59 protein-coding genes, 4 tRNA genes and 1 pseudogene (2 of these 64 cut by a window edge) are annotated in these 57,671 nt (G+C 53.2%); 60 read left to right on the top strand and 4 right to left on the bottom strand.

Features of this window, described 5'->3' with window-relative positions; translation table 11 throughout:
* The 13 genes from KGZ93_07995 to KGZ93_08055 all read left to right on the top strand — a co-directional run.
* Nucleotides 1–338 carry the end of an energy-coupling factor ABC transporter permease gene (locus KGZ93_07995; protein MBS3909553.1) on the top strand. Its footprint begins 400 nt before the window's first position, so the window shows 338 of its 738 coding nt (coding positions 401–738); the start codon falls outside the window, past its left edge; it ends in the stop codon at nt 336–338.
* Nucleotides 322–645 carry a cobalt ABC transporter permease gene (locus KGZ93_08000; GenBank protein ID MBS3909554.1) on the top strand — a complete coding sequence of 108 codons (324 nt, stop codon included), beginning with the start codon at nt 322–324 and terminating at the stop codon, nt 643–645. Before KGZ93_07995 ends, KGZ93_08000 begins: the two co-directional genes overlap by 17 nt.
* 43 nt (nt 646–688) lie before the next feature.
* The gene (gene cbiQ / locus KGZ93_08005) at nt 689–1,474 is read left to right on the top strand and encodes a cobalt ECF transporter T component CbiQ (protein MBS3909555.1); all 786 of its coding nucleotides are present in this window, start codon (nt 689–691) and stop codon (nt 1,472–1,474) included.
* Nucleotides 1,475–1,486: 12 nt separating this feature from the next.
* A complete protein-coding gene (locus KGZ93_08010; protein ID MBS3909556.1) occupies nt 1,487–2,332 on the top strand; it encodes an ATP-binding cassette domain-containing protein in 846 nt (281 codons plus the stop codon).
* Between the two features lie 145 nt (nt 2,333–2,477).
* A complete protein-coding gene (locus KGZ93_08015) occupies nt 2,478–2,894 on the top strand; it encodes a cytochrome c (protein ID MBS3909557.1) in 417 nt (138 codons plus the stop codon).
* A 251-nt stretch (nt 2,895–3,145) separates the two neighbouring features.
* Complete coding sequence (gene trxA, locus KGZ93_08020; GenBank protein ID MBS3909558.1) at nt 3,146–3,457, top strand: thioredoxin; 312 nt, start codon at nt 3,146–3,148, stop codon at nt 3,455–3,457.
* Nucleotides 3,458–3,557: 100 nt separating this feature from the next.
* Entirely contained in the window at nt 3,558–3,776 is a 219-nt protein-coding gene (locus tag KGZ93_08025) for a zinc ribbon domain-containing protein (GenBank protein MBS3909559.1), read from the top strand.
* Nucleotides 3,777–4,042: 266 nt separating this feature from the next.
* Nucleotides 4,043–4,231, top strand: a complete 189-nt coding sequence (locus tag KGZ93_08030; protein ID MBS3909560.1) for a hypothetical protein — start codon at nt 4,043–4,045, stop codon at nt 4,229–4,231.
* A gap of 27 nt (nt 4,232–4,258) precedes the next feature.
* Nucleotides 4,259–4,474, top strand: a complete 216-nt coding sequence (locus tag KGZ93_08035) for a hypothetical protein (protein ID MBS3909561.1) — start codon at nt 4,259–4,261, stop codon at nt 4,472–4,474.
* Nucleotides 4,475–4,491: 17 nt separating this feature from the next.
* Complete coding sequence (locus KGZ93_08040) at nt 4,492–4,776, top strand: metal-sensitive transcriptional regulator (protein ID MBS3909562.1); 285 nt, start codon at nt 4,492–4,494, stop codon at nt 4,774–4,776.
* A gap of 172 nt (nt 4,777–4,948) precedes the next feature.
* Nucleotides 4,949–5,021 (top strand) — tRNA-Gly (locus tag KGZ93_08045).
* Nucleotides 5,022–5,071: 50 nt separating this feature from the next.
* Nucleotides 5,072–5,146: transfer RNA gene (locus KGZ93_08050), tRNA-Cys, on the top strand.
* A 15-nt stretch (nt 5,147–5,161) separates the two neighbouring features.
* Nucleotides 5,162–5,236, top strand: a tRNA-Val gene (locus KGZ93_08055).
* Nucleotides 5,237–5,330: 94 nt separating this feature from the next.
* Here KGZ93_08055 and KGZ93_08060 read toward each other — a convergent pair.
* Together KGZ93_08060 and KGZ93_08065 are read right to left on the bottom strand one after the other, a co-directional pair.
* Nucleotides 5,331–5,777 (bottom strand): putative toxin-antitoxin system toxin component, PIN family, encoded by a 447-nt coding sequence (locus KGZ93_08060; GenBank protein ID MBS3909563.1) that lies wholly within the window; start codon nt 5,775–5,777, stop codon nt 5,331–5,333.
* Nucleotides 5,770–6,045 carry a ribbon-helix-helix protein, CopG family gene (locus KGZ93_08065; protein MBS3909564.1) on the bottom strand — a complete coding sequence of 92 codons (276 nt, stop codon included), beginning with the start codon at nt 6,043–6,045 and terminating at the stop codon, nt 5,770–5,772. The genes KGZ93_08060 and KGZ93_08065 overlap by 8 nt, the downstream gene beginning before the upstream one ends.
* 192 nt (nt 6,046–6,237) lie before the next feature.
* On the opposite strand from KGZ93_08065, the gene KGZ93_08070 reads away from it, so the two are divergent.
* The 19 genes and pseudogenes from KGZ93_08070 to KGZ93_08160 all read left to right on the top strand — a co-directional run bounded on the left by KGZ93_08070 (nt 6,238) and on the right by KGZ93_08160 (nt 22,167).
* Entirely contained in the window at nt 6,238–6,495 is a 258-nt protein-coding gene (locus KGZ93_08070; protein ID MBS3909565.1) for a hypothetical protein, read from the top strand.
* A 114-nt stretch (nt 6,496–6,609) separates the two neighbouring features.
* Nucleotides 6,610–7,272: pseudogene (locus KGZ93_08075) on the top strand (DEAD/DEAH box helicase family protein).
* Nucleotides 7,273–8,229: 957 nt separating this feature from the next.
* Nucleotides 8,230–9,141, top strand: coding sequence for a sce7726 family protein (locus tag KGZ93_08080; protein MBS3909566.1), 912 nt, complete (start codon nt 8,230–8,232; stop codon nt 9,139–9,141).
* A 23-nt stretch (nt 9,142–9,164) separates the two neighbouring features.
* Nucleotides 9,165–10,115 carry a sce7725 family protein gene (locus KGZ93_08085; GenBank protein MBS3909567.1) on the top strand — a complete coding sequence of 317 codons (951 nt, stop codon included), beginning with the start codon at nt 9,165–9,167 and terminating at the stop codon, nt 10,113–10,115.
* Nucleotides 10,116–10,117: 2 nt separating this feature from the next.
* Nucleotides 10,118–11,149: an RES family NAD+ phosphorylase gene (locus KGZ93_08090; GenBank protein ID MBS3909568.1), complete on the top strand. Its 1,032-nt coding sequence runs from the start codon at nt 10,118–10,120 to the stop codon at nt 11,147–11,149.
* Nucleotides 11,146–11,373 carry a hypothetical protein gene (locus KGZ93_08095; protein ID MBS3909569.1) on the top strand — a complete coding sequence of 76 codons (228 nt, stop codon included), beginning with the start codon at nt 11,146–11,148 and terminating at the stop codon, nt 11,371–11,373. Before KGZ93_08090 ends, KGZ93_08095 begins: the two co-directional genes overlap by 4 nt.
* Nucleotides 11,370–12,851, top strand: coding sequence for an SAM-dependent DNA methyltransferase (locus tag KGZ93_08100; GenBank protein MBS3909570.1), 1,482 nt, complete (start codon nt 11,370–11,372; stop codon nt 12,849–12,851). The genes KGZ93_08095 and KGZ93_08100 overlap by 4 nt, the downstream gene beginning before the upstream one ends.
* 576 nt (nt 12,852–13,427) lie before the next feature.
* A complete protein-coding gene (locus tag KGZ93_08105) occupies nt 13,428–13,826 on the top strand; it encodes an ester cyclase (GenBank protein MBS3909571.1) in 399 nt (132 codons plus the stop codon).
* A 125-nt stretch (nt 13,827–13,951) separates the two neighbouring features.
* A complete protein-coding gene (locus KGZ93_08110) occupies nt 13,952–14,167 on the top strand; it encodes a hypothetical protein (GenBank protein MBS3909572.1) in 216 nt (71 codons plus the stop codon).
* A gap of 86 nt (nt 14,168–14,253) precedes the next feature.
* Nucleotides 14,254–15,132 carry a hypothetical protein gene (locus KGZ93_08115; protein ID MBS3909573.1) on the top strand — a complete coding sequence of 293 codons (879 nt, stop codon included), beginning with the start codon at nt 14,254–14,256 and terminating at the stop codon, nt 15,130–15,132.
* A 365-nt stretch (nt 15,133–15,497) separates the two neighbouring features.
* Nucleotides 15,498–15,776 (top strand): BrnT family toxin, encoded by a 279-nt coding sequence (locus KGZ93_08120; protein MBS3909574.1) that lies wholly within the window; start codon nt 15,498–15,500, stop codon nt 15,774–15,776.
* The gene (locus tag KGZ93_08125) at nt 15,773–16,051 is read left to right on the top strand and encodes an antitoxin (protein ID MBS3909575.1); all 279 of its coding nucleotides are present in this window, start codon (nt 15,773–15,775) and stop codon (nt 16,049–16,051) included. The genes KGZ93_08120 and KGZ93_08125 overlap by 4 nt, the downstream gene beginning before the upstream one ends.
* Before the next feature lie 4 nt (nt 16,052–16,055).
* A complete protein-coding gene (locus tag KGZ93_08130) occupies nt 16,056–16,205 on the top strand; it encodes a type II toxin-antitoxin system RelE/ParE family toxin (GenBank protein ID MBS3909576.1) in 150 nt (49 codons plus the stop codon).
* An 11-nt stretch (nt 16,206–16,216) separates the two neighbouring features.
* On the top strand, nt 16,217–16,531 hold the full coding sequence (locus KGZ93_08135; GenBank protein ID MBS3909577.1) for a HigA family addiction module antidote protein: 315 nt from the start codon (nt 16,217–16,219) through the stop codon (nt 16,529–16,531).
* A 349-nt stretch (nt 16,532–16,880) separates the two neighbouring features.
* Entirely contained in the window at nt 16,881–17,717 is an 837-nt protein-coding gene (locus KGZ93_08140) for a GNAT family N-acetyltransferase (GenBank protein ID MBS3909578.1), read from the top strand.
* A gap of 337 nt (nt 17,718–18,054) precedes the next feature.
* Entirely contained in the window at nt 18,055–19,242 is a 1,188-nt protein-coding gene (locus KGZ93_08145; GenBank protein MBS3909579.1) for a DUF4062 domain-containing protein, read from the top strand.
* A 72-nt stretch (nt 19,243–19,314) separates the two neighbouring features.
* Nucleotides 19,315–19,866 carry a DUF4145 domain-containing protein gene (locus KGZ93_08150; protein MBS3909580.1) on the top strand — a complete coding sequence of 184 codons (552 nt, stop codon included), beginning with the start codon at nt 19,315–19,317 and terminating at the stop codon, nt 19,864–19,866.
* Between the two features lie 93 nt (nt 19,867–19,959).
* Nucleotides 19,960–21,474 carry an HNH endonuclease gene (locus tag KGZ93_08155; GenBank protein MBS3909581.1) on the top strand — a complete coding sequence of 505 codons (1,515 nt, stop codon included), beginning with the start codon at nt 19,960–19,962 and terminating at the stop codon, nt 21,472–21,474.
* 102 nt (nt 21,475–21,576) lie between these two features.
* A complete protein-coding gene (locus KGZ93_08160; protein ID MBS3909582.1) occupies nt 21,577–22,167 on the top strand; it encodes a DUF4145 domain-containing protein in 591 nt (196 codons plus the stop codon).
* 573 nt (nt 22,168–22,740) lie between these two features.
* On the opposite strand, the gene KGZ93_08165 is transcribed toward KGZ93_08160, so the two are convergent.
* Nucleotides 22,741–24,531, bottom strand: a complete 1,791-nt coding sequence (locus KGZ93_08165; GenBank protein MBS3909583.1) for a S8 family serine peptidase — start codon at nt 24,529–24,531, stop codon at nt 22,741–22,743.
* A gap of 462 nt (nt 24,532–24,993) precedes the next feature.
* On the opposite strand from KGZ93_08165, the gene thrS reads away from it, so the two are divergent.
* The 27 genes from thrS to KGZ93_08300 all read left to right on the top strand — a co-directional run bounded on the left by thrS (nt 24,994) and on the right by KGZ93_08300 (nt 53,880).
* Entirely contained in the window at nt 24,994–26,940 is a 1,947-nt protein-coding gene (gene thrS, locus KGZ93_08170) for a threonine--tRNA ligase (protein MBS3909584.1), read from the top strand.
* A gap of 389 nt (nt 26,941–27,329) precedes the next feature.
* Entirely contained in the window at nt 27,330–27,869 is a 540-nt protein-coding gene (infC, locus tag KGZ93_08175; protein MBS3909585.1) for a translation initiation factor IF-3, read from the top strand.
* Between the two features lie 175 nt (nt 27,870–28,044).
* A complete protein-coding gene (rpmI, locus tag KGZ93_08180) occupies nt 28,045–28,239 on the top strand; it encodes a 50S ribosomal protein L35 (GenBank protein ID MBS3909586.1) in 195 nt (64 codons plus the stop codon).
* Nucleotides 28,240–28,266: 27 nt separating this feature from the next.
* Nucleotides 28,267–28,626 (top strand): 50S ribosomal protein L20, encoded by a 360-nt coding sequence (rplT, locus tag KGZ93_08185; GenBank protein ID MBS3909587.1) that lies wholly within the window; start codon nt 28,267–28,269, stop codon nt 28,624–28,626.
* Between the two features lie 176 nt (nt 28,627–28,802).
* On the top strand, nt 28,803–29,849 hold the full coding sequence (gene pheS, locus KGZ93_08190; GenBank protein ID MBS3909588.1) for a phenylalanine--tRNA ligase subunit alpha: 1,047 nt from the start codon (nt 28,803–28,805) through the stop codon (nt 29,847–29,849).
* Nucleotides 29,850–29,892: 43 nt separating this feature from the next.
* Nucleotides 29,893–32,301 carry a phenylalanine--tRNA ligase subunit beta gene (locus KGZ93_08195; GenBank protein ID MBS3909589.1) on the top strand — a complete coding sequence of 803 codons (2,409 nt, stop codon included), beginning with the start codon at nt 29,893–29,895 and terminating at the stop codon, nt 32,299–32,301.
* Nucleotides 32,302–32,379: 78 nt separating this feature from the next.
* Nucleotides 32,380–33,414 carry an NDP-sugar synthase gene (locus KGZ93_08200; GenBank protein MBS3909590.1) on the top strand — a complete coding sequence of 345 codons (1,035 nt, stop codon included), beginning with the start codon at nt 32,380–32,382 and terminating at the stop codon, nt 33,412–33,414.
* A 272-nt stretch (nt 33,415–33,686) separates the two neighbouring features.
* On the top strand, nt 33,687–34,739 hold the full coding sequence (locus KGZ93_08205; protein ID MBS3909591.1) for an N-acetyl-gamma-glutamyl-phosphate reductase: 1,053 nt from the start codon (nt 33,687–33,689) through the stop codon (nt 34,737–34,739).
* Between the two features lie 121 nt (nt 34,740–34,860).
* The gene (gene argJ, locus KGZ93_08210) at nt 34,861–36,054 is read left to right on the top strand and encodes a bifunctional glutamate N-acetyltransferase/amino-acid acetyltransferase ArgJ (protein MBS3909592.1); all 1,194 of its coding nucleotides are present in this window, start codon (nt 34,861–34,863) and stop codon (nt 36,052–36,054) included.
* Nucleotides 36,055–36,155: 101 nt separating this feature from the next.
* Nucleotides 36,156–37,025, top strand: coding sequence for an acetylglutamate kinase (gene argB, locus KGZ93_08215; protein ID MBS3909593.1), 870 nt, complete (start codon nt 36,156–36,158; stop codon nt 37,023–37,025).
* A gap of 87 nt (nt 37,026–37,112) precedes the next feature.
* The gene (locus KGZ93_08220) at nt 37,113–38,297 is read left to right on the top strand and encodes an acetylornithine transaminase (GenBank protein ID MBS3909594.1); all 1,185 of its coding nucleotides are present in this window, start codon (nt 37,113–37,115) and stop codon (nt 38,295–38,297) included.
* 9 nt (nt 38,298–38,306) lie between these two features.
* On the top strand, nt 38,307–39,239 hold the full coding sequence (gene argF, locus KGZ93_08225) for an ornithine carbamoyltransferase (protein MBS3909595.1): 933 nt from the start codon (nt 38,307–38,309) through the stop codon (nt 39,237–39,239).
* Between the two features lie 21 nt (nt 39,240–39,260).
* Complete coding sequence (gene argR, locus KGZ93_08230) at nt 39,261–39,725, top strand: arginine repressor (protein ID MBS3909596.1); 465 nt, start codon at nt 39,261–39,263, stop codon at nt 39,723–39,725.
* 150 nt (nt 39,726–39,875) lie between these two features.
* Nucleotides 39,876–41,069: an argininosuccinate synthase gene (locus KGZ93_08235; protein MBS3909597.1), complete on the top strand. Its 1,194-nt coding sequence runs from the start codon at nt 39,876–39,878 to the stop codon at nt 41,067–41,069.
* A 15-nt stretch (nt 41,070–41,084) separates the two neighbouring features.
* Nucleotides 41,085–42,491: an argininosuccinate lyase gene (argH, locus tag KGZ93_08240; GenBank protein MBS3909598.1), complete on the top strand. Its 1,407-nt coding sequence runs from the start codon at nt 41,085–41,087 to the stop codon at nt 42,489–42,491.
* A gap of 108 nt (nt 42,492–42,599) precedes the next feature.
* Nucleotides 42,600–44,120 carry a GGDEF domain-containing protein gene (locus KGZ93_08245; GenBank protein MBS3909599.1) on the top strand — a complete coding sequence of 507 codons (1,521 nt, stop codon included), beginning with the start codon at nt 42,600–42,602 and terminating at the stop codon, nt 44,118–44,120.
* A 157-nt stretch (nt 44,121–44,277) separates the two neighbouring features.
* Nucleotides 44,278–44,366 (top strand) — tRNA-Cys (locus KGZ93_08250).
* Between the two features lie 62 nt (nt 44,367–44,428).
* A complete protein-coding gene (locus KGZ93_08255; protein ID MBS3909600.1) occupies nt 44,429–45,118 on the top strand; it encodes a TIGR04282 family arsenosugar biosynthesis glycosyltransferase in 690 nt (229 codons plus the stop codon).
* A 121-nt stretch (nt 45,119–45,239) separates the two neighbouring features.
* Nucleotides 45,240–45,527 (top strand): DUF3467 domain-containing protein, encoded by a 288-nt coding sequence (locus tag KGZ93_08260; protein MBS3909601.1) that lies wholly within the window; start codon nt 45,240–45,242, stop codon nt 45,525–45,527.
* Nucleotides 45,528–45,587: 60 nt separating this feature from the next.
* Entirely contained in the window at nt 45,588–46,670 is a 1,083-nt protein-coding gene (locus KGZ93_08265; GenBank protein MBS3909602.1) for a hypothetical protein, read from the top strand.
* A 59-nt stretch (nt 46,671–46,729) separates the two neighbouring features.
* On the top strand, nt 46,730–46,900 hold the full coding sequence (locus KGZ93_08270) for a GyrI-like domain-containing protein (protein MBS3909603.1): 171 nt from the start codon (nt 46,730–46,732) through the stop codon (nt 46,898–46,900).
* Nucleotides 46,901–47,038: 138 nt separating this feature from the next.
* Entirely contained in the window at nt 47,039–47,425 is a 387-nt protein-coding gene (locus KGZ93_08275; GenBank protein MBS3909604.1) for a cupredoxin family copper-binding protein, read from the top strand.
* 547 nt (nt 47,426–47,972) lie between these two features.
* A complete protein-coding gene (corA, locus tag KGZ93_08280) occupies nt 47,973–49,040 on the top strand; it encodes a magnesium/cobalt transporter CorA (protein MBS3909605.1) in 1,068 nt (355 codons plus the stop codon).
* Between the two features lie 50 nt (nt 49,041–49,090).
* Entirely contained in the window at nt 49,091–50,404 is a 1,314-nt protein-coding gene (locus KGZ93_08285) for an NAD(P)/FAD-dependent oxidoreductase (protein MBS3909606.1), read from the top strand.
* Between the two features lie 81 nt (nt 50,405–50,485).
* Complete coding sequence (gene polX, locus KGZ93_08290; protein MBS3909607.1) at nt 50,486–52,219, top strand: DNA polymerase/3'-5' exonuclease PolX; 1,734 nt, start codon at nt 50,486–50,488, stop codon at nt 52,217–52,219.
* Between the two features lie 37 nt (nt 52,220–52,256).
* Nucleotides 52,257–52,865: a DNA-3-methyladenine glycosylase gene (locus tag KGZ93_08295; GenBank protein ID MBS3909608.1), complete on the top strand. Its 609-nt coding sequence runs from the start codon at nt 52,257–52,259 to the stop codon at nt 52,863–52,865.
* A 64-nt stretch (nt 52,866–52,929) separates the two neighbouring features.
* The gene (locus tag KGZ93_08300) at nt 52,930–53,880 is read left to right on the top strand and encodes an NGG1p interacting factor NIF3 (protein ID MBS3909609.1); all 951 of its coding nucleotides are present in this window, start codon (nt 52,930–52,932) and stop codon (nt 53,878–53,880) included.
* 73 nt (nt 53,881–53,953) lie between these two features.
* Here the strand turns inward: KGZ93_08300 and KGZ93_08305 are convergent, their stop codons facing one another.
* Nucleotides 53,954–56,311 (bottom strand): PBP1A family penicillin-binding protein, encoded by a 2,358-nt coding sequence (locus KGZ93_08305; protein MBS3909610.1) that lies wholly within the window; start codon nt 56,309–56,311, stop codon nt 53,954–53,956.
* Nucleotides 56,312–56,596: 285 nt separating this feature from the next.
* Here KGZ93_08305 and KGZ93_08310 point away from each other — a divergent pair, with 285 nt between their 5' ends.
* Nucleotides 56,597–57,671, top strand: partial view of a DUF3656 domain-containing protein gene (locus KGZ93_08310; protein MBS3909611.1) — the 5' end (the start) only. It continues 1,439 nt past the right edge of the window; the window shows 1,075 of its 2,514 coding nt (coding positions 1–1,075); the start codon lies at nt 56,597–56,599; its stop codon lies beyond the right edge, outside the window.

A 57,671-nucleotide genomic window follows, 5' to 3' on the forward strand; every position in this document is an offset into this window, starting at 1 on the left:
CGGGGTTTCTTGTCTTTAAGTTATTGGTGCGTCTTAAGGCGCCGCTGACCGTCGCCGCTTTTTCCGCGGGGGTCATCGCTGATTGGGCGACGTATACGACGACCGCGCTCGAGTTGGCGCTGGGCTTGGGCAGCTTACAGGGTTTTGCCGGCATGTTCAAGGCCATTCTTATCGCCTTTATTCCAACGCAACTGCCCATAGGAATCTTGGAAGGCTTCGCGGCGGCCGGTTTCTTCGCCTTCATGTTGAGCAGGAGACCGGATATTTTGGTCAAGCTCGGCATTATCGACCAAGCGCCGCAAACGGGAAGGGGGATTCCTCATGAGCGGGCAGTTTAGTCGTTTTACGGGTTGGGTTTGGCGCGCGCTCTGCTTCGCGGCGTTTGCGCTTGCCGCAGGCCCGTTCACCGGGCAGGCGTTCGCCGGCGAATGGTCGGGTGTAGATGAGACCGTCGTCGAGCACTACGCGGAACAGGCCGGACGGTCCGCGCGGACGCCTTTTATCAACACCGACCAGGGAGACCTGCTACTATTTGTGTTTTTGCTCGCAGGCACCATAGGGGGGTTTATCATGGGCTACTATTGGCGGGTTGTCTTTAAGGGTGCCGCTAAAGACCCGGAGGCGGATGGGAACAAGTCTGATTAGAGGCTAGGGCTCGGCATGGTCAAATGCGAGCCGGAGAATATATATGCGAAGGCACAATGTCGAGATTTTCTCGGATTATTTTGCGCAAAGAAGCAATGTTTTGACGGCGATAGACGCGAGGGTGAAGTTGCTTTTCGTCCTTGCCGTTCTCGCGCTTGTCCTGGTCAGCAAGGACTTGCCGATATTTATGGCCGTTATCTTCGCGTCTTGGGGCGCCCTCGTTATGATAGGGATTCCGCCCAAGATGGTGTTGGCGCGCCTTGCCGCTCCGTTTTTTATGGCCGGCGTGATACTTCTCCTGCAGGGGTTGTTCTTTGGTGAGACGCCGCTCTACACTTTGGAGGCCGTGGGTTTTTCGGTTCCCTTCTACCGGGAGGGTATCGAAAAAGGGACATTGATCGCGGGCCGGGTGCTCGCCGGGACATCGTCGATTATTTTTATAAGTATGACCACACCGCTCCACAAAATATTGGCCGCGCTCAAGTTTTTAAGGGTTTCCGAGGAATGGCTGGCCGTTCTCGCGTTCGCTTACCGTTATATTTTCGTCTTTATCGAGGAAGCGCAGAGCATTATGGACTCGCAGCGCCTTCGCCTCGGCTACCGGGGTCTCTCGACCGGATTGAGGTCTTGGGGCACGCTGGTAGGGTCGCTCTTTGCCCGCGTCTTCGACCAAGCCCAAGCGACGCACGACGCAATGGTTCTTCGGGGCTACAACGGGGCTATTTACATCGAAAGGCCGCAAAGACTACGAAGAAGCGATTTGAGTGCGGGCGCTTTGTTCTTATCGTTCTTTCTTTTATTGTCGGCGCTCGATTTTTACTGGGGGTAACGGTTGTCATATCTGGAAATCAGGGACCTGGTATATATATACGATGATGGGACTCGCGCGCTTAACGGCATAAATCTCTCCATAGACGAGCGGGAGTTCATCGGCCTGCTGGCGTCTAACGGCGGCGGCAAGACGACGCTGCTCAAAGCGGTCGTCGGCCTGTTTGCGGCGCGCCCGGGGTCGATTCTCATCGACAACAAGCCGCTCTCGAAGCTCAAACGCATAGACCTGGCGCGCGCGATAGGGTTGGTCTTTCAGAACCCGAACGACCAGCTCTTTGCTACGACCGTCGAAGAGGATGTCTCCTTCGGCCCCCGAAACCTAGGGCTGACCGATGCCGAAGTCGAGAAAAGGGTCGAGACCGCCCTTGAGATGGTCGACATGCTCGCCCACCGGCGAAAACCAATCCACCATTTAAGCTTCGGCCAGCAGAAACGAGTCTGTATCGCCGGGGTGCTGGCGATGCGGCCTAGAATCTTGTTGCTGGATGAGCCCACCGCCGGCCTCGACCCCAAGAGCGAGGCGAATCTCCTTCATATACTGGGGCGACTCAACAAAGAAGCCGGTGTGACTATCGTGATGGCCACCCACATGGTCGACCTTATCCCGCTCTTTGTCGACCGCATCTTTGTCTTGAAGGAAGGCCGGATTACCATCGAAGGCACGCCGGAGACCGTTTTTTCGAGCACGCAGGTGATGGAAGAGGTCGACCTGCGCCTCCCCTACATCACCCATCTTATAGAAGAACTCAAACACAAAGACCAACTGCCGTTCGATAAGTTGCCCCTGACGTTGAAGGACGCGCGAAGCAAGCTGGTCTCGCTGATGCCGGATAATCTCTTAAGCGGCGGCGAATGAGCTTAGTAAGACCGTTTCGCGCGCGCCTTAACCGCCCGACTGCAAGTAAAACAATTGATAAATTATCATCGAATACTGGAAACGGCGGCCACAATGCGGTAATTTATATAGAAAGACATGGTAATCCGGGATGGGAGGGAATCTTTTGAGGCTAGACAAGGTGAAGTTTCAAAAATCGACAGGTACTTTAGTTTTCCTACTATTGATTGCACTGGCCGCTTTTATGCTCGCGGGATGTTCGGACGGGGGCGGCGCCGAGAAAAAAGAGGGCGCGGTTACGGAAAGCGAGGGGGAAGCACAGACTGAAGGCGAAGCGGTGGAGTTGGAGCCCGAAGAGGTCAAGGACCCGGAACTGTTGTATGTAAACAACTGCGGCGCTTGCCATGGGCATGATGGAAACGGTGTGGTCGGGCCGGCTATTCGTGGAACGTCAAAATCCGGCGAAGAAGTAGAGAAAATCATCAACGACGGTAAAGGCTCGATGCCTAAGTTTAAGGACGGCGAGTTGACCGAAGAGCAAATCAAGATAATCGCGAACCATGTCAAAACCGAATTCAAATAGACGGTAAATCTGCTTTGAAGTCGTGCGGAACGACATAGATTAGACATAGGGAAAGGCCGGATATTGACCGGCCTTTCCGCGTGTGCGCCCGCAATGAGATAGATCGAGATGTGACGGTCGCGAAAAGTCGTTAGCCATACCGGCCGGGGGATTGCTTACGCCCGCAGGCCGCGTTTTTTGAGATTATTAGAATTTGGTATTGACATTTATACCCCCCTAGGGTATAAATGATAGGAAAGGAGTGGTGTGTAATGCCTAGCAATATAACCGATGCGCAGTTTGACGCGGAAGTGTTGAAATCAGATGTTCCTGTGATAGTCGATTTTTGGGCTCCTTGGTGCGGTCCGTGCAAGATTATCGCTCCGAGGTTGGAAGAGCTTGCGAAAGAGTACGACGGCAAGGTTAAGGTTCTTAAGCTTAACGTCGATGAAGAGCGTGAATGGGCCGGCAAGTTCGGCGTTATGAGCATCCCGACGCTGATGCTCTTTAAAGAGGGTCAGGCCGCCGGTCAAATCGTCGGGGCTGTGTCGAAGGAAGAAATCGTGCGCCGGTTTGGGCTATAGGCACTATTTGCACTACTTGCAATACTTGTCCAACGATACGGTCTTTGTCTGGTATTTATGAAGACTTCTCCGGTTAAGCGCCGGTTGAAATGGAGGGACTATGCCAACTTATCAATTTGTCTGCAACGATTGCGCCGGCGACTATGAGATATTCTTAATGAGAATGCTGCGTGACGCGGATAGAGTCTGTCCGAGCTGCGGCAGCACAAACGTACGCCAAGCGTACCGGGATTTTTTCGGCTATACCGCGTCGAGAAGTAGCGGCGGCGGCGCGGCGGGACACTCCGGCGGCGGTTGCGGAACCGGCGGTTTTCGCTGAGGATAATCTAGCGAGCCGGCGGCTCGACTGGTAACTTAAAAATTTAAAACAGCGATTGGCACGTGAAAGATTTAACCATATCGCTTTTGAAGGCAATATTTAAGCCCTCGCTTGCGGGGGCTTAAATTGTTGATGCGAATAGCGCATATAAACTAATACGCGCTTCTAGAATTATATTTATCGCGGTGTCGTGGTATACTATGGGGGTCTATGCCACCACTCGATACAAATAACAAACTTTCCGTCGCGGTTGGGAGGAGAACACGTTGTTTGATAGAAATAGCACAATTAAAGTTTTGGTAATCGCTATTCTCGTAGGAGTTTTAGCGCTATCCGTAATCGGGTGCGAGCGAAGTCAAACCCAGGGAACAAGCGGCACGACGAACCAGGGCCAAAGCGCTCAGCCGGTAGCAAGCGGTACGCCAAAGGTCATGTTCTTCTCGGCGGACTACTGACCCGCCTGCAGGGAGATAAAGCCGCTCGTGGAGCAGGTTAAGAAGGAATATGCGGGTAAGATAAGATTCGAGACCTATGATTTGGATAATCCGGATCATATAGCGGTCGCCAACCAGTTCGGAGTTCGGTCGATACCGACACTGATATTCATAAACAAAGACGGAGCCACCGTCAGTACGTTAATCGGGGCGCAGCCGAAAGAACTCATAGTGGAGAACGTCGAGAGAACTCTTAAGAAGTAGGGACACGGGGGGATTGTATGTACGATCGCGAGGAAGAGGCCAAACGGATAGTCACGAGGCTCAAGAGGCTTGAGGGTCAACTAAGAGGCCTCCAGCGGTTGGTTGAGATGGGCGAGGACTGCGAGAGCGTCCTGACCCAGTTCGCTGCCGCAAAAGGCGCTTTCCAGCGCGTAGGCGAGATTATTTTGGCGAGCGTCATTCGTGATTGTATCGCAAAAGAAAGCTCCGCTGATAAAGGACCCGAGGAGAGTGTCGAATCGGCGCTCGCTTTGTTTGAGCAGTACGTAAGACATCTTCAGTAATATAGCTTTTAGTCACGGTCTTGCTAGGCGATAGTAAGACCTTTGCAGTGCGCGCGCAGAGGAACAAGCGCAAGCTTTCCCGCCAGGCACGACGACCACCCTTACTAGTGACACAACATGCTGAAACATATTTGCAGAATTATTTAAGACGTGGTAAAATTCTTTTCGCGGTGCGGATGTAGCTCAGTTGGTAGAGCACGACCTTGCCAAGGTCGGGGTCGCGAGTTCGAGTCTCGTCATCCGCTCAACAGGTGGGAGAGAACGACCGATGGTGTTCTCTCCCATAACTTGTAATGGCGACGTGGCCGAGTGGCTTAGGCAATGGTCTGCAAAACCATCCACACCGGTTCGACTCCGGTCGTCGCCTCCAAGAAGACCCATATCGGGGCGCTTAGCTCAGGGGGAGAGCACTACCTTGACACGGTAGGGGTCGGAGGTTCAAATCCTCTAGCGCCCACCACACTACAGCAGGTGAGAGGTATATAGGCCTCTCACTTTTGTATTTGAATGGGCTCCATGGTCACAGGAATCCATGAATAATTATTTTGCGTCGATTATGGCATGTCTTCGGCAGGTTTTTCGCCGATTATGTGTAGCAGATCAGCCGTTCGCATTATGCTTATTCTCTGGTATTCCTTTAATTCAAGTAGGTGCCGGTCGCCGGAGATTATAAGGTCCGCATTCGCTACAAGAGCGCATTCCAAAATTCTGTTATCAGATTCGTGGGAGATTGCTGTTATTCTGGTCGTCCCCTTCACATATTCCCTGATAGCCGCTCGCATTATCTTCACAGCATCGTTTACGTTTTCTTCTGACCAATCAAACTTGTCGCGCATAATTCTTGCGACTTCATTAATTATTTCGGGAGAGCAAATAAGGTGGATTTTACGAAGCCTTGCCAACTCAAAACAGCTTCTTGCTGCACCAAGCCCCTTTTTCTTGCGTCCAAGGAAAGCGGCGATAAAAACGTTGGCATCAAAGACAACTCGCAGCCTATTCATGTATTATCCTGTCGATGTCATCCTCGCTAATAATATTAAAGTTTTTAGCTGTTCTTTCGCCCAGTCGCTGGATTGTTTGCCATCTCACCTCGTTCAAATAATCCTCATACACTTTAACCATCTCTCGAAACAGCTCACTCTTAGTCTTCCGTCGATCGCGGGCAAGGTCTTCATATTCCTCATAGGTTTCAGGTGGTACAGAAAATGTAAGTGTTTTACTTATACGGCCCATAATAATGCCTCCTCTGTAAGACAGATCATTATCCATAATAATATACTTTATTGCCCAACGCTTCAACACGGGTTTTACCTAATTTGCATGGCATTTAAGATTCTCGATTCGGGGATCGCTATCATAAATTAAGCAGCAGAGCCTGTTCAGCGACAATTAAAATTACCCATAGGAAGAAATAATTGATGCCGGACAGTTTCGCGTGAGGCAAAGGAGAAGAAAAGCCGCATTCCGAAATTTAAGAACGTAGAGGAAGAACATGAGTTTTGGGCGACCCACAGTGGCGCGGACTACATCGACGAATTGGAGGATATCACCGAGTTTGTAGTCATCACGCCTCCAAAAAGGAAAACTACTATTCGTTTGGATGACGCGGCAATAGAACGCATCAAAGCCATAGCTGAACGCAGAGGCATGGCTTGGCAAACCTTAATGAGGTCGTGGGTGTATGAGCGCCTCGAAGAGGAGGAAAAACGCGCCGGATAGAACCACACCCAGCTTTCTTGTATTTATTGTAAGCGCTCGGTAGAATCTTAAGAAAAGCATGTAGTTAATAACAATATGTCGTGCTACTAAATACCTACAAGGATTTGAGAGTTTTTGACAACATACAACCAAAATCCCGAACAGAAAGCCCGAGACAATATCGATGAGCTGTTAGGGCAGGCAGGGTGGGCGGTTCAGCGCAACACGAAGATCGACCTCAATGTCGGCTTGGGTCAGGCCGTGCGCGAATATCAAACCGATGTCGGCCCGGCGGACTATGTGCTATTCGTGGATAAAAAAGCGGTTGGTGTGATCGAGGCCAAGCGTGAAGAAGAGGGGCAGCGACTTACCGTCCATGAAACACAAACGGAAGGCTATGCCGGCGCCAAGCTGAAGTGGGTTAACAACAAAGAGCCGTTGCCGTTCCTCTACGAGAGCACCGGCATTCTTACTCGCTTCACCGATGCCCGCGATCCCAAACCGCGTTCGCGCGAGGTTTTCAGCTTTCACCGCCCCGAAACACTTAAGGAATGGCTCGCGCAAGGCGACAGCCTGCGCGAACGCTTGCAGCATGTACCAATACTCAACCCGAACTACCTACCCGCAAAGGAATTGCGCCTGCGCGATTGTCAGGAAGTCGCCATCAACAATCTCGAAACCTCTTTCAAGGCAGACCGCCCGCGCGCCCTAATACAAATGGCGACCGGAGCCGGCAAAACTTACACCGCGATCACTTCAATTTATCGCCTGCTCAAGCATGCTCAAGCCAAGCGCGTTCAAATCGAACGCGCGCAACACTACCAACAACAACTCACCGACTGGGAAGCCTCCGGCAAACAAGGCCGCAAACCCAAAACCCCAAAAACCCTACCACCTCTGACCGCTGAAGAATTAGCCGAATTGCCCAACCTGCCGGAAGGGTGGGGGTGGTTCTTGATGGGTGACGTTTGTCTAGAATCGATTCTTGGAAAAATGCTGGATAGGGAGAAAAACAAAGGCGAACTAAAGCCATATCTGAGAAACATTAATGTACGTTGGGGGGAATTCGACCTTGATGACTTGCTTGAAATGCGATTTGAAGAGTCTGAGTATGTTCGATACGGTTTGCAAGACGGTGACTTGGTTATCTGTGAAGGCGGGGAACCCGGTCGTTGTGCGGTGTGGCGGAAAGCGCTTGGTCAGGATATGCAATTTCAAAAAGCATTGCACCGTGTACGTTTTACTAATGCCATAAATTCATTTTTCGTGCAACTGTATTTTGAGCGTTGCGCATCAAATCGCAGGCTTGAGAAAATGTTTACTGGAACCACCATCAAGCATTTGACAGGCGAGAAGCTGGCAAGAATGTCCATTCCCATGTGCTCAATTGATGAACAGGCTGAGATTGTGCTAGCACTTGAATCAAAGTTTTCTGAGCTCGACCAGCTCGACCAAACCATCACTACATCCCTACAACAAGCCGAAGCTCTGCGCCAATCTATCCTGAAAAAAGCCTTCTCCGGCCAACTGGTGCCGCAGGACTCGCGCGACGAACCCGCCTCGGCTTTGCTGGCACGCATCAAGGCGGAAAAAAGTGGCGCCGTTGAAGCACGGTAAAATCGGACGAGCAGTGTCGTGGAAGCGGGTGTAAATTCGGCTTTATCGGTAGCTCAAAAGATATGTGGGTGCTAATATGGGCATAATAGCTAAAACACCAATACCATAAAAAGCAGATTACGTAGAAGGAAGATGCGAGTGGAAAAAGTATCGGTTTGTGCGCCTGCGTCCGATATTGGTCCCGTGTATGCCCGGTTTTTTTCCTCTGGGGTGCTCAGGGAGCTGGCACATAAAGGCCATTCGACTATAGCGGCCCGGTTGGCGAGGCAATGTCATCTCTTTGACCAGTTTGGATCAGAAATGGCAGTGGGGGATTTCTATGACGCCATTTTCAAACGGTTGACCCGCGATTACCGTCACGAATATATCTATAAAAATGCTATTGCTGAAAAAATCCTGCTAGGCAAGCACAATCTAAACACTGCTTTCATGTTAATGGAGTTTCGTGCCGACGATTGCATAGCCGATGCGGTTGTACTGAATGGAACTTCCCATGTTTATGAAATCAAATCGGAGATGGACAGCTTTGACCGGCTCGACCGCCAGCTTGCCGCGTATCAAAAGATGTTTGATTTCATAACAATCATCACTACTGAACGGCTCTACAAAGTGGTCAATGAGCGGATTCCGAAGGAAGTGGGTATCATGGTGCTTGCCGATGGCAGGTATCAATTCAGGCGGAACACATGTCGCCGAGAGGCAATCAGCAATAAATACAATGTCGACCCGATTGTTATTTTCAACTCATTGCAAAGGCGGGAATACCTAAGGATTATCAAAAAAGAGTTGGGGGCATCGTTGACACATTATCCCAATACCCAGATTTACGGTGAGGCAAAGAAATATTTCGAGCAACTAACGCCTGAGTTAGCCCATGATGCTATGGTTGAGACACTTAAGAACCGCAGTGATACATTGCGGGTGGCTGACTTTGTTGACGTTGTTCCCAGCAGTCTAAAAGCAGCCGCGTTATCAATGCGACTGACAAGAGAAGAGCGCAACAGATTCATAGGTCTACTGCACAAAGGCATTGCATCGGTATTTGCATAGCCCCACCAGGAACAGGAGAGCGCATGTACTATCCATTTATTCGTGGTAAACAATTTGAGCTTGTTATGCTTCGTGAAATGGCGCCCAGGATTGCGGAATGGGGCTTTGTGCCGATTATTGAACCGGTAAAGGGAAATTTCCCCGCACTGAAGAAAGCGCTTGACCAGCTTATTGAACAGAATTGCCGTTTTATTATTATTACGAATCCGAGTGTTGGAGAATTGACCGCAGATAGTTCTGCGTTACGTACCGAAATCTTTGATGAACATCTTTGTGATTACAATAACTTTTCAATCGGCTTTAATCTGTCCGCAACAGATACAAACGACACAGCGAAAAGACTCTTTGAGATGCATGATAGAAACATCGCTATTATCCATAACGGTTTTTCTGATGGTAAAGCGCTATCCGAACTGATCGAAGAAAAAAATCCAACAATAACTGAGCATGTGTTTGTCGAACAACAGAGTTCAACAATGCTCTACCGCAAGCACTTTAAGGGTATGAAAAGAATTATCGTAAAAGACGGATTCGAAAGTCGCATCAATCGAGAATATCCGCCCTCAGAACCGTTTTCTGAGCTTTATCTAACCTTTGAAGACATGGGATGCGATGGTTTTGGTGACTTCTTAATAGTCGGAAGTGATTTCAGAGAGGGTGGTGGTCCAGCCTACGCCATCGCGATTCATCTAACTTATGCAGATTCGGATGCAGACGATGCTATAGCAATCAAGCATTATATATCCGATCAAACTGATACCCCTAAAGATCCGGCTGGAAAATTTCTCGAAGCGCTCAGAAAACTTGTTGATGATGTGCGGGGCGTTAATTCGCCAGTTTTCAGATCAACAGCCATAGAGGCGTATATGCAGCTTTACAGTGATCAGCATTTTCCAGGTTTAGGATATGTGAAAAAGCTCTCTATGCAGCACCATATCGAATTGATGGCGCATCTCTTATTTTCGGAGGCATAAACATGTATTGCTGCGCCACTTGTTTCGGGGACTCATTCCTTGATAAACGCATTCCTGAAATCTCAAAACAGATCGGAAAGTGCGGCTTTTGCTATGCTATCAATGTAGTATTGATTGAGCCAACAGCGCTACTCGACTACTTCCAGTCGGTAAGTTCGATTTATGCCGAATGCTTTGAATCTGATGCGAAACCTCTGATTGAATGGTTTAAGGACGATTGGCAAATATTCTCTTCACTTGATCAGATCAACGCGAAAGCTTTATTGGGCGAAATACTTGATGACGGCGAGATCGTGCGCAAGGAATTTGTTGTTCGGGATGTTCCGGTATTGGGTGCTGTTGAGAAATGGGCGACTTTTCGCGATGAGATTATGAGGAAAAATCGGTTTTTCTTTCAGCACGACCTAGATCTTGATAGTTTAAAAGAGTTGTTTGACACATATCTGGAGACAGATGCTTCTGAATTCGGCGGCTTGCTTTATAGGGCCAGAATTCAACTAGATAATTCAGGCATACCGCTAGATGAGATGGGCTGTCCCTCTGCGGAACATGCCAAGAACGGTAGAGCCAATCCGGTGGGAATTCCATATCTATATGTTGCAACGACACCAGAAACTGCAATTGCTGAAACACGTCCCCATCCGGGCGACCAGTTGTCAGTTGCGCAATTCGAAGTGACGACTGCCCTTCGTCTTCTGAACCTGATGAATCCGCGAAAAACAATCTCTCCTTTTTCTGTAGTTAGCGAGGACGAGTTGCGAGCACTAAGATATGATCTAGAGTTTTTATGTCACCTCGAAAACGAGCTTTCAAAACCCGTTCTCCCTCGCGTCGCCGATTTAGAGTATCTTCCGACTCAATATTTATGCGAATTTATAAAGAACTGCGGTTATGATGGCGTTGTTTATAAAAGTTCAATCAGTAACGGTGCTAACGTCGCACTTTTCGATGATTCAAAGGTACAGGCTGAGGAATTGACCCAGTATGAAGTAACGAAATTAATATATGAGCAGGAACAGAGGCAAGCATTATGAGTAATAATACAGCATCTATAGTTTCCAAGATGGGGAGTTTCTGCACCACGTTGCGCGACAACGGCGGGGAGAAAAGCATGATGCTGATTGAGTATGTGCAAAATTTGCACATTGCTAATGTGTTCGCCGAGGGTCGGCTCAGCCAGTTTGGTGCAAAATGCACATTACGAATCAATCCAACTACTAAGGATTTCTTAGTGGTTCAGCAAGAAGGTAAAGCATGAACGCAACCGCATCTATCGTTTCAAAAGTCTGGAGTTTCTGCACCACGTTGCGCGACGACGGCGTGAGCTATGGCGATTATCTGGAGCAACTAACATACCTCATCTTTCTGAAAATGGCGGACGAATATAGCCAACCGCCTTATAACCGCAAAGTGGATATACCCGCTGAATACAATTGGCAAAGTCTTAAGCCTAAGCGTGGCGCGGAGCTGGAGGTGCACTACGTGACGCTCTTGCGCGAACTGGGCAACAAGCCGGGGATGCTGGGGCAGATTTTCACCAAGGCGCAAAACAAGATTCAAGACCCGGCCAAGCTGTATCGCTTGATTGATATGGTCAACGAAACTCAGTGGGTGACGATGGGCGCCGATATCAAGGGCGACATCTACGAAGGCTTGCTCGAAAGAAATGCGGAAGACACCAAGTCCGGTGCCGGTCAATACTTCACCCCACGCGCGCTGATTAAGGCGATGGTGGAGTGCGTGCGTCCGGAGCCGAACAAGACCATTGCCGATCCGGCCTGCGGCACGGGCGGATTCTTTTTGGCAGCTTACGATTTTCTGGTGGCGCCGCAGCAGCTGGACAAGGACCAGAAAGCGTTTCTTAAGCACGAAACCTTTAACGGCAATGAAATCGTCGCGGGAACGCGCCGACTGTGCTTGATGAATATGTTTTTGCACAACATCGGCGAGATTGACGGCGAGAGCATGGTATCGCCCAACGACGCACTGGTGGCCGACAGCGGCAAGCGCTTCGACTATGTGTTGGCGAATCCGCCTTTCGGCAAGAAAAGCGCGATGAGCTTTACCAACGAGGAAGGCGAACAGGAAAAAGACGACCTGACTTACAACCGACAGGATTTCTGGGCTACCACGTCTAATAAACAACTCAACTTCGTGCAGCACATCCGCACCATGCTAAAAACCACCGGCCGCGCTGCCGTAGTCGTGCCTGATAATGTTCTGTTCGAAGGCGGCGCAGGAGAGACGGTGCGTAAGAAGCTGCTCGAAACCACCGAGCTGCACACCATACTGCGCCTGCCCACCGGCGTCTTTTACGCCAATGGTGTCAAGGCCAACGTGCTGTTCTTCGATAACCGCGCGGCCGGCAAGGAGTCGTGGACAAAAGAAGTCTGGTACTACGACTACCGCACCAACGTTCACCACACCCTAAAAAAGAAACCGCTGCGCTATGAAGATTTGCAGGAATTCATCGCCTGCTACAACCCCCTCAATCGCCATGAGCGCAACCCACTGTGGAACGAGAAAGACAACCCGGAAGGGCGCTGGCGCAAATTCACCTACGAACAAATCATCGCCCGCGACAAAACCAGCCTAGATATCTTCTGGCTCAAAGACAAGAGTCTAGCCGACCTAGACAACCTACCCGAACCCGACGAACTCGCGTTAGAAATAATCGAAAACCTCGAGGCCGGACTAAACAGCTTCAGGGAAATTATTGGCGCAATTGAATCGTAGTATTTGGTGGACCTTAATAATTCATTGCAACGGACACGTTGAAAAGGGCCGCTCGACTCGATTGTTCTATGCAAGACAGTGAGCAAACAATATGAGGCAACTGGTTTGACACGGCAGGGGTCGGAGGTTCAAATCCTCTAGCGTTCACAGCTCAGAGGACTAGAATCACCAAGTTAGTGGTTCTAGACTTTTATTTTGGGTATATGTTAGGTGCGGCATGGTGATTTTCGTGGCCAAGACTTGCGTCATTTATTCCCGTCAAAGCGATTACGATATTCGAACGTGGACCGGCTGGGGTTCGCAGCCCCGTCGATATGTTGTAAGTTTAAATAAGGCAGCTCTAGGCAATATTATATACCGATCCGTATAAGACGCCATAGTAAAACAGCGTTTAGTCAAAACAGGTAAATTTAGCACTGATTATAGCGACAAGCGATGTATTTATAGAGGCGTCTTATATGGGCACAAGCAGCAATTTTGAAGTATTATGCGGATCAGTATAAACATAGTTAGCCAGAAGCATGAGGTAGGGAATCGACTGTAGATGAGTGTCGGGGTCCGAGAGTGGGGGACGTCATGCGAGAGCCCAAGTCGTTGCTTCCTGGTCTGTTTGCCGCCGGCGATGCAGGAGAGCTGGAGTCCTTCGACCAGTTCCTGCACGAAGACGTCATCGTGCACGCCCCAGCAGGACTCTCTACTGTCGGCCTGCAGAACGAGAGGAACTCCTGGCGCAAAGCCAGAGACGCCATGCCGGACATCCATCACGAGTTCCTTGAGGTGGTGGCCGATGGCCCGGTGGTGGCAGCTCGTTGCGTCGTTACCGGTACCTTGCGCGGTGCGTACGGCACGTTCTCGGCGCAAGGCCGATCCTTCAGGGTGGACCAGGCACTATTCGCACACGTTCGAGACGGCAAGATTGACGAGTTGTGGGAGATCGTTGATACCGACAATCTCCGCGAGCAGCTCGCAGAGTAGCCGCACTAGCACGTTGGCTCTGGCTAACAAGCGCATCAACCCGACGCGCAGAAGCGCTGGGATAGACTGGAATCGCTCGTCGCGCGGGTTATGCGCAACACGTTAGGCTTACAAAGGGGAATTTTATGGCTGGCATGCTTCAAATAATCACGTACTTACTTGCTTTTTACCTTGTAGTAAAAGGCCTAGAAATTTTACAAATTGCCTTGGCATCTAATCGAGAAAAACGTGGTGGCATTATTACGTTTGGAGCGCTAGTTCTAATAGCCTGCATAATAGCTGCTGGAGGTTTCGTCAGTATGCAAGACCAGCAGGCGCAGTCATTAAGTAGTGATAGGTAGAAACTGCCTAACCCATCCATCAAGCGGGACGCGCTAAAGCGCGCCCCTTATGTCAAACGTTATGCACATTCTTTGGGGGAGTGGAAATGGTAGATCGAGAAGACCTGATCATCCCTGTGTATCTGAACCAGCGAGTGGTGTTCGACCTCGTTGCCATGCTTCAGGGCGGGATAGCAGCCGTGACGCAGGTGTCCCAGACGCAGTCCGACTCGAGTAGCGTGACCGGTGAGGTTTCCTCCACATTCGGGCTGAGTCAGGCGTTGTCTTCGCTGCTGCGCATTGACTTCTCGGGGAAAGCGGGAGGTGGGCTGGCGAACGAAACAGGCGAGACTCGCAGCGAACAGCGAATCCACACACCTGCTTCGCTGTTCATCGCTCTTCGTGCTCTGCTTCGGGAGAAGCACTTCATCATCGAAGACGCAAGCGACGCGGCGTTCGCGCCGGGCGATATTGTTGAGTTCTCGGCTGTGCTGCAGCGGAACCCGCTGCTCGAGACCATCGATTCGTTTGTTGAGCTGGTCGACATGATGCAGGCATTCTCGCAGGGCGAGCCAAAGCAGAAGGGTGGCCAGTCCTCTGACCTGAACAAGATGAAGCGCCAGATGGAATCCTTCGTGAAGACGCTGAAGGGCAGCGACACGGTGGACCTCACAACAAGTCCCCTTCGGTCCTCTCACCGCGCCGTGATCACCCTGGAGCAGCAGTACCTGAATGACCCATCGATGGCCGATCTTGTTGACGGCACGTTCCGTGTTGTCGGCAAGCTCACCAGAGTCGTTGCCGACACGGATGAGCCCATCAGCCTCAATCGGAAGTCGGCGATGGGTAAGCTTCCACCGTCGGCGCTTGCCGACATGAAGAAGGCCTTCGATAGTCCTGAACTTGGCGGCTTCTCTTTCCCGCCGCTAGAGTGGGAGATACCCGGCCCGGCAATACACGTAATGCCAATCGCAATCTTCGCTTAGTCGGGCATAACCCGCGGATCAACCCGGCACGCGCGTGGTTTTCGTACTCTGTCAGCGTTGGCATGCGGGTTATCCGCAAGAACGTTATGTAGGGATAATTAAACCTGAAAAATAATCGATTATGAGGGTTTGGGGACGTTGAGGGTTTGGGGACGTTGTTACGGGAGTTACGGATGTTTTCTTGTTTTAGGAGAACCTTTGCTATTGTACGATATTTTCAACTCGCAACCGTAGCAACCGTAGCAACGTCCCCTACAACTGGAGCCGCACGGCGCGCAGGTTGTCCATCAGACGTTATGCGGAAATAGATTTTATAGTTTGCCTAGTTGTGCTAATATGCACACATTGTGGTAATATAGGAAATAATGAAGCATATAAATTGGAATACGCAGAAAAGCCTAAAACTCAAGGAATTAAGGGGCGTCTGTTTCGAGGACATTGTTTATTATATTGAAAAGGGTGGTTTGTTGGATGACTATCAACATCCTAATCAGAAAAGATATTCGGGACAACGGATAATGGCAATCGGGATAAATAATTATGCGTATCTTGTACCTTATGTTGAGAATGAAGAGGAAATATTTCTAAAAACCATTATCCCCAGTAGAAAGGCAACAGAAATCTACTTTGGAGGAAGAGAATGAAAACTGATTTAACTAAAGAAGAACAGGAAATATTGGACAGTTTTGAAAAAGGCGAATGGGTTCCAGAAAAGGACCTTTCGAAAAGAAAATCAGAACTGATGAAGTACGCAAGAAGTACTTTAAAGAAAGATAAAAGATTAAACATAAGAATTTCCGAAAGAGACTTGAACGAACTGCAAAGAAAGGCAATAACGGAAGGGTTGCCTTATCAGACCTATGTTGCCAGTATAATTCATAAATTTCTAAACGGTAAGCTAAGAGAGGTAAAAGAATAGCTACATCACAAATCAATCCAATGGACGGCAAATCGCGCCACCCCTGGGCGACAAAAAAGATCAATATGCTGTGAGGGTATCTGGAAATTGGAGTGTGGTTTTCAAGTTTATTGACGGCGATGCCTATATCGTCGATTATGACGATTATCATTAAGAGGTAGTAACATGAAAACAATGACAAGACAACCAACGCACCCCGGAAAGATTATAAAAGAAGATTATTTAAAACCGTTATCCTTGACCATAAACGAGTTAGCGTCGATTCTGGGTATCTCAAGAAAGACATTATCTAAGATTGTAAATGAAAGAAGTGCTGTTACTCCGAATATGGCACTTCGTTTATCTCGCGCGTTTGATACGACTCCTGAGTTTTGGCTTAATCTGCAGAGGAATTATGATTTGCGGCAGGCCGAGCATGCATCAAATGAATGGCAGAAGGTTAAACCGCTCTCTTCTCGATTGCTTCATTCACGTATTTAGGATAGGGAAGCCCATGCCTTCCGACATTCATTCGCAACTCACCTATTGGAAGGCGGCCTGCGCTATCCGAAAGAATTTATGGAATCTCTAAACATAGTTAGACGCATTGAGGAGGCCGTGGTGGTAGGGGTCGTCCAGGAACAAGTCGATAGCCGGCCTGTGTCGGCAGTTGACCTGCCAAAGAGAGGGCGCCGCAAAGGAGACCCGAGGAGGAACGCTACCGGATCCGCACTGGGTTTGCTCCATCAACGGCTGTCTTCTTGTTCCACGAGCCATCTCACGGAAACCAGGGACTCGACGTCGAGAATTTTCTCAAGCCAGACAACCGCGATGAACACGGTGATGATACATGCTGAGTAGTCTTCCTGTACGACCAGCCACGCCCGCCGATTTTCGAACCGTTACTTTCCTGATTCACATGACAATGGGAGAGTTCGCAAACTATCTATTTGGCGCAGGCGACCCCGCAAAAGCACTCGGTGTCCTCACCCAACTCTTCACGCAACAACGGAACAGGCTCAGCTATCAATTTACCGATGTAGTTGAAGCAGACGATAAGGTCATTGGCGTATTGCTCAGTTATCCGGGCAGGATGATGAACCATCTAGGAATCTCAACGGGGAAGCAACTCTGGGAAATATATGGCGCGATTAAATTCATTCGCTTTGTGCGAAGGGCGCTACCGCTTGCCTTCGCACGAGAAGCGGGCGCCGATGAGTACTTCATCAACACACTGGCCGTGTTGCCTGATTTCCAAGGGCAAGGCATCGGGACTTACTTGATGTCTTACGCAGAGCACAAAGCGAGAAACATGAATTGCAATAAATGCGCGCTCAATGTTGAAGTGAGCAACCTGCGCGCCTGTCATCTCTATGAGCGCCTCGGGTATCGAATGGTGGAAACTGTCAAGTTTGATTGGGGTAGCAGGGGACGTTGTTACGGGAGTTACGGATTTCCTTTTGCCTGGGAGAGCCTTTACTATTGTACAATTCCTTTAGCTCGCCACCGTAACAACGTCCCCCTTGCCCCTTGCCTACGCAAATTCGCCTACGAACAAATCATCGCCCGCGACAAAACCAGCCTAGATATCTTCTGGCTCAAAGACAAGAGCTTAGCCGACCTGGACAATCTACCCGAACCCGACGAGCTGGCGCTAGAAATCATCGAAAACCTTGAGGCCTGCTAAACAGCTTCAGGGAAATCATTGGTGCTATTTAATCATAGTATTTAGTGGTCTTCAATGCTCTACACCAACGTCTTTAATCGCAGAGCAGCTGGGGTTCGCAGCCCCGTCGATATGTTGTAAGATTAAATACGGTAGCTTTGGAGAGGATTATATGCCGATCAGTGTAAGACACAATAATAAAATAGCGTTTCATGTCAACAGCCACATCTAGCACTGATTATATCCGCAAGTTACGAATTTTAGCAGGCGTCTTATATGGACACAATCAATGAATTTGGAGTATTATACGGATCATTATATACATTATTAGGCAAACACGAAGACAAGTGGGGGAATGATGGCGGGACTCAGGGTGTTCGTTTCTTCGACCTGCTATGACTTGTCGGCGGTGCGTGGGCAGCTGCGGGTCTTTCTGCAGTCGCTTGGCCACGATCCTGTGATGAGTGATTTCAACGACGTGCTCTACGACCCTCGAGTCCACACGCATACGAGCTGCGTGGACGAAGTCGCGAGTTGCGACGTGGTCGTCCTCATCGTCGGCTCTCGATACGGTGGCAAGTCCTTCCCCGAAGCCCTTGCGACCATCGACTTCGAGCAGCTGCAATCCGAAAGCAAGAGCGTGGACGCCCTGAAGGACCTGGATGCGGCCTCTGTAACCCAGCTTGAGATTCTGAAGGCGGTCGAACAGGGTTTGCCCGTGTTCACGTTTGTCGACGAACGCGTCTGGCACGACCATGCTCTGTACGAGAAGAACAAGAACAAGCCAATCCTCTCAGAAATCACCTTCCCTTCGATCGAGAAGCCCGAGACCGCGAGGTTCATCTTCGAGTTCATCAATTTCCTGCGCCATCGAACTCGCAATAACAGCGTCTTTCCGTTCGGAAAGGTCCAGGACATTGAGGAGACACTTCGTCGTCAGTGGTCCAGTCTGTTCCAGCGCCTGCTCAACGAGCAGAGACAGCGCGAGTCAGAGGCGAGACGCATCGACGTACTCACAGAACAGTTCGCGGACCTCAAGACTGCGATCCTCACTACGATTGGCTCCTCCAATGAGCGCGAAGTGGCGCGAGGTGTCGTACGGTTTCGCCGCCTCGTCGATTTCGTGCGGGCGCTGGGACTTCACGATGATTCGTTCGTGCTGCGTGAGCGTCACTCGTGGGAGGAGCTGCTTGAGCGGGCGGGAATCGTTGACGTGGTCGACGCAGAACGCCTTCATTGGGCGCGTCGCTCAAGCTCCCGGTCATTCGCGATGCAGCGCAGCAGGCTCTTCCTCCTAAAGGGCGATGAGACCTTCTACGAGGTTAGAGTCTCGATAGAACGCTTCAACGACCTGTCTTTGGACTGGGCAGCTTGGTGCGAGCTCGCACCTGATTCGCGCGCGGTAATCATAGACGCACTCTCTGAGATGGTCACGGGACCTGGCATCGCTCGGTACGTCAGAGAACCGTTCGGCCGGTACTTGGATTCCATCGAAAGAGACACGGTTCTCACGGAAATCGAGAACTCGGACGGAAGAGTTGTCTAACAAACGGATCAACCTGACTCGCTTCGCTCGCAGGTTATCCGTCAGACGTTGGGCCTAAAAATGGGAGTAGCAATGGCTTGGAACAATGAAAGTCAAATAGAATCGCGTAAGTATCGCTGTGGATACTGCGGCAATATTGTTGCGACCGACAAGGGGTTCTTTGATAAGGACGGAAAATTCCTGGCCTATCCATGCCCTCACTGCAATAAACTATCATTTTTCGACGAGCCCGGTAATAATCAGACGCCTGGTGTTGCTCCCGGCAATGATGTTGGTTACCTTCCAAAGGAATTGGAGGCCATCTACAACGAGGCGCGTCGTTGCGTTTCGGTTAATGCCTTCACGGCAGCGGTACTCGCTTGTCGAAAGCTGCTCATGCATATAGCTGTGGAGCAGAAGGCTGAGCCAGGCAAAGCGTTCATCTTCTATGTAGAGTTCCTAGCAAACAACGGCTATGTCCCACCGAATGGAAAAGGTTGGGTAGATCACATTCGGAAGAAGGGAAACGAGGCAACTCATGAGATTGTTCTCATGTCGGCTGAAGACGCTCTTGAGCTTATCTCTTTTTCTGAGATGCTCCTGAAGTTTATCTACGAGTTTCCCGCCCGTGTCCCAACCAAGTAGCGGCGGGCCCAACAACGGGTTCCAGAGGACGTCGGCGCTAACGCGCCGCCACCCCTAAATCCGAGCGTTGGGCAAATATAAAAGAGGTATTAAATGGCGATCACTCTTAAACGACAGATAGATGATGAGGAAAAGCAGATAATCCTTAAGCGACACGGGAGAAAATGTTTCGCCACAGGTCACGACATACCCGCAACGGAATCGGTTCACTTCGATCATATACGTGCGTTCGCGTTGGGCGGGGAAAGCGCACTTGATAACATTGCGCCAATGTGCGAGCACCACAATAAGGCAAAGGGAACACTGAGCCTTGGCGATTTTCGCATCAAGTTGCGGCTCGAGGATTTTTTTAAGCAGGGAGATCGGCTTACACTACGCCATCTTTTCGAATATCTGAAGAAAGAAGACGATATTGCTTCCTTTGGAGACGCTGTGACAGTAACTGAGAGAGACGGGCACATATCGCTTCAATCGCACTCACACAACTCGACACACGATTTATGGACTTGCGAGAGAACTGGATGGAAGTATTTTTATGCAACACTCCCCGTTTCCGTGCTCAACAGTGACGATGATGAAAACCACCAGTTTGGGTTGCAGCCGCGCTTCCTTATTTTCGACAAAGTTTTCGACCTTTACAGGCATTTTCAGATATACCCTGTCCTCCAGCCTTCAATCGGGCGTATTCACGATGATAATGTTCTCTTGTTTGACGGTCAACACAAGGCGGCGGCTCTTCTGTGGAGTGGGCGTCGTTCATTCGAGTGCAAGATTTACATTCGTCCGGATGTCAGAATCTTGAACCAGACCAATATCGCCGCACATGACAAATTCGCCCAAACACGGTTCTTTTCCTCAGTAATGATCCTCAAGCTGGGAAGTCAATTTGGAAAGGATTTTGAAGACTACAGGAAACTTGAGGATGGCACCATCAAGAGTGAGGTTGGTTTTTTAGATTATCTTGCAAAGATTCAGGATGCCGAATTGACTCGTGGCGAAAGGAACAAAAGATTCCGAAGCTATCTTTATAATTCGATTCTTGAGGATACTGAAAACCTGGCTAAGCCCCTTGTATCTACAAGTAACCGAAGCTCAAGCTCTCAACCTATTACTGTTGACATGCTTTCTAAATCATTATTTGCATGCTTTCTGTTTACCGATCCAGTCGAAGACAGCATGACATCTGATGCGTACAAGAGGGAATATGAGTTCCAGAACAACATTCGACTTTTGAATATTTTGTTCGGCATGGCACTTCACAACTGGAATCCAAAAGCTTTACGGGACGATACCGAGCAGCATCGATTAAACAGAATATTTTCCTCGAAGTCTATTATGGCTTGGTCTGAACTACTTCGTGATGCCGTATGTGCTAAACTTGATCTCGAAGATGCCGATGATCGTGCCAAACCATTTTATCGCGAACTTTGCGAAGCTGATTTCCAAAAGATCAAAAAAATTGTCGAACGCCTCATCGGATGGCCCTTGTGGTTGTCACCGATGAACAGTGATATCGACACCCAGCTTGCCGGAAATAAGCGCACTTTGAAAGAGTGGTTTCGCAGCAAGGGGTTAACGACCGGATATCTGATGGGAGCAAATGAATAATAATGCACAACAAGGCGCTGCACCGGACGGCAATTCCGCTGAGCTCCATTGCCGCCAGCGAGCTTCAGCGTTGGGCGGCAACGCTATACCACAGAGGCTAACATGAAGAACGGTAATCAACTCCCTCTCGAACGGTGCCCTCATTGCGGCATCGCAAAACCGCGCTTGTCAAACGAATGGAACGGCACATCGACAGAACACGGAGGGGGTAATTCGCGGCGGTGGTTTCTGTACCACTGTGCTTCATGTGGTGGCATGGTTCTTACAGCTGCGTCTGCGAAAGTTAACAATTCTGATATATCGAATATCTGGCCAAGTCCGTTTTCCGTCTCTGACACACTGCCGGTTCGCGCGCGTGAGTTTCTTACTCAGGCGGCAGCAAGCCTCCATGCTCCGGCGGGTGCTGTAATGCTGACTGCTAGTGCCGTCGATGCCATGCTAAAGGACAAAGGCTTCAAAGATGGCTCGTTGAATTCCCGTATTGATGCCGCTGCAACGGCGCATCTCATAACGGACGAAATGGCTGCATGGGCGCATGAAATTCGCCTCGATGCTAACGATCAACGGCATGCAGACGAAGCGGCTGCACTACCAGAGGCCGCAGACGCCGCAAAGGGAATTGAGTTTGCAAACGCCCTCGCGCAATTTCTTTATGTCTTGCCTGCGCGCGTTGAGAGGGGACGTAAGGCATGAGGAAGTACGCGCCCAACGAATCCATTCCAGCCCGTCAAAAAGCAGCGCTTTTTACCCTTCGCTGAACCCGACTTTTCGGCGGATTCCCTAGGGGGTCAGCGATGCGAGCCGTTCTCTTTGAGGGCGCACGGCGGCTGCTTTCGCACCTAGTTGCGGAAAAGACGGGAGGAAAGCATGCGCATCTGGGAATAGAGCAAAACAAACCTACCACAACCCATCAAACCAACCTCAACACCTGGCAAAAAATGCAATTATACTGTCAAATAATGTTAATATATTTTACCAGGGTGCCGATAATAATGTTACCAAGAGATGCAGGCGAAAGCGGGATTTAACGGTGGCCAATCTTTAAGAAAAAGGTCTACCGCCCGGGCCTGCATCTTATTTTGTTCTCCGGGCATTCAACAATTATTTATGGGGCACACAACGCCCAAAGCAACCTTCACCTGAAACACATTGCGCCTAAACCCCAACGCACACATTGCCTCAAGCGTAATACGCCCGTGTCTAAGGCGTCCTTCAACCCAAGCATCCTAATACCAAAAGATTTCCTAATAAGCGCGTGTGACGATTTTACTTGCGGATATCGCGGGCGGCTTTGATCGAGATGGGGTTAGCGGGCGCGCTCTCGTTGCCCGCCTCATCGACCGAGGTGACTTTGTAGTAGTAGGCCGCGTTGCGTCTTAGCGGCATTACCGTAAAGGTGTTCTTAGTTATCGTGGCGCGGTTTATCCTGACGCACTTGCCCGATATCGTGGTCGAGCAGTAGATATTGTATCCGGCGACCTTGCCGGTCGCGGGCTTGTTCCAGGTTATCTCGACCGAGCGGGGTTTAATGTTGACCACGACTCCGGTCGGCGGCATCGGGCCGGCTGCAACATTTCCGTTGCCGATATCGAAGCCGTCGACGTTGACATCCCGGCCCCGCGATTTTGTGTTTTTATCGCCGGTCACCTCTATCCTTATCGTGTGATTGCCGGCGCTCAGGGATTCTTTATAGAAGACCGGTTGCTGGTAGTTGGTCGTCGGGTTGTAGAGGTCTACTTCTTTGACGAAGGCTCCATCGATGTATACTTTTGCTATGCCGCCCGAGTCGCCTGTCCGGGCGAACCAGCATATCGACGCGCCGCTAAAGCGCATGGTCAGCGATGAGCCCGCCGCGGAGGCGCTCTTAAGGGTTCCGCCGCTCGCGCTTGCCGAAGCGATGCTCTGCCAGGAGCCGCTCGCGGCGATTTCGGGCGCGGTATCCTCGGCGGTTATCCGCTTTTGGACGGCCGCTTTGCGCAAATCGACCAGGCCGTAACCGAAGTAGTCGTCACGCCCCGGCGTTCCTAAGTCTTGTGTCGCGAGCAAAAGCGCGCGCTGGAGCTGGTCGGCGGTGTAGGTCGGGTTGCCGGCGGATATCAGAGCCGCCGCTCCGCAAATGACGGGTGCGGCCATCGATGTGCCGCCGGCATAGACATAGGTCGGGGTGCCGCCCTTATTGTAGGTGCTCAAGATGTCGACTCCCGGCGCCGCTATGTCTACATCGGGTCCGAAATTCGAGAAATACGCTCTCTTGTCATAGGAGTCGGTCGCCCCTACCGAGACGACACCGTCATAGCTTGCGGGGTAATATGTTTCGCTGGTTCCGGCATTGCCGGCGGACGCGACTACGAGGCAACCCTTTTTGCGCGCGTACTGGACGGCGTCATCGAGGACGAACGACCAGCCCGGCCCGCCGAGGCTGAGGTTGATTATTTTCGCGCCGTTGTCGGCGGCGTACACGATGCCTTTCGAGATTTGAAGGTCGGTCCCTTCACCGTCGCGGCCAAGGACTTTGATCGCGAGTATCTTCGCGCCAGGCGCGACACCGGCGATTCCGACCGCGTTGTTCGTCTCAGCGGCTATTATGCCCGCCACATGGGTGCCGTGAAAGTGGTCGTCCATGGGGTCGTTGTCGTTGTTGATGAAATCGTATCCTTTGATTACCTTGTTCGAAAGGTCTTCATGGTTGTAGTCGACGCCCGTGTCGATTACGGCGACGACGACCGGCGTCACGGGTACTTTATCCCAAAAGTCGGGGGCGCCGATTTTAGGCAGCGCCCACTGGAGGCTGAAGTATGGGTCGGTTGGCGAGTAAAGCGCCCTTCGAATGCGATTGGGCTCGGCGAATTCGACATAAGGCAGCGCGGCGTATTCTTGAGCGGCACGTTCGACGTCCGTACCCGCCGGCAGCACTATCTGGTGGATACCGTTGTAGCTGTGGGTCGTAAGCGATTGCGCCCGGAAGGATTTGTTGATGGCGGAAAGCGCCCGCGCGCCATAGGGCGGCTTCACTTTGACCAGGATTTCCCCGGGGGCGGTGGTTCGGCCCGAGGGCATAGACCCGGTCTGTTGTGACGCGACTGATTGCGGCTGTTCAATTGATGATGCTATAGAGGGTGCCGTACCTGGGGTGATGAAAGCTGCGAGCATGACTGCGAAAAGAATGAATGCACGAAATCGCATGTTGTCCTTTCCGAAGCCCTTAAAGGTCTATCGACCGCTTAAGGCGCGTCCTTTGAAAGACATCGGCAGGTAAGGGGGGTTACATGAGATGTTTTTGAGTACCGGAAAGCGGCTTCGACGGTGTGTTGGGTTCGGGCCATCGTCCCCGAGATTATGTGACGGCGCGAATCTTTGATAATATATTCGCGTCGCCCCTTTGCGTATTCTGGATTATGAAGACTTCTTTCTGTATGCTTGGATATGGAGCCGCAAAGCTTCAGGCAGGCCCGGATATTTCCGGGCGCTGGTTTGATTTATGCCCGCGTCGATACGCGTATTACGCCTTGGAGGGTTTCGATGGAAAAAATGAATGTGGTCTTGCCGGATGGTGCGAAAATCGAGCTGGATACGGGCGCGAACGTCTATGACCTCGCCGGGAAGATAGGCGCGCGGCTCCAGAAGGCGGCGGTCGCCGCCATAGTCAACGATGAGACGGTCGACCTGGGTACCGGGCTCGCGGACGGCGACCGGGTCTCCATAATCACCGAGAGCGGCGCCGAGGGCATCGATATAATGAGGCACAGCATGTCGCACGTTATGGCCCAGGCGGTGACGCGCCTTTATCCTAATGTAGCGCTCGGTATCGGCCCGACCATCCAAGACGGCTTCTACTACGACTTGGACCTCGAAAAGCGCATCTCGGTAGATGACCTCCCCGCGATAGAGGCGGAGATGGCCAAGATAATCTCCGAGGATTTGAATTTCGAGCGCCGGGAGATGAACAAAGACGACGCCAGGCGCGAATTTAGCGGGCAGCCATACAAGTTGGAGCTTATCGACGAAATCGCGGACGCGCACGTCTCCGTCTACAAAGACGGCGAGTTTCTCGACCTTTGCCGGGGGCCGCATGTGATGTCGACCGGAAGGCTTAAGGCGTTTAAGCTCCTCAGTGTAGCCGGGGCATATTGGAGAGGCGACGAGAAGCGCCCTATGCTCCAGCGAATATACGGGACGGCCTACTTTAACGAGAAGGAACTCAAGGCGCATCTCGCGCGGCTCGAAGAAGCCGAAAAACGCGACCACCGAAAGCTCGGTCGGGAACTCGACCTCTTTACCATCGACGACGAGTTCGGCGCGGGGTTGCCGCTTTGGCATCCCAAGGGCGCGATTCTGCGCAAAGTCATCGAGGATTTCTGGAAGAATGAGCATATCAAGCGAGGCTATGAGTTGATAGCGACGCCGCATATAGCCAAGGTCGACCTGTGGCGCACCAGCGGCCACTGGGATTTTTATCGCGAGAGCATGTTCTCGCCGATGGAGGTCGAGGGGACCGATTACGTCGTCAAACCGATGAACTGTCCGGGGCATATCAAGATATATAAGAGCCATACTAGGAGCTATCGTGAGCTGCCGATTAGGTGGGCGGAGCTGGGCACGGTCTACCGTTTCGAGCGCTCCGGCGTCTTGCACGGGCTGCTCAGGGTGCGCGGGTTCACACAGGACGACGCGCATATCTTCTGCACGCCCGAGCAGATTGAGAGCGAGATACTCGATGTTATCGAGCTGATGAGCTTTATCTTAAAGGGCTTCGGGTTCGACGATTACGACGTCTACCTGTCGACCCAGCCGGAGAAGTCGGTCGGTCTCCAGGAGAACTGGGACAAAGCGACGAGCGCGTTGAGCGCGGCGCTTGAGAAGGCGGGTCTGGCGTACGAGATAGACCCGGGCGAAGGCGTCTTCTACGGGCCGAAAATAGATGTCAAGATTCGCGACGCGATTGGTAGGTCTTGGCAATGCACGACGATACAGGTCGATTTCAACCTTCCGGAGCGGTTCGACCTCACTTATGTCGGCGCCGACAACCAGGAACACCGGCCCATCATGATACATAGGGCGATTTTGGGGTCGCTGGAGCGGTTTATCGGTGTCTTAATCGAGCATTACGCGGGAGCGTTTCCGGTTTGGGTCGCGCCCGAGCAGGTCGTCGTCTTACCCATCGCCGACCGCCATAACGAGTACGCGGAGGCGGTCGGCGGCAAGCTGCGAGAGGCCGGAGTGCGCGCCGGCGTGGACATACGCACCGAGTCGGTAAACAAGAAGATTCGCGACGCGCAGTTGCGGAAGACCCCGTATATGCTCGTCGTGGGCGACAAAGAAATTGAGAACGAGCAGGTAGCGATACGTGACCGCAGCGGAAATCGCGGCCCGGTAGCGCTTGCGGCCTTTGTCGAGGAGATAATTGCGGCAATCGAATCATTTTCGAGCGGGACAGAGGCGGCGGCCGCCGACGGGGGCGGCGCATAGCCGGATAGCGTGTAACCTAAATTCATGCTGGACAAGCCATACGGTCTCTGCGATAATTAGTAAGTTATTCGAGACACGCCACCATCTTCTTTGATTTCGCGGCAGTCTCGACGAGGTGCCCGGGTTTACCGGGGCGCCGGGGGCGGCAGGTATAACCTGAGACGCATCCTAAAATAGAAGATTGGAAGAAGAGGTGGGCCGGGGTTCCGGCCAAAAGTTGCTTCTCACCCTAAGATGCCTAAGAGCAATTAAAAGGGTTAAGGTGTACCACGTCAGGTGGGCGGCGACTGCTGTCCGCCTTTTTATTTTAAAAGGTTGCGCGAGTAGAGATTCATCGCAGGATTTATATGTACTGTTTTGTCGACATGGAATAGGGGAGGTGAAAGCGTATCGCAACAGATGCACGCGTAAATGAGAGGATTCGCACTCCGAGGGTTCGGTTGATTTCAGAGGACGGAGAGCAGCTTGGCATAAAGCCTACGTCGGAGGCGCTGCAAATCGCTTATGATGCGGGATTGGATTTGGTCGAAGTAGCGCCACAGGCCGACCCGCCGGTCTGTAGAATAATGGACTACGGTAAGTTCAAATACGAGCAGACCCAGAAGGCGAAGAAGGCGAGGAAGCATGCCGCTACCACTATTATCAAGGAGATGAAGCTTCGACCGAAAATCGACAGCCACGATTTCGAAGTCAAAAAGAAACACGTGGCCAGGTTCTTGGAAGGCGGGGCGAAAGTCAAGGTCACGATTATGTTTAGGGGCCGGGAGATGGCCCACACCGACCTGGGCAGGAAACTTCTTGACAGGGTAGCGGACGACCTTAAAGATATGGCCAAAATAGAGGCGTATCCTAAATTGGATGGCCGCAATATGATTATGGTATTGGCGCCGCTATTTAAGCCTCCGGTCTCGGAAGATTCTGAAGAGTAAGAACCCGGATGTTCACGATATATTCGCTCCGCATCATAGCTCCGGCAAATCAGTGCTTAAGAGAGTTGGGAGTTTGCGCGCAAAAAGCGCGACGATTAAATCGATTACTTTTGCCCGCGAGTAACTTGCGGTAAAACTGCTGTGAAAAGCGAGCAAGCTGGAAAGGAGTTACACTATGCCGAAGATGAAGACCCACCGTGGAGCCGCGAAGCGCTTCAAGGTTACAGGTACGGGCAAGCTTGTCCATAAACACGCGTTCAAGAGCCATATTTTGACCAAGAAAAGCACTAAACGCAAGAGACAGCTCCGTAAAGACGGAGTGGTAGGACCGGCGAACGAGAAGAATCTTAAGATGATATTGGGAATATAAAAGTTTTATTAAAGGAGTTGATTTCTGATGCCAAGAACCAGAAACGCTAAGAGCACCAGAAAAAGGCATAAAAAGATACTCGAACTTGCAAAAGGGTATCGCGGAGCAAAAAGTAAGCAATTTAGGGCGGCGAACGAGCAGGTCTTGCACTCGCTATCTTATGCCTATAGGGACAGAAAAGCCAAGAAGCGCGATTTCCGCAAATTGTGGATAGCGCGAATCAACGCGGGCGCGAGGCTCAACGATCTTTCATATAGCCGCTTAATAAACGGCTTGAAACTCGCTGAGGTCGATATCGACAGGAAGGTCTTGGCCGACATGGCGCTGCACGACCCGGAGGCTTTTGCCGAGATTGCGATTATCGCCAAGGACAAGCTTACCGTTTAGTCGCGATTTACGTCCGGTCTTGAGTCTCTGAATCAAGGTGGTACCGCGGGTCCTTTCTCGTCCTGGTAGAGGAGAAGGGCCCCATTTTTTTGGTGATTAGCGGGATTTGTCGGCATCGGCATGCTCGGGGATTTCGCAACGCATATTATTATATTTTGGGAAGGTGATGTTGGGAGATGGCGTCGAAAGCGGAATTAGATAATATTTACGAGCAGGCGAAGGGAGCCGTTGAAAGCGCCTCCGACTTGCGGGCACTGGACCAGGTAAGAGTCGAGTTCCTCGGCAAGAAAGGCCGGATAACGTCGGTCTTAAAGACGCTGGGACAGCTCCCCGCCGATGAGAGAAAGCTCGTCGGACAGGCCGCGAACGAAGTCCGCCGGCGTTTAGAGGGCGCCATCTCCGCGAAGCAGTCACAGCTTTCGCGAGCCGAGGTCGAGGAGCGATTGGCGACCGAGGCTGTCGACATAACCCTCCCCGGACGGAGGGCGGCGCACGGCAGCCAACATTTAATATCGCAGGTTATCAAAGAGATAACCGGTATCTTCATCGGTCTCGGCTACAAAGTCGCCGAAGGGCCGGAGGTGGAGATAGATTACTTTAACTTCAAAGCGCTCAACCAGCCGCCCGACCATCCGGCGCGTAGCCTGCAGGACACATTCTATATCAAGAAAGAAAGCGTCCATCCCGCGGACGATGATATCTTGTTGCGGACGCACACCTCACCGGTGCAGATACGCGTGATGAAAGAGCAAGAGCCGCCGGTGTACATAATAGCGCCCGGCAAAGCGTTTCGCAGGGATGTCCCGGACCCGTCGCACCTGCCGATGTTCCATCAGGTCGAGGGTTTGGCGGTCGACGAGGGCATAACTTTCGGCGATTTAAAGGGGACGCTTGAGGCTTTTACCAAGCAGATGTTTGGTAAAAAGCGCAAGATAAGGTTGCGGCCGCACTTCTTCCCGTTTACCGAGCCCAGCGCCGAGGTCGACGTATCGTGCGCGGTCTGCGACGGCCGGGGCTGCCGGCTCTGCGGAAGCGGCTGGCTCGAGATACTCGGCGCGGGCATGGTCGACCCGAACGTGCTGACGGAGGTCGGTTACGACCCTGAAAAAGTCAGCGGTTTCGCTTTTGGCATGGGTGTCGAGCGCATCGCTCTGTTGATGCACGGCGTTCCCGACCTGCGGATGTTTATCGAAAACGACATGCGTTTTGTTAAGCAATTTTAGGATATTGTCAGCCGCGGGCTGTGGGCTGTAAGGAGGATTTCGGATGCTGGTTCCACTAAGTTGGTTGAAAGAATATATAGACTTTGAACTCCCTGTGGACGAGCTGGCCGACCAGCTCAATTTGAGCGGGACGGCGGTCGAGAGCGTGCGATTCATGGGAAAAGGCCTGGATTATGTGCGCATCGGCCAATTGCTGGAGGTCGAGCCGCATCCCGACGCGGATAAGCTTAGCGTGACAAAGGTCGATATCGGACAGGCGGAGCCGCTACAGATAGTCTGCGGAGCCAAAAACATCAAACCGGGCGACAAGGTCCCGGTCGCGCTCGTCGGCGCGAAACTGCCGAACGGGATTGAGATAAAGGCCGCCAAACTAAGAGGCGTAATCTCTCAGGGGATGCTCTGCTCGCGGATTGAGCTGCGGTTGGGCACCGATGCCGCCGGTATCTATATCTTGCCTGAGGATGTCGAGATCGGCGCGCTCTTTACCGAAGCGCTCGGTCTCGATGACGTCGTCGTCGACCTCGAGATAACGCCGAACCGCCCGGATTGCCTGGCGATGATAGGGGTTGCGCGCGAGGTTCGGGCGATAACCGGAAACGAGCTTCGCAAGCCGGCTGTGAGCGTCAAAGAGGCCGCCGAGAAGGCTGAGGACGCCGCCGCCGTTGTCATCGATGACCTCGAGCTGTGTCCGCGGTACGCGGCGCGCATCATCAAAGGCGTCAAAGTCGGGTCGAGCCCGGCTTGGATGGAGCAGCGCCTGCAAAAAGCGGGGATGCGTCCGATAAACAATATCGTCGATATAACCAACCTGGTGATGCTCGAGACCGGGCAACCTTTGCACGCTTTCGACCTGAAGACGCTTAAAGAGGGCAAGATAATCGTGCGCCGGGCCAAGCCGGGCGAGAAGATCACGACGCTCGATGGCGTCGAGCGCGAGCTGGACCGGAACATGTTGGTCATCGCCGACGCAGAGGTGCCGGTCGCGCTGGCCGGTGTAATGGGCGGCGCCGAGACCGAGGTCACCGAGACCACGGTCGATATTTTGCTGGAGTCGGCCTATTTCGAGCCCGATTCGATTATGCGAACGGCGCGCAAGATGGGTTTGCTCTCGGAGGCGTCCGCGCGCTTCGAGAAAGGCATCGACCCCAACGGCGCCGTATACGCGGCCGACCGCGCCGCGCAATTGATAGCCGAGTATGCCGGCGGCGAGGTGTCGGCCGGAGTCATCGACGTTTATCCGAGTAAGATAGAGCCGAGGAAGCTGACGCTTCGCACCGCACGGGTAAACGGGATTCTCGGGACCGAACTCAACCTGCGGGAGATAACCGATATCCTCGAAAGACTCGAGCTGACGGTCTCGGTCATCGATGGAACCGAAGATATGTCGGTGAGCGTACCGACATTCCGTCCCGACCTTGAGCGTGAGATAGATTTAATAGAAGAGGTCGCCCGTATTTTCGGCTTCAACAACATAGAGTCGACGTTGCCCGAGAGCAGCGGCAAGCAGGGAGGCTTGAGCCATCGCCAGAAGACTGTGGAGTCGATTAAGGACCGGCTTTTGGCGTCGGGCTTGTCGGAGATAATCACATACAGTTTAATAGACCCGCGTGAGGTCGACAAACTCCAGGTTCCCGACGGCGACCCGCTGCGTTGGTTTGTAAAATTAATGAACCCGCTCAGCGAGGAATTGTCGGTCTTGCGGACGACGCTCCTGGTCAACTTGCTCAAGGTGCTCAAATACAATATCAACCGCGAGCAATACGATGTCCAGGTCTTTGAAGTGGGCCACATATTCCGGCATGAAAACGGTAAAGAGATGCCGGATGAAGAGGCGATGCTCGGTATTGCCCTGACCGGCGCCCGGCAAGCCGATGAATGGCACAAAAAGGCGCGAAATATCGATTTCTTCGACCTTAAGGGAGCCGTCGAGGCGGTCTTGGACGAAATCGGCGTGACCGGTTGGTCGCTCCGTCAATTCACGCACCCGGCTCTTCACCCCGGCAAGAGCGCCGAGCTGCTCATCGGGGACGAGCCCATCGGCTACCTTGGCGAAGTCCACCCGGATGTGCTGGCGGCGTTCGATATGCTCACCGCCTATGTGGGCGAGTTCAATATGGACAAACTGATAGACAACGCGATAATCGGCAGGGAACTCACCGAGATACCCAAACACCCCGCGATAACGTTCGATATCGCGGTCCTCGTCGATGACGCGGTCGCGCAAGAAAGCCTGATAGAGCTTATCGAGGCCGAAGGCAAACCATTGCTTGAGCAGGCAAAGCTTTTCGACCTGTACACCGGCAAAGGGGTCCCCGACGGCAAGAAGAGTATGGCGTATACGATGGTCTTCCGTGCTCCCGAGCGCACCCTCACCGATGAAGAGACACTCGATGCCCGCGACAGGATAATCGCGCGCCTCAACAAGGAACTCGGCGCCGAGATTCGCATGTAGCGGGGTGAGCGGCGAAGTTGGTAGCTTTATTGAATTAACCCTACATCCGCTCCCATTTACACGGTATACTTACAGACAATGCGTGCGTTGTTGCTCGCGGCCGGCCTCGGCGAGAGGCTGCGGCCGCTGACCCTCACAAAACCGAAGGCGCTTATGCCAATCGCAAACCGGCCGTCTATCATCAGGCTGCTGGAGTCTGTGCAATCCCTGGAACTCGACGAGATATTTATCAACCTCCACTTTTTAAAGGATGATATTAAGGATGAAATAAGCGCGGGCACGCGCTGGAACTGTCCTATTCAGTACTCGTACGAGACGGAGCTTTTGGGGACCGCCGGCGCTATCCGCAAAATCGGCAAATTCCTCGCCGACGACCGGTTCGTCATAATCAACACCGATATAGTCACCGACATCGATTTACCAAGCGTCATTGAGGGTCACATAAAGACGGGAGCCAAAGCGACGCTGGTCTTGTCGAAGCAGGATGATATCGATTACGAGCAGATAGGCGTAAGCTCCGACGGGCGCATACTAATCGATAAGAAATCGGGCGACCTGATAACCAACGGGGTCTACACCGGAATCGGGATATTCGAGCCCTCCGTTATCGAGATGATTCCGACGGGATACTCGAGTTTGCTCGAAGCGGTGCTCATACCCCTTGCCGACGAGGGCACCCTCTACGCCCATTTCGCCGAGGGATATTGGATGGATATCGGCAAGGTCGATAGATATATCCAGGCCGGCCGGGATGTCATCTCCGGAAAGACGCGCTTGCCGATAGACGGGCGACTTATAGGCGATAATCTCTGGATAAACGAGTTTTCCGAAATCGACATGACCGTCAGGATAGAGGAGCCGGTGCTGATAGGAGAAGGGGTCGCCGTTGACAGGGGAACCCGCATCGGACCGAATGTGATAATCGGCGATGGGTGCCAAATCGGCGCCGGGGTGGAGATATCGAATAGTGTCATCTGGAACGATTGCCGCATAGGCGGGTCCTCGATCATCGAGCATTCGGTGATATCCAATAACGAGAAGATTGCCCCGAAACAAAAGGTCAAAAGGGTTATCGTCCACCGCGGGGTCGCCGAGCCGATTTTCAACATCTAACGTCGCCGTTGCACACCGATTGCGCCGGATTTTCTCCGCTAGCTTGTCTGCGAGCGATAAAATGCTTTCCCAACACCAACACCAACACCAACAAAATATGCTACCCGTCCAACACGAACAGCGATAAAACACGCTATATGTCCGGGGAATGTTAAACAATCAACTAAAATTAGATAATTTTAGTATATAACATTTAATATATTGTATAAAACGTGCCGATTATGCTAATATACAGTATATTAAATAAATTTCGAATTGATTTAGGAGCGGGCATGGCGTTAAGAATTGGAATAATCGGGGCATCCGGATATACCGGGGCGGAATTGATGCGGATGGCCGCGCTCCACCCTGAGATGGAAATCACTTACGTGACGGCGAACCAGTACGCGGATACCAAGGTGACGAGCGTCTACCCGCACCTTACGGGATTGGTCGACCTCACCTTCGAAGCTTACGATTTAGAGAGCGCCGGCAAGAGCGCCGACGCGTTCTTTCTCGCTTTGCCGCATGGGAAGGCCATGGAGGTCGCCCCGGAGTTCTTGACGGCGGGCTATGGCTATAAGGTCGTCGACTTGAGCGGCGATTTTCGTCTCTCGGACGCGTCGGTCTACGAGGCCTGGTACCAGACCGAGCACACCAACCCCGAGTTGATAGGCAGAGCGGTCTACGGGCTACCCGAACTCTTTGAGGAAAGTATCAAGGGCGCGGATTTTATCTCAAACCCGGGGTGTTATCCGACGGGCGCGCTTCTGGCGCTGGCGCCGTTGCTGAGGGCGAAGGCGGTGAAGACGAGCGGTATAATCGTCGATTCGCTGAGCGGTGTGTCGGGGGCGGGACGCGACGCGAAGCCCGGGACCCACTTCTGTAAAGTGGAGGGTAGCCTCACAGCTTACAAAGTAGGCGGCGTCCACCAGCATACGCCCGAGATGGAGCAGTATATGTCTCAGCTGGCGGGCGAGGAGATGACGATATCGTTTACTCCGCATTTGATGCCTGTAAGCAGGGGTATTTTGACGACCGCCTACGCCGATGTCAACGGCAAAACCAGCCTGGGCGAGCTGTTCGAACTCTATCACTCATTCTATGCGGGCAAACCGTTTGTACACATACTTGCGGAGGGGCAATATCCCGAGACGAAGAATGTCGCGGGGTCGAACCATTGCCACATCGGCTTGGCCCTCGATGAGCGAACCGGCAAGGTCATCGTCGTATCCGCCATCGACAACCTCGTAAAAGGGGCATCCGGCCAGGCGATACAGAACATGAACATCCTGATGGGTTGGGACCAGCGGACGGGTCTGCGCCATGTCGGGTTGATGCCCTAATCGGCAATCGAAAAACAGACGATGGCCGGCAGGCCGGGCTAATAGAATTTGGTAAACGACGAAACGTTAAGTATCTCGATTAAAAAGACGGGTCGAAATGGATAAATCGAAAGAGTTTGAGATGAAAGAGATAAAAGGCGGGGTCACCGCGGCACAGGGTTTCAAGGCGTCCGGGGTCGCTTGCGGGATAAAGCAGAGCGGGAACCTGGATATGTCGCTTTTGGTCTCCGAGGGCGCAGCGAGCGCCGCCGCGGTCTTTACGACGAATAAGATGGCGGCGGCGCCGGTCCGCCTGAGCAAGAAACATCTGGCGGACGGACGCGCGCAGGCGGTTGTAATAAACAGCGGAAACGCCAATGCTTGCACCGGAGACGGGGGATACGAAGACGCGATAAAGATGGCGCAGGTCGCGGGCGCGGCGCTCGGCATCGACCCGCGCGATATAGTGGTCTCCTCGACCGGTATCATCGGTGTTCCGATGCCTATGGACAAGGTAGAAGCGGGCATTAAGGACGGGGTGGCTGCGCTCAGCGCTGATGGCGGGGGTTGCGCCGCCGAGGCTATCATGACTACGGACACCTTTGTGAAAGAACACGCGGTATCGTTCGATTTCGACGGAATCGAGGTCAAGGTCGGAGGCATGGCTAAGGGGTCGGGCATGATAGCGCCGAATATGGCGACGATGCTCGCCGTTGTCACGACCGACGCGGCGGTCGCGCCCGAGCTGCTCAAGTCGATGCTGGTATCCGCGATAGACAAATCGTTCAACTCGATTACCGTCGACGGCGATACGAGCACCAACGATATGGTGGTGCTCGTCGCGAACGGCGCGAGCGGGGCCGGGGTGACCGCGGGCGACGAGGCCGTTTTTCAGGCCGCGCTCGATAAGGTCTGCGTCGAACTCGCCAAACTAATAGTCAGAGACGGCGAGGGCGCGACGAAGTTTATCGAGATAGATGTGGTCGGGGCGGCCGGTGCCGGGGAAGCTAAAAAAGCGGCGATGGCGATAGCCAATTCAAACCTGGTCAAGACGGCGTTCTTCGGGCAAGACGCGAACTGGGGAAGAATCGTCGCGGCGGTCGGCTACTCGTCGGCGGAGGTCGACGCGTCGAAAGTAGATGTATACTACGGCGAGGAAAAACTCGTCGAAAACGGGCGGGTGGTAGCCTATGACGAAGCCAAAGTCGACGCCGCCATTAAAGCCAAGGACATAAAGGTCATAGTCGATCTGAAACTGGGTTCGGGGGCGGCGCGCGTATGGACCTGCGATTTCAGCTACGATTACGTAAAGATTAACGCGGAGTACCACACTTAGGATTGCCGGTGGGACTGCCGGTTGTTGTGATTTAGGATTTTAGGGACGGGCGTCGGAAGCGGTCGGCGGATAGTCAACGATAAAAAAGGATTGATGACGATATGGTGCACATGGAAGAGGTAATGGGAAAGGCGCAGATTCTCACCGAGGCGCTCCCCTATATCAAGGAGTATCACGGCAAGACCGTCGTTATTAAATACGGCGGGGCGGCGATGGAGCGGGCCGACTTAAAGGAGACCGTCGCCACCGATATCGTGCTGATGAAATATGTCGGCCTCAATCCGATTATCGTCCACGGCGGAGGCCCGGAGATATCGCGCCAGATGAAAGCGATGGGCAAAGAGGCCACGTTCATAAACGGCCTTCGCGTGACCGACAAAGAGACGATGGACATCGTCAAGATGGTGCTGGTGGGCAAGATAAACAAAGAGATAGTCTCGCTCATAAACCGGCACGGCGAACTTTCGGTCGGAGTCAGCGGCGACGACGGCAACCTCATCATGGCCAAGAAGAAAGCTACCGATGGGTATGACCTGGGCTATGTCGGCGAGGTCACGAAGATAAACCGCAAGCTCCTTGAAAACCTGATAAACGACGATTTTATTCCGGTTGTGGCGACTGTCGGTGTCGGCGACGACGGTATGAGTTACAATATTAACGCCGACAAGGTGGCCGGCGAGATTGCCGCCGCGCTCAACGCCGATAAAATAATCTTCTTAACCGATGTCGACGGGCTCTATGAGGATTTCGACGACAAGGATTCGCTCATATCCGAGCTGAGCATCGAGGAGTGCGAGCGCCGGTTGGCCGGGCGGGAGATAAACCAGGGAATGATTCCCAAGGTAGAAGGCTGCGTTAACGCCGTACAATCCGGCGTGAAGCGGGCGCACATTTTGAATGGGACCACCCCGCATGCGCTGTTGCTCGAGATATTCACCGACGAGGGCGTCGGCACGATGATAACGAAATAGCGGTACTCGATTCGTCAAAGAATCGCACGTCAACGATGAGTCCGCAGGGTTCAATAAAGATATTTGGAAAGAAGACAGAGGGCGATTATGAAGTTGAGTGAACTCAAAGAATTAGACGACACATACCATATGCCGACCTACGCGCGCTTGCCGGTGACTTTCGTCAAGGGCCGCGGCGCCCGGCTCTGGGATGACAACGGCAAGGAATATTTCGATTTGCTCAGCGGCATCGGGGTCGTAAATGTCGGGCACTGCCATCCGGAGGTGACCGCCGCGGTCAAAGGCCAAGCCGAGTCGCTAATGCACGTTTCGAACCTCTTTTATACCCAGCCCCAACTCGAGCTGGCCAAAAAGCTTACGGAAATATCCTTCGGCGAGCGATGTTTCTTCGCGAATAGCGGGGCCGAGGCGAACGAGGGCGCGATAAAGTTGGCGCGCCGTTATGCGAAGCTCAAGGATAGCGACGCTTACGAGATAATCACGGCGCTTCGGTCGTTTCACGGGCGGACCATGAAGACCCTCGCCGCGACCGGACAACCCGATAAGCATAGGCCGTTTGAGCCGCTGCCGCCGGGCTTCAAACACGTGCCCCTCAACGATATAGAAGTCCTCACAGGAGCGGTCACGGAGAACACTTGCGCGATAATGCTCGAGGTAATCCAGGGTGAAGGCGGCGTCTACGAGTGTGACGCCGATTACTTGAAGCAGGTGCGCCGGCTCTGCGATGAGCGCGATATCCTGCTCATCTTCGATGAAGTTCAGACCGGGATGGGCAGAACCGGCGCCATGTTCGCGTATCAGGGTGTCGGCGTCGAGCCGGATGTCATGACGCTCGCCAAGGGTATCGGGAGCGGTATGCCGGTCGGTGTGCTCGTGGCCAACGCGAAGGCGGGCTCATCGTTTAAGCCGGGCGAGCACGGCTCCACCTTCGGGGGCGGGCCGGTCGTCTGCGCGGCGGCGCTCGCGACGATCAAGGTAATCGAGGATGAAGGCCTGGTCGAGAATAGCCGCGAGATGGGCGCATACGTCAAGACCAAACTCGAGGCGATGAAAGCCAAGGGCGCCCCCATAAAAGAGATCCGGGGAGCGGGACTTATGCTCGCTATCGAACTCGACGGAGAGAGCGCGAAGGATATCGTTCTCGCCTTGCTCGACAAGGGCGTTGTTGCAAATAATATAGGAAGTAATATAATTAGATTTTTACCGCCTCTATGCATCACAAGAGATGAAATCGACTATGCTTTCGGTGTAGTCGAGAGCCTGATGGTTTAGGAGTTGCGTATGGCGAGCTTAAAAGGCAGAAACATTCTATCGCTCACGAACTACTCGCAGGACGAGATATACGGGCTTTTGGCTAAGGCCATGGAGTTAAAACGTCGGCTTAAGAGCGGTCTGCCCCACCGCTACCTCGAAGGCAAGACTATTGCCATGATTTTTCATAAGCCGTCGAGCAGGACCCGCATCTCGTTCGAGACAGCCGCTTCGCATCTGGGCGTCCATCCGATTTTCATGCGCGACGAGGAGATACGGTTAGGGGTCCGCGAGCCTATCGGAGATATAGGACGGGTTCTCGACGGTTACGTCGACGCGGTGGTAATCAGAACCTTCGCCCAAAGCGATGTCGAAGAGCTGGCGGCAAAGACGGAGATACCGGTCATCAACGCTCTCACCGACGCGTATCATCCGATGCAGTCGCTCGCCGACTTGATGACGATTTTGGAGATCAAAGACCGTCTTACCGGTCTAAAACTCGCCTATATTGGGGATGGTAATAATGTAGCCCATTCACTCTTGGTCGTCGCCGGAAAATTGGGCATCAACATGACCATCGCGTGCCCCAAGGGATACGAGCCGGACGCCGGGGTCGTAGATTTTGCGAGAACTCAGATTCGAAACCTAAACCATAAGATAACGGTGACCGATGACCCGTTCGAGGCGGCGGACGATGCCGACGTGATATATACCGACGTCTGGGCCAGCATGGGCCGGGAAGCCGAGCGCGAGGAGCGTATCGAGACATTCCGGCCATACCAGGTCAACAGCGAAATCATGGCGGAGGCCAAGCCGACGGCGATATTTATGCATTGCCTTCCGGCGCACCGCGGCGAGGAAGTCACCGACGAGGTTGTCGAAAGCGCGCAGTCGGTCGTCTTCCGGCAGTCGGAGAATCGGCTGCACACGGCAAAAGCGGCCCTGGTTTCAATCATTAAATAATATCGGTTTGGGTGAGGTTTCGTGGGTTCGAGACAGAATCGCTTCGATGCCATAAAGCAGGCGATAGAAGCCAAAGATATAGCGACACAGGAAGAACTCATCGCCGAGCTTGAGAAGCGCGGCTACGATGTGACACAGGCGACCGTTTCGCGGGATATAAGCGACCTGGGGTTGCTCAAAGTCAGGATATCGGGTGCCGGCGGGCCGGCGGGCAGACAAATATATTCGTTGCCGGAGATAGAGCGCCTGCGGTCACTATTGAATGAATTCATAATAAAAATAGACAAGACCGAGAATATGATGGTCCTAAAGACCCATCCCGGAACGGCCCAGGCGGTCGCCGCGGCAATCGACGCGGTAAAGTGGCCGGATGTCCTGGGGACGGTCGGCGGGGATGACACCATTCTGGTTATAACGAGGACGCGCGCGGTCGCCGATTATGTCGCCGGCAGAGTCGCCGCGCTCAGGGATGAGAAGGCGTTTTAGCGGAGTCGTCGAGCGTAGATTGCGGGAGGAGTTCACCGAAGGTGTTGCGGCACCGGCGTGCCGGTTAAATAAAGAGTCCGTTGAAATCGAGTCGTTTAGAGTTTTAAAGTGAGGGATTTGCGCGTGGGACAAGTGGGAAGCTCAAGAGAGATAAAAGACCGGGTCGTGCTGGCCTATTCGGGGGGTCTCGATACCTCGGTTGCGATAAAGTGGCTCCATGAAAATTACGACCTGGAAGTCGTCGCGGTTGCTGTCGATGTCGGCCAGGGCGGAGACCTCGACGAGGTTCGCGACAAAGCGCTCAAAGTCGGCGCGGTCCATTCCGAGGTAGTCGACGCCAAGAAGACTTTCGCAACGAAATATATAGCGCCGGCGCTCAAGGCGAACGCGATGTACGAGCGGAAATACCCGCTGGCGACCGCGCTCTCGCGTCCGCTGATTGCGAAGATTCTGGTCGAAGTCGCCGAAGGAACGGGTGCCGTCTTCGCGGCGCACGGTTGCACCGGCAAGGGCAACGACCAGGTTCGCTTCGAGGTGACGATGCGCGCGCTCAGCCCCGACCTCACCATCATCGCTCCCGCCAGGGAATGGGATTTCACACGTGAGACCGCGATCGAATACGCGAAGCAACACCATATCCCGATACCGATAACCAAGGCCAGCCCATATAGCATAGATGAAAACATCTGGGGCAAGTCTATCGAGTGCGGCATTCTGGAAGACCCGTGGATAGAGCCGCCGGCGGACGCGTTTACCATGACCGCGGACCCGATGGATGCCCCCGATTCGCCGACCTATCTGGAGATAGAGTTCGAGGCCGGCGTACCGGTCGCCCTCGACGGCGAGAAGATGGATTTGTTGACGCTAATCGGCAAGGTAAACCAAATTGCGGGCTCGAACGGCTTCGGGCGTATCGACAAAGTCGAGAACAGGCTGGTCGGCATCAAGTCCCGCGAGATTTACGAGGCCCCGGCCGCGCTCACGCTGACCATGGCGCATAGGGAACTCGAAGACATGACGCTCGAGCGCGACCTGGCGCATTATAAATATGGAATAGAACTCAAATACGCGGAGATGATATATTACGGCCTCTGGTTCTCACCGCTCAGAGACGCGCTCGACGCGTTTATCGACGAGACGCAAAAAGTAGTCAACGGGACGGTGCGCATGAAGCTCTATAAGGGGTCGTGCCGGGTAGCCGGGCGCAAGTCTCCCAACTCGCTCTACGATAAAGAGCTTGCGACCTATGAGGCGGGCGACACTTTCTCTCATCAGTCGGCCGCGGGCTTTAATAAGATATTCGGCCTGAGTTTGGAGACTTGGGGCAGGAAGTATAGGAAGTAACCAAGGAGTATAGCGATGAAACTCTGGTCGGGCCGGTTCTCAAAGAGCACAGACAGCTTTGTCGACGAGTTTAACGCCTCGCTCCCTGTCGACAAGCATCTATATAAACATGACATAAAAGGGAGCATCGCGCACGCCAAGATGCTTGCCAAACAGGGCATTATCGCCGAGAAAGAAGCGGCGCAGATTGTCGATGGCCTGGAAGCGATTCTCAGGGAAATCGAGGATGGCGTCTTTGAGTTCGACATAGCCGACGAGGACATCCATATGAGCATCGAGATGGCGCTCATCGAGAAAATCGGCTCCGTGGGCGGAAAGCTCCACACCGGACGCAGCCGAAACGACCAGGTCGCGCTCGACACGAGAATGTTTTTAAAGGATGCGATTGTCGAGGTAAATGCCGAAATCGCCGCGCTCCAAACCGAATTGACGGAAGTCGCAAAGCGTGAGATAGACGCTGTAATGCCCGGTTATACCCATATGCAGCGGGCGCAGCCGGTTTTGTTTTCGCACCACATGATGGCGTATTTCTGGATGCTGCGGCGTGATTTTACGCGGTTTAAAGCGTGCTTCAAGCATACCGACGTGATGCCGCTCGGCTCAGCCGCCCTCGCCGGGACGACTTACCCGATAGACATGGATTTCATAGCCGATGAGCTTGGCTTCAAGAAAGTAAGCAACAACAGCCTCGACGCGGTCTCGGACCGCGATTTCATCATAGAGTTTCACGCGGCGTCTTCGATGCTGATGATGCATTTGAGCAGGTTCGCCGAGGAGCTTATAATCTGGTCGTCGACCGAATTCAGCTTCATCGAGCTGGACGATGCCTACACGACCGGAAGCAGCATTATGCCCCAGAAGAAAAACGCCGATGTGGCCGAGCTTATTCGCGGAAAGACCGGACGGGCTTACGGAAACCTGTTGCAGCTTTTGACGACGATGAAAGGCCTCCCGCTTGCCTATAATAAGGATATGCAAGAGGACAAGGAGGGTATGCTCGACTCGATAGCGACTGTGAAGAACAGCCTTATCGGCATGAAAGGCATGATTTCGACGATGAAGATACACTCCGAGGTCATGCGCCAAGCGGCTGAGGGCGGGTTTACCAACGCTACTGAGCTTGCCGATTACATGGCCGCCAAAGGAGTGCCGTTTAGGGACGCCCATCATATAACCGGCGTGATGGTCAAGAAAGCCATAGAAGAGGGTTGCTGGCTCGTCGATTTCTCAATCGAAGAGTTTCAAGAGCAGAGCCCGCTTATCGAAGACGATGTCTACGAGGTCCTCAATATAGACAATGCCGTCAAGCGGCGCAATGTCCGCGGCGGCACCGCTCCCGAGCGGGTTCGTGAACAAATCGAAAAAGCCGCTAAGCTCCTTGAAAAAGAGGAGAAATGGCTGACGGAAAAAGCCCCTTCGTGAAATGGAAAAAATTCTCCACTAATTAATTTTTTTTGGTCAGATTGTTAATACAATCGTAATATTTACCGATGACCCTATTTGCGAATATATTTTCTTAAGGGGTTTTTTGTGGATATTAGAGAACGCTGCAAGGGAAAACAGCCATTAGCGCTGAAATATCGGCTTCTGATTTTGCTTGTCGTCATGGTCTTGCCATTTGTCGGTTTCTCCATTTATAAAGCATTAGAAATCGACAAGCGCTATACCGAGGAAGCGCAACGGCAAAACATAAGCGTCGCCAAGGGCGTCGCGCACGAGGTCGACGAGTATATCGGAGCCACCGGCGATGTGCTGATATCGGTTGCCGAAAGCGACAATATCCGTAAACAGAACTTCACGGCGACCAAACCATGGCTCGACCGGATTATCGCAAAGTACCCCTATTATCACCTTATCGCGTTTGTGGATGTCCTTGGCAACGTAAAAGTAGCTTCGGTCTCCGACGTTTGGTCGAAGAGCGAGGACGCCCAAAGACTGGCGAAAACCTTAAACGTCAGCGATACCGCATGCTATACACGCGGAGTAGTCGCCGGCGATATCGCCGTGGGCGATTTTATGTACAGCAGGATAACGGGCCTTCCGGTGGTTCATGTAACATATCCCGTTTACGACTTTTCAGGAGCGAGAATAGGCTTTATCGCCGCCGGCCTCGACCTCACTAAAATACAGAATAAAATACTCCTGACCGACTCAAAAGACGTTGTCATCAGCCTTATCGACGATAAAGGCGTCTATATCGCGAGAAGCCGGGAGCACAAGAAATGGGTAGGCACAACTATTTTCGGAGACGACCGTTTTAAGAAAATGCTCGGGAAAAAAGAAGGCCTGTATGATGCGGTATCAGCGGACGGGACGATGCGGATGTTCGCGTTCGCTACCATGAAAAACGTTCCGTGGTATGCGCGGAGCGGTATCGATAAGGACGTCATCCACGAGAAGGTGATGAGAGACCTGGGCTATCATTTCGCGGTCTTTATCCCGCTGCTTCTCATAGCGATAGCCGGCTGGTTGTGGATAGGGCGAGATGTTAATAGGTTGCACAACCAGACGGAACAGTTGACACTGCGGGACCCGCTGACGGGGCTTTGGAACCATAGAAAGCTCGCGCAGGACTTCGAACGCGAACTCAAATCCGCTAGACGAAACCGTCGCGAAGCCGCCTGTCTTATGGTCGATATCGACCACTTTAAGGCCTACAACGATAACAACGGACATCAAGCCGGAGACGAAGCGCTCTGTTCGGTTGCGAACATACTCTGTTGCGCGGTGCGCGAGACCGATTTTGTCTATCGATATGGCGGCGAGGAGTTTTGTGTCCTTCTTCCAGATACGGACAAGGCAGCGGCGAGCGTTTTGGCCGAGCGCGTTCGTTCTAATGTCGAGCAGACTCGATTTGAAGGCGAAGAGAGCCGGCCCTCCGGTTGCCTCACCGTTTCCATCGGTGTCGCGGCGTATCCATGCGACGCAATCTCGAAAGACAATCTGATAAGCTGCGCCGATAAATCCCTGTATACGGCCAAGAACGACGGGCGAAACAGGGTCGCCGTCAGGTGCGGATCGGCCACCTCAGACCTGCATCGGGTCGGTTAACACAATTACAGCCGCACAGTTGTCATTGAATCCCTGTTTACCCTAGATACTCTATATGTTTTGCGATGCTGTAAATATTGTTAACCTGTTAAAGAGCCGACATAATGTATCATAATTACCAATTGTAATATGAACAATAATCAGTTATTATATAGCGGGGGCAATGGCGCTGGGCGCTCCGCGGGCTGCAAACCCGTTGGCTGACCTTAAAGCGGTTGGTGGAGGGTTCGAATCCCCCTTGCCCCCTCCATTGACGCAGGCTTAGCGGTTGCTATTCTAGGTATGATGATATGCCTTATAATGGAGGCATGAACCACCAAAACGCGAAGTTGCCGGCAATCGTAGTCGTCGCGAAGGTGCCGGCGCCGGGATTAGTAAAGACAAGACTCATCTCACCTCTTACACCGCGGCAATCCTGCGACCTTTATGCGCGCTTTCTTGAAGACACGATTAAAAAAGCCCTGAAAATACCGGAAGCCGCATTATTCCTTGCGCTAAACCTGCGCGAGCCGGGCTGTGGTTATAGCGACTTATATAGCTGCTTGACCATTCCAGACTCAATAACAATCGTTGACCAGGGGAGCGGAAGCCTGGGTGAGCGGCTTGCATACCTCAGCGAGCTGGTCTTCGCGCATGCTGATCGTCTCGTTTTCATAGGCGCCGATTCGCCGACGCTTCCCCTCGCATACATCGAAGCCGCGATAAGCGGCCTTCCGGCAAACGACCTGGTAATCGGCCCAAGCAACGATGGCGGCTACTATTTGCTCGGTCTCGCCGGTCATTACCCAGTTCTGTTTGAAGGCGTCGACTGGTCGACGGATGCTGTTTTCGAGCAGACCTTAGAGCGGGCGGCGATAGCCCGTCTTACGGTAAAGGTGTTGCCGCGATGGTACGATATCGACGATGCCGAAGACCTTCTATTGCTCGAAAAAGAACTGAGCGAAGACCCCTCGGCCGCCCCAAGTACCGCCGCATTCCTAAAAAACAAGAGCCGGTAATACCGACTAGGATGTGTCGGAGATTGAAACACAGACTATCGGATTGCTGTCAGGCGCTTCTGAGGACTGTGTGCTAGACTCTTGTTATATTACAGATATTTTTCTACCAAGAGGTGGGGTTATGGGAAATCAGGGTAACAATATCGAAGTGAGAATGCCGGATGACATGCAAGCCGGGGTATTTGCAAACAACATGGTGGTAAGCCACACAAAAGAGGAGTTTGTCCTCGATTTCATGTTTGTTGCCCCGCCGACGGGCACCATAACCTCACGGGTTATAGTTACCCCTGGGCACATGAAGCGCATATTGGCGGCCTTCAAAGAGAATGTCTCCAAATACGAGAAGGTACATGGAAAAATCGAAGCGGGTCCGGCGCCGAAGCAAAAGGTAGGCTTTCATCCCGAATAGATAGCCGCCCTTAAGGGCGCATAGTATTGGCCAAGAACGATTAATGCGGGCAGCTGAATTTTGAGCAAGGAAGTAATGGTGTCGAAAGAAGTCTTTAAAGAGGTTCTCGTTCAAGGCGTCGCCTACAATTGCGATGTCTCCGATTCGAGGTACTGGGGATATTATTCGATTTGCGGGCTCTTGATGGGCTTGCGAACGATGTATATGTCGGCCAAGGGCATCGAGCCGTGGGGCAAGGTCGACCAGGCTGAGGTGACCGCGTGGATTCAGCGCAAAGAGGCGGCATGGGAAGCGCTCGAAGGGGAGGATTTCAGGGCGCTCCATATCAACGGGACGACGTTCGACCCGTTCGATGTCGCGTTCATCAACAGGGCGCTTCGGGAAGAAGGTCTCGTATATGGGGCAGGCTATGGGCTCTTCAAAAAGCCGAGCTTTTTTCTCGCTAAGCTCGATGCTTCGAGTGTGATTCAGGGATGCAATGTCTACAGCGCCGGTAAAGAGCTGGCGCGAGACTTGTTCTGGTCGCCCGGCCAGATGCAGGGACGAGACATTTTCTTGCGCTTTGAGCCGCTCAAGATGTTGCTGTGGGACAAGTATCAAGAAGCGCAGGCCAAGAATGACCGGACGCTTGAATATGCGTTTACCGAATATGGTTTTACGCCCGGGTCGGCGCTCGACGGCGACTTTGAGGCGAGGTTCGACGAGCTTACGCGCGCGTATGCCGGAATAGTCCTCGACCATGAGATAGGAGAGTCGGTAGAGGACGTGCCCGAGTGGGGCGAGCTGCTTATGCAAGCCGATGATAAACAATCCGAGTTCTTTTTGCGGGCGGTCAAAGACCTGATAGCCGATACCTCCGATTGCGGCCCGATAAAGCGGACGATAGACGAGAAGAAAAAGGGCGATTTGAGCTTTTGCATCGCACTGATAGACCGCTTTCGTCTCAAGATGTACCCGGAGCTACGCCAGGCGTTCGACATATTTACAGGCAATGAGGATTGGCTACTCATCGATGATGCGAGAAGAACCGTCTATGCGCGCATGTTGCGGTTGAGGGACGAACTCGTCGAGTCATATAGGGCGAGTAAAGACCAGGCTGCCTTCAAGAGCAAAATAGCGGAACTCCGGCTACGGTTAGGATAATCGCGTCTATCGACAAAGTGCGATTCGAGCGATACCATGAGGGGCTTTCCGCCCAGATAATGCATATCGGCCCCTATGCCGATGAGGGACCAACCGTACAGCGAATCCTCGATTTCATACGGGAGAACGGGTTTAAGCTCAGGGGAAAACACCACGAGATATACCTGAGTGACCCTAGAAGAACCGCCTCTGAAAAACTTAAGACGGTAATCCGCCAGCCGGTAGAATAGTTGGTCGCGATTCGTTTTTTTGGGTATCAATATAGATATACCGCCGATGTAGCGGTTCTATGCGGATCATAGGCCCCACAGGAGCGCGATGATGGCGCGCACGGGCTATTAAGAACAATTGATCAAAGGGGTAGTGCTATGAAGAGATACGCTGTACTGTTGAGTATTATGCTGATTGCGGGAGTTGTTGTACTGGCGGGTTGCGGAGGCTCGGGTACGACCACCGACACCACAGCTCCGGCTTTAAATACGACCGGCACGCAGGGAGAAGCGCAGAAGAGCGCAATGGTAACGATAGAGAACTTCGCTTTTGCGCCTCCGACGATCACGATTAAAAAGGGCGGCACGGTTACTTGGACGAATAAAGATTCTGTGGTGCACACCGCCACAGCGGATGGGGGCGATTTCGACACCGGCGATATCGCGCAAGACCAGAGCGCGACCCTCACGTTTGACAAGACAGGCATATTCTCTTACATTTGCACGTACCATCCGAACATGAAAGGCACGGTTATCGTCGAGTAGCAAGCAAGCGGGACGCCGCGACGCGGCATACTTGCACTATCGATATTAGAAAGGAGATTAGTGAGCATATTTGCCACCGTTCCGAGGTTTTATGGCAAAGGCATACACATTTGGTTAGGCCCTATGCTTCTTCTCTTGCTGACAACACAATTTACGACCGGACTTTCAATGGCGAGAAACCCTGCGACCATATCCGCTCTGCATGGATTTCATACCTCCATCGGATACGTCCTGTTTGGGGTCGGGTTCGTTCATGCCTATTATGGAATCGGGCTTAGGTTTTTCGGGTTCAAATACGCAAACAAGAAGAATTCTTAAGACCAGCGCTTGCCTTTCCAGCGGCTTCGCTGGCTGCAGACAAGCCGACTCGTAACGGCTATCCTTTCCATAGAGACGGCATGCTCTATGTGGCCTTGCTAAATACTCGGTTAAACGGCATGGAGTAACCAAATAAGCGCCGTCTATTTTTGCGCTTACCTATTACATGAATTACTTATATACTGATACAAGCGTCACCTATACCTGCTCATATATTTAGGCGGTCACAATGTCAAAGATTATCAAGAAGCGTTCGACGAAAGCGGGCCTTGAGCCCGGTTCGCTCATTCATATCGGGGAGCAGCGGGTCGAGGAGACCACCATCAGTATAATATCGTATAGTGAGTCCTACTTCGAAGAACGGGTCTTAGCATCGGTAGATGAATGCTTTGATATAAAGGGACAGCCCTATGTCAACTGGATAAACATCGAAGGAATTCATCAGGTCGAGGTGCTGGAGCGACTCGGTGAATGTTTCGGCTTACACCCGCTGGTTCTCGAAGACATTCTCAATACCGACCAGCGCCCAAAAACGGAGGACTTCGGCGATTACGTCTACATCGTCCTCAAAATGCTCATCAGCGATGCCGACAACGAGGGGATAACGGCGGAACAGGTAAGTCTGATTCTTGGTGCAAATTTCGTCATCTCGTTTCAGGAGGGAATCGTCGGCGACCCCTTCAATTCGATACGTCGGCGACTCCGCAATGAAAAGTCCAAGATACGCAGGATGGGCGCGGACTATCTCGCCTACACCCTCATCGATTCGATTGTCGATAACTACTTCGCGATTCTCGAGGGTCTCGGTGAGCACATCGAAACGATAGAGGACGAGCTCATCACGCACCCCGAGCCCGCGACCTTAAATGAGCTACACTACTTGAAACGGGAGATGATTTTTTTGCGCCGCTCGGTTTGGCCTCTGCGTGAGGTGATAAGCAGCCTCGAGCGCGGTGAAACGCCCCTGATAAAAGACTCGACTCGCATCTACCTTAAAGATGTTTACGACCACACTATCCAGGTGATAGAGACGATAGAGACCTTCAGGGACATGCTCGCGGGAATGCTCGACATCTACCTCTCAAGCATCAGCAACAAGATGAACGAGGTGATGAAGGTGCTGACTATCATCGCTACCATTTTCATCCCGCTCACCTTTATCGTCGGCATCTACGGCATGAACTTCGAATATATGCCGGAACTCGACGTGTGGTGGGCTTATCCGGTTGTGTGGGCCGTTATGCTGGTCGTCGCCCTGGTGATGGTGGTATATTTCAGGCGGCGCAGGTGGATGTAGCGCCTGTGGAAAGAAAGGGGTTGGGGGAGTATGAGGATTGAGGAGTGACGATGCCGTTTAGAAAACGACCTCGTGTCGTGATAGTCGGTGCCGGTTTCGGTGGGCTGTGGGTGGCGCGCACCTTAAAAGGCGCGGAGGTCGATGTAGTTCTCGTGGACCGGAATAATTTCCATACGTTCTTGCCGCTCCTTTACCAGGTGGCGTCGGCGGAACTCGAGCCGGAGCAGATAGGTTACCCGGTGCGCAGCATCTTGAGGAGTATGCGCAATATTGATTTTATGATGGCCGATGTTAAGCGCGTCAATTTGGATGACCGCATAGTCGAGACCGATGGCCCGAAAATCCCGTATGACTACCTGGTGCTCGCCATGGGCAGCGCGACGAACTTCTTCAATGTGCCCGGCGCGGAGAAGTTCGCGTACCAGCTCAAATCGCTCGAACACGCTGTTGAGCTGCGTAACCATATACTGTGCTGCTTCGAGCAAGCCGCGCACGTGAAGAGCGAAGCCAAACGCCGGCAGTTGCTCGCTTTTACGGTCGTTGGCGGCGGGGCGACCGGTTTGGAGTTCTCGGGCGCGGTTTCGGAGCTGATTCACGGGCCGCTCGCGCGTGACTTCCCGATGCTCGATTTTAAAGATGCGAGCGTTGTTTTGCTGGAAGCTTCCGACCGGCTTCTCCCCGGAATGCCGGAACGACTCCAAAAGTATGCGTTGGCTCGTCTCGAGAAGATGGGGGTCGATGTTCGCTTAAACGCCGCCGTGAGTGAGATTAGGGGTGCCACTATACGATTAAAGGGCGGAGACTCGATTAAGAGTGAGACTGTCGTGTGGACCGCCGGAGTCAGCGGCAACCCGCGGATACTTGCCTGGGGCCTTCCGACAACCGCCAACGGGCGGGTCGCGGTCGAGAAAACCCTTCACATTCCGGGCCGGCCCGAGGCTTACGTCATAGGCGACCTCGCATATTTCGAGGACGACGGCCGCCCGCTCCCGATGATAGCACCGGTCGCCATCCAGCAGGGAACGGCGGCGGCCTTAAATATTCTCAAGCAAATCGAGGGAAAAGAGCCCCAGCCATTCCGGTACTTCGACAAAGGCGCGATGGCGACCATCGGGCGCAACTCGGCGGTCGTTCGCGTCGGCTCGCGGACCTTCACCGGCTTCTTCGCCTGGATAGTGTGGCTCTTTATCCATCTCCTTTATCTAATAGGGTTTAGAAACCGCCTCTTTGTCATGCTCAACTGGTCGTGGGACTATTTTCTGTTCGAGCGGGCTATCCGCCTTATCTTCCCGACGGATAGGGAATCGCGGTGCCGTGTCGCCGGCGAGACGGTCCTCGATGGTCGGCGAGAAGCGGGCAGTTGATGGTGTGTTGAGGGGTAGTTGGTTTAGGCGGTTTTTAAGCGGGGATAGGGAATGGCGAATAAAGCGCAAGGGAGCGGCAATATAAGGAACGAAGATATCGCCCGGATTATGGAGGATATCGGAGATATGCTCGATATTTTGGGTGAGAACCGGTTTAGGGTGCGCGCGCATCGCAACGCGGCGCAAAGTATCAGGGGTTACACCCGACCGCTTTTCGAGGTATACGACGAGGGCGGCCCCGAAGCGCTGACCGCGATATCCGGTATCGGAGAACATACGGCGAAGCGTATCGAGCAGCTCCTCGTGACCGGCCAACTCCCTTATTACGAAGAGCTTAAGGCGAAGGTGCCGCCCGGCCTAATCGAGATGTTGAATATTCCCGGCCTCGGACCGAAGAAAGCCAAGAAGATATATGATTCCCTCGGAATTAAAAGCCTGAAAGAGCTGGTCGGAGCCGTAGAAGAGCACAGGCTCGAGAGTCTGCCCGGCTTTGGCCGCAAGACTGAGGAGAATGTTCTTAGGGGCATCCGGCAGTTCGAGACGCTGCACGAGCGAATCCTTCTCTCGGAAGGATATCCGATTGCCCGTGAGATAGTCGACCGCCTGCGCGAACAGCAATTTGTCGAGCGCGCCGATACCGCCGGGAGTCTCAGGCGCATGCAAGAGACCATCGGCGATATCGACCTTCTCTGCGCAAGCGACGAGCCCGCGAGCGTCATGGAGTTCTTTGTTTCGATGCCGCAGGTAGCATATGTCCTCGCCAAAGGGGAGACCAAAAGCAGTGTTGTCGCGACAAACGGTCTCCAATTCGACCTGCGCGTGGTCGCGCCCGGGCAGTACGGGGCCGCTCTGCAGTATTTTACCGGCTCGAAAGAGCACAATGTACACCTGCGTCACATCGCTAAAGCCAGGGGTTTTAAGATAAACGAATACGGTGTCTTCGATGTCGAGACCGACGAGCGCCTGGCGGGGGCGACGGAGGAGGAGGTCTACGCCATCCTCGATATGGAGACACCGCCGCCGGTTATCCGTGAGAACAAGGGCGAGATAGAGGCGGCGGCCGAGCGACGCCTCCCCGACCTGGTGGAACTCGCCGACATCAAGGGCGACTTTCATATACATACCAAGTGGAGCGACGGTCTCAACAGCATCGAAGAGGTCATAGCGATGGCGCGGACCCTCGGTTATAAGTTCATCGTCATCTCCGACCATGCGGAGAAGCTGCGAATCGCGGGCGGCCTATCGGTAAGAGAGCTTGAGGAGCAGATGGAAGCCATCACGGCCCTCAACGAGGAACACGCCGACATCGAAATTCTTTGCGGCCTGGAGATGAACATCGACAACGACGGCGAGGTCGATTTCGGGGCGGCCGTTCTAGAAAAGCTCGATGTCGTCATCGGCTCGATACACGGGGGTTTTGCGCAGCCGAAGGAGAAGCTAACGACGCGCATGCTCAAGGCCTTGGAGAACCCCTATATCAACATAATAGGGCACCCGACCGGGCGCGTACTCGGTCGGCGACCGCCTTATGAGATCGATATCCGGGCGGTCTTCGAAGCGGCGGCCCGGACCGGAACCTTTCTCGAGCTTAACTCGTATCCGAACCGCCTCGACCTAAAAGACGACCACTTGCGCGAGGCGAAAGATGTCTACGGCTGCATGTTTACGATAAACACCGACGCGCATGTCGCGGGCAACATGGCCCATATGGAGTACGGCGTGGCGACCGCCCAACGCGGCTGGCTTACAAAGCGGGACGTTCTCAACACCTATGAGGTCGCGGAGGTCAAGAAATTGCTGCGAAGGAAGAGGTAGGGAGCCGAATTCTTGACTTATGCTATAATTCTTCTCGATGTCCCTGAATATTCTCAACCATCAACACCATAGGCCTTTGTCGGTCGGTTTTTACGAGCGCGACCCGGATAAAGTCGCCATCGACCTCATCGGACGAATAGTGGTCAGGCGAGCATCGGGGGCGATCATGGCCGGCCGCATAGTCGAAGTCGAGGCCTATTTTGGCGAAGGCGACCCCGCCAGCCACGCGTGCCGGGGCATGACGCCTAGGAACGCGATTATGTTCGGGCGCGCCGGGATGGCTTACGTCTATCTAAATTATGGTGTTCACTGCCTTTTAAATGTAGTTACGGGTCTGGAGGGGCGCGCGGGCGCCGTACTGATACGGGCGCTTGAGCCGGTCTCGGGTATCGAGGCTATGATGAAGAATCGACCGGTCAAACGAGCGGTCGACCTTACAAGCGGGCCGGGCAAGCTCACCAAAGCTTTGGGCGTAGATTTGGCGGATAACGGGGTCGATATGACGGCTCGCGGAAGCCTGCTATATGTCGCGAATGGCGCGCAAGAGACACGCTCGATTATATTGAGTCCCCGGATAGGCATTTCAAAAGGTGAAGAGATGTTGATGCGTTTCTGCGCCGAAGGAAGTCGGTTCGTCAGTAAGTAGTAGTCGAATTATCCTGTTCGTTGGGTGTTGGCATAGTGGCGGATGAGATTAATGGAGGATAAAGATGAAGTTGCGTGAGATATACGAACTCGCTGTGGAGCTTGGCATGGAGTACGACCCTCGCGGCAAGGCCGAGGTCGAAAAATCGCTCGCGAAGAAGAAGGAAACCTACGACGGGCTGAAGGACGACGAAAAAGAGTTCTTCGACACTGACGCGCTCACCAATCCCTACGCCGACACCAGAATTCTAACTGGCGACCCGGAGGCCGAGATCGGCGGTATATTCACCGGTATCGATATGGAGGCGCAAGAGGTCGTCCTGGCGGACAGGCTTAGAGAAAAAGGCGAAAGCGTCGACCTGATTTTCGCGCACCACCCTGAAGGGAAAGCGCTCGCGGCGCTCGCCGAGGTGATGGGAATGCAGGCGGATATCTGGGCTACGCTGGGCGTCCCGATCAATATCGGCGACGCGCTCATCGGCGAGAGGCTGACCGAGGTCCAGCGGGGGCTCATGCCGATTAACCACAATCGGGCGGTCGACGCGGCGCGCCTGCTCGGGTTTTCGTTCATGTGCTGCCATACGCCGTGCGACAATCTCGTCACCGACTTCGTCCGGAACCATCTCGACGCCAAGGCTTCGGAGACCCTCGGCGACGTCGTCAAAGCCCTCAAGGAGATACCCGAGTACAAAGCGGCGGCCAAAGACAAAGCGGGCCCGAATATTCTCGTTGGCGACGCCGGGAAGCGTACCGGAAAGATAGTGGTGGACATGACCGGCGGCACCGAAGGCCCCGAGGAGGCGATGGGGAAGCTCGCCGACGCGGGTGTCGGGACGATTATCGGGATGCATTTCAGTGAGAAGCTCCGCAAGAAAGCAGGCAAAAGCCATATTAACTTAGTGGTAGCCGGCCATATCGCGAGCGACGCCATCGGCATGAACCTATTCCTCGATAAGCTCAAAGCAAAAGGCGTCAAAATAATCGCCGGAGCGGGTTTGGTCCGCGTCGAGCGATAAAAGGATGCGCCCGATTTGCGGGGTATAGCGATTAAACCATCCATGTCATTATACAAGTATCACCCTGCAATTGCTATTGAAGATGTCTTCGCGGTAGCGAGGGTATCCGGGTCCGGCCGTAGCTGTTGCCGCCACCGTTATCGCCCGTGTTTCCCGAGGGCTGTTCGGAAGTGACGGGTGCCGGGGCGGAAGCCGGTGTTTCAGGCTGGGGCGTGGCCGGCGCGGGTTGCGGCTTAGGGGATGGTTGAGGAGCGGGTTGCGGTTGATGGGACGGTTGATGGGACGGTTGGGGGATAGGCGCTGAAGATGGTTGCGCCACCGGCAATGACGGCGGCGCCGGCTGGTATGCCGTCTCTGGTTGGCTGATTATATTCGCGCCGTGCTCGGGCTTCGATTTTATCGCAGGTTTTGGCCTCTTGGGCTTTGGCGCGTCAGGCTTGGATTGCCTGCCCGGCGTCACGGCTTGCAGACCTTTTTCATCTTCATCTTGTTCTTGCGCTTCTTGAAAGAAATTATCCTCGATTTCTTCTTTTTCCTCTTCGAGCAACGCCTTGGTCTTGCTAATCCAGGAAGCCGAATTGAAAGACCCGCCCTTGTCGCCTTTGCTCCAATCGGCTTTGGGGAAGTTGAGAACGGGTGTTCCTTTTACCATCGAACGCATGTGTTTCGCCCATATCGTTGCCGGAATGATGCCGCCAAAACCCCTGCGCCCATGGACATTGTACATCGATATCTGCGCTTCGGGATGACCCATCCAGACGGCGGTGACCAGGGTCGGCGTGTAGCCGACGAACCAGGCGTCGCGATAGAGTTGGTTGGTGCCGGTCTTGCCCGCCACCGGGCGGCCGATTCTCGCCCTGGTAGCGGTGCCGCGCTCGACGACGCCGCGGAGTATGTCGCTCGCCTGGTAGGCGGTGTTGCTATCCATCACTTTCTTGCCCTCGGGCTTTGCTTGCTTTATGACGGTGCCGTCGAAGTCGACTATTTTCGTTATGGCGATAGGCTCTACGTGGACGCCGCCGTTTGCGAGTGTCCCATAGGCCGAGGCCATCTCAAGCGGCGAGACGCCGATGGTCAGGCCGCCAATACCGATCGACGGGTACGGGTCGAGCGGCGTTTTGATTCCCATTTTGGCGGCGGTCTTGACGATATTTTTCGCCCCCACCTTCATGGTCACGTTGGCGTAGACGGTGTTGACGGAGTTGACCGAGCCGTCGCGCAGGGTCATCATGCCGCGGCCGCTTCCTTCGCAGTTGCGCACCTTCCACGGGGCGTCCTTGGGGTTTGGCGATATCTTAATTACCTGCGGGGATGACGAATTGAAACGGTCGTTTGGGCCGTATCCTTGCTCGAGCGCGGTTACCAGCACGAACATCTTAAACGACGACCCCGGCTGGCGTTTACCTTGGACCGCGAGGTTGTATTTGACATCCTTGAAATCGCGACCGCCCACCATGGCTACGATGTATCCGTTTTGCGGGCAGATGGAGATGAGCGCCGCCTCCGGGTCTTTCTTGCGGTTAAGCGTCTTCGCTATCGCGTTTTCAGCGTTTTTTTGGGCTCGAATGTCCAGGGTCGTATAGACATGGAGCCCGCCGGTAAAGACCTTCTCCACTCCGTATTCTTGTATCAGCTCTTGCTTGACATGCTCGACGAAGTACGGCGCCAGGATGACCTCCTCTTTTTTCGGCACGAGCGTCACTTGTTCTGTCTTGGCCGCTTCCGCCTGTTCACTCGTGATAAAGCCGAGTTTCGCCATCCTGCTCAAGACGGCCGCTTGCCTGTAAAAGGCCTTATCAGGGTTGAAGTATGGCGAAAATTCCAGCGGCGACTTTGTAAGGCCCGCCAGAAGCGCCCCCTCGGCTATGGTCATCTCGCTCGCTTTTTTTCCGAAGAAGGCCTGCGCGGCCGCCTCGATACCATAGGCGCCCTGCCCGAAATAGATGGTGTTGAGGTAGGCTTCGAGAATCTCCTCTTTGGAGTATTTCTTCTCCAACCGGTATGAAAGGATGGCCTCTTTAAGCTTGCGGGCCAGCGTTTTATCTTTCTCCCCGAAAGTGTTCTTAATGTATTGCTGGGTTATTGTGCTTCCGCCCTCGACGATACGATGGCTCTTGATGTTGGCGAGGAGCGCGCGGGCGATACCGTGGTAGTCGACCCCGTTGTGGGAGTAGAACCGCTCATCCTCGATAGCGATGATAGCATCCCGGATGTGTTTAGGAACCTCGTCCAGCGGAACGTCTTCACGGTTCTCGAAGTAGAGACGCGCCAGAATCGTGCCGTCGGCGGCGTGGATATAGGAGCGCTGCGCGCCGCGTATTATCTTTTCGTCCTGGTCTTTAGCGAAGTCGCCCGCCGCGTCGGCGGCCGCGTTCGCCAGCGTGACTGTGATAAAAAATCCTACCAGGGCTAATAGTATATAGCGCTTCAACTACCATCACTCTCTTCGCTCGTAAAGCGACGCGTTTTATTTAAACGCTATCTTTTTTTAATTACCCGAAACTCGCGACTTCAACTACCAAATGGGAAATAATTATAAAAGCCTGTCATGTCGGATAGGTTTGAAGAACAGTCCCCGGTTCGGCGGCCGATAATGACCGTATGCGGCTGTGAGATTATGGGATTTGGTGAAAATAATGACGCGCAAGCAGGGAATAGAGTGTACAATAACATCCGTGCATGTTAAATCAAGAACTCTTTAGTTGGGAGAACCTCTTTGAACGTATCCGGAAAAGAAATCGAACTTCTCGCGCCGGCCGGCTCTAAGCGTGCGTTTTACGCGGCGCTTAACAGCGGGGCCGACGCTATATATTTAGGGGTCGACAAATTCAGCGCCCGCCGGCAGGCCGAGAACTTCAGCCTCGACGAACTGGATGATGTCGTGAGGGAAGCCCATCTCCAAGACGTCAAAATATACGTCGCCTTCAACACGATAATAGCCGACGGAGAATTCGATTCGGCGGTCGAGAGCCTGGCGCGCATCAACAACGCGGGGGTCGACTCGGTCATCGTCCAAGACTGGGGCGTATTTAAGCTGGTAAAAGAGTATTTCCCCGAACTTAAAATACACGCGAGCACCCAGATGAATACCCACAATCTCTCAATGGTCGAGATGCTCGAAGAAGCCGGCGCGTCACGAATCACGCTCGCTCGCGAGCTGTCAATCGACGAGATAAAGGAGATATGCGGGTCGACGAACCTTGAGATTGAGACCTTTATCCACGGCGCCCTCTGTTTTTCGTATTCTGGGCAGTGTCTCTTTAGCAGCATGGTCGGCAACCGGAGCGGCAACCGCGGCATGTGCCCTCAGGCGTGTCGCATGAGCTATAAGCTGCTCTCTGCCGGCAAAAAAGACGAGGTATGGCCGACGCCGGGGGACCATATTTTGAGCACCAAGGACCTGGCCGGAATCGGCCTTATCCCCCAGCTCGCCCAGAGCGGTGTAAGCGCGCTTAAAATCGAGGGGCGGATGAAGTCGCCCGAGTATGTCGCGACGGTGGTGCGCGTATACAGGCATGCCATCGACAGATATCTCGCTGACCCCGATGGGTTCGAGGTCTCCGAAACCGAGATGGATGAGTTGCGCGAGGTCTTCAGCCGCGGTTTTACCGAAGGCTATTTTAAAAAGATAAAGGACGACGGGCTCATGAGCTACTTCAGGCCGAGCGACCGCGGTATCTTGCTCGGAAGGGTTACCTATCTCGACGTTTATACTGCCAGGCTCGGCTTGCAGATAAATAGGGAACTCTGTGTCGGCGACGAGATAGAGGTTTGGGTGAGCCGGGGCGGCC

Source organism: Actinomycetota bacterium, assembly GCA_018333515.1.
Lineage (GTDB): Bacteria > Actinomycetota > Aquicultoria > Aquicultorales > Aquicultoraceae > Aquicultor.

What these genes read in the sequence shown, in the direction of transcription:
- KGZ93_08135 (MBS3909577.1), top strand. Translation starts at nt 16,217, where the DNA reads ATGAAAACAATGACAAGACAACCAACGCACCCCGGAAAGATTATAAAA.
- KGZ93_08025 (MBS3909559.1), top strand. Translation starts at nt 3,558, where the DNA reads ATGCCAACTTATCAATTTGTCTGCAACGATTGCGCCGGCGACTATGAG.
- cbiQ (MBS3909555.1), top strand. Translation starts at nt 689, where the DNA reads ATGCGAAGGCACAATGTCGAGATTTTCTCGGATTATTTTGCGCAAAGA.
- KGZ93_08085 (MBS3909567.1), top strand. Translation starts at nt 9,165, where the DNA reads ATGTACTATCCATTTATTCGTGGTAAACAATTTGAGCTTGTTATGCTT.
- KGZ93_08220 (MBS3909594.1), top strand. Translation starts at nt 37,113, where the DNA reads ATGAAGTTGAGTGAACTCAAAGAATTAGACGACACATACCATATGCCG.
- KGZ93_08285 (MBS3909606.1), top strand. Translation starts at nt 49,091, where the DNA reads ATGCCGTTTAGAAAACGACCTCGTGTCGTGATAGTCGGTGCCGGTTTC.
- argJ (MBS3909592.1), top strand. Translation starts at nt 34,861, where the DNA reads ATGAAAGAGATAAAAGGCGGGGTCACCGCGGCACAGGGTTTCAAGGCG.
- KGZ93_08145 (MBS3909579.1), top strand. Translation starts at nt 18,055, where the DNA reads ATGGCGGGACTCAGGGTGTTCGTTTCTTCGACCTGCTATGACTTGTCG.
- corA (MBS3909605.1), top strand. Translation starts at nt 47,973, where the DNA reads ATGTCAAAGATTATCAAGAAGCGTTCGACGAAAGCGGGCCTTGAGCCC.
- KGZ93_08105 (MBS3909571.1), top strand. Translation starts at nt 13,428, where the DNA reads ATGCGAGAGCCCAAGTCGTTGCTTCCTGGTCTGTTTGCCGCCGGCGAT.
- KGZ93_08300 (MBS3909609.1), top strand. Translation starts at nt 52,930, where the DNA reads ATGAAGTTGCGTGAGATATACGAACTCGCTGTGGAGCTTGGCATGGAG.
- KGZ93_08160 (MBS3909582.1), top strand. Translation starts at nt 21,577, where the DNA reads ATGAAGAACGGTAATCAACTCCCTCTCGAACGGTGCCCTCATTGCGGC.
- KGZ93_08295 (MBS3909608.1), top strand. Translation starts at nt 52,257, where the DNA reads ATGTCCCTGAATATTCTCAACCATCAACACCATAGGCCTTTGTCGGTC.
- pheS (MBS3909588.1), top strand. Translation starts at nt 28,803, where the DNA reads ATGGCGTCGAAAGCGGAATTAGATAATATTTACGAGCAGGCGAAGGGA.
- KGZ93_08060 (MBS3909563.1), bottom strand. Translation starts at nt 5,777, where the DNA reads ATGAATAGGCTGCGAGTTGTCTTTGATGCCAACGTTTTTATCGCCGCT.
- rpmI (MBS3909586.1), top strand. Translation starts at nt 28,045, where the DNA reads ATGCCGAAGATGAAGACCCACCGTGGAGCCGCGAAGCGCTTCAAGGTT.
- KGZ93_08140 (MBS3909578.1), top strand. Translation starts at nt 16,881, where the DNA reads ATGCTGAGTAGTCTTCCTGTACGACCAGCCACGCCCGCCGATTTTCGA.
- KGZ93_08090 (MBS3909568.1), top strand. Translation starts at nt 10,118, where the DNA reads ATGTATTGCTGCGCCACTTGTTTCGGGGACTCATTCCTTGATAAACGC.
- KGZ93_08155 (MBS3909581.1), top strand. Translation starts at nt 19,960, where the DNA reads ATGGCGATCACTCTTAAACGACAGATAGATGATGAGGAAAAGCAGATA.
- KGZ93_08040 (MBS3909562.1), top strand. Translation starts at nt 4,492, where the DNA reads ATGTACGATCGCGAGGAAGAGGCCAAACGGATAGTCACGAGGCTCAAG.
- argF (MBS3909595.1), top strand. Translation starts at nt 38,307, where the DNA reads ATGGCGAGCTTAAAAGGCAGAAACATTCTATCGCTCACGAACTACTCG.
- KGZ93_08205 (MBS3909591.1), top strand. Translation starts at nt 33,687, where the DNA reads ATGGCGTTAAGAATTGGAATAATCGGGGCATCCGGATATACCGGGGCG.
- KGZ93_08150 (MBS3909580.1), top strand. Translation starts at nt 19,315, where the DNA reads ATGGCTTGGAACAATGAAAGTCAAATAGAATCGCGTAAGTATCGCTGT.
- KGZ93_08255 (MBS3909600.1), top strand. Translation starts at nt 44,429, where the DNA reads ATGAACCACCAAAACGCGAAGTTGCCGGCAATCGTAGTCGTCGCGAAG.
- KGZ93_08165 (MBS3909583.1), bottom strand. Translation starts at nt 24,531, where the DNA reads ATGCCCTCGGGCCGAACCACCGCCCCCGGGGAAATCCTGGTCAAAGTG.
- thrS (MBS3909584.1), top strand. Translation starts at nt 24,994, where the DNA reads ATGGAAAAAATGAATGTGGTCTTGCCGGATGGTGCGAAAATCGAGCTG.
- KGZ93_08095 (MBS3909569.1), top strand. Translation starts at nt 11,146, where the DNA reads ATGAGTAATAATACAGCATCTATAGTTTCCAAGATGGGGAGTTTCTGC.
- KGZ93_08270 (MBS3909603.1), top strand. Translation starts at nt 46,730, where the DNA reads ATGCATATCGGCCCCTATGCCGATGAGGGACCAACCGTACAGCGAATC.
- KGZ93_08120 (MBS3909574.1), top strand. Translation starts at nt 15,498, where the DNA reads ATGAAGCATATAAATTGGAATACGCAGAAAAGCCTAAAACTCAAGGAA.
- KGZ93_08000 (MBS3909554.1), top strand. Translation starts at nt 322, where the DNA reads ATGAGCGGGCAGTTTAGTCGTTTTACGGGTTGGGTTTGGCGCGCGCTC.
- KGZ93_08195 (MBS3909589.1), top strand. Translation starts at nt 29,893, where the DNA reads ATGCTGGTTCCACTAAGTTGGTTGAAAGAATATATAGACTTTGAACTC.
- KGZ93_08100 (MBS3909570.1), top strand. Translation starts at nt 11,370, where the DNA reads ATGAACGCAACCGCATCTATCGTTTCAAAAGTCTGGAGTTTCTGCACC.
- KGZ93_08275 (MBS3909604.1), top strand. Translation starts at nt 47,039, where the DNA reads ATGAAGAGATACGCTGTACTGTTGAGTATTATGCTGATTGCGGGAGTT.
- KGZ93_08260 (MBS3909601.1), top strand. Translation starts at nt 45,240, where the DNA reads ATGGGAAATCAGGGTAACAATATCGAAGTGAGAATGCCGGATGACATG.
- KGZ93_08125 (MBS3909575.1), top strand. Translation starts at nt 15,773, where the DNA reads ATGAAAACTGATTTAACTAAAGAAGAACAGGAAATATTGGACAGTTTT.
- trxA (MBS3909558.1), top strand. Translation starts at nt 3,146, where the DNA reads ATGCCTAGCAATATAACCGATGCGCAGTTTGACGCGGAAGTGTTGAAA.
- KGZ93_08065 (MBS3909564.1), bottom strand. Translation starts at nt 6,045, where the DNA reads ATGGATAATGATCTGTCTTACAGAGGAGGCATTATTATGGGCCGTATA.
- KGZ93_08110 (MBS3909572.1), top strand. Translation starts at nt 13,952, where the DNA reads ATGGCTGGCATGCTTCAAATAATCACGTACTTACTTGCTTTTTACCTT.
- KGZ93_08115 (MBS3909573.1), top strand. Translation starts at nt 14,254, where the DNA reads ATGGTAGATCGAGAAGACCTGATCATCCCTGTGTATCTGAACCAGCGA.
- KGZ93_08200 (MBS3909590.1), top strand. Translation starts at nt 32,380, where the DNA reads ATGCGTGCGTTGTTGCTCGCGGCCGGCCTCGGCGAGAGGCTGCGGCCG.
- argB (MBS3909593.1), top strand. Translation starts at nt 36,156, where the DNA reads ATGGTGCACATGGAAGAGGTAATGGGAAAGGCGCAGATTCTCACCGAG.
- argH (MBS3909598.1), top strand. Translation starts at nt 41,085, where the DNA reads ATGAAACTCTGGTCGGGCCGGTTCTCAAAGAGCACAGACAGCTTTGTC.
- rplT (MBS3909587.1), top strand. Translation starts at nt 28,267, where the DNA reads ATGCCAAGAACCAGAAACGCTAAGAGCACCAGAAAAAGGCATAAAAAG.